We start from the raw sequence: 56073 nt of genomic DNA, 5'->3' as shown, positions 1-56073 counted from the left end.
TTATTGTTTTCTGCATGACCTGCCTCCTTGATTTTGGCTCTGAGTTGATTGTTTATGCTCTCAACTTAACCCACGTTTGCAAGGTAGGCAGGTCTGTTTTGTTTATGTGGCAACCATCATATCTAAAAAATTCCGAGCTGCAATCAGAAGCCATCAACCATCCTGGTCAACTGAAAGTTATTGGAAAAAGCGGTCTTCAGTACGGTTACATAGTTGTATTGAGCCCTGGAAAGGCTGGTTATTGCGTCAAGCAGATCAGATTCGCGCTGCAAGCCTTCGTCGTATTTCAACTGAGTAATTCGAAGGTTTTCCTCGGCCTGCTCAATGGAACGATTGGCTACATTGACATTTTCCAGACTCACTTGGAAGTCGATAAAGAGGTTATCAAGATCTGTGGTGAAGTTGTCTTTTAACTCCTCCAACTCATACCTCGTGGCCCGCGCCGACAGCTTGGCCTTGGTAACGCTTGCCTGGGTCGCATATCCTCGGAACAGATTCATGGACAGTACCAGCTGTGCCCGCAGTTCGTCATCATCGTAACTACCGTTACCACTGACATAATCGTCATCATAAAGCGTGTAGCTTCCGACCAGATCCAGTTTGGGGTAGTAGCCGCTCTTTTCACTTTTGGCCTGGGTCTCACTTACGCCGATTAAAGTTTCAAGGGCCTTGATCTCACTTCGTGTTTCCAGCATGCTCACTGTGTAGGCATCTTTATCCATCAGGGTCGGCAGTTCTTCAAATTCAGAAAAATTAAGATCGGACAATTCAATCCTGCTGCCAACCTGTCTTGATAAGACGTTAACACTTTTCTTCAGCCCGGCATCTGCACCCTTTAAAGTAATATCAGCGTTATCGTAATCCACCCGAAATTTAAGGAGTTCATTTTTACCAATCAACCCGACCTGGAACCTGCTCTCACCATCACGGTACACCCGCCCCAGCGTCTCAAAGGCTGACTGAGCCACCTTTTTATTGGCAAGTCGTTCATAGACTGCAAGGTAGGCGAGCGCTACACTGAGTTGCAGATCCTGCTGAATCCCTTCAAGACTGTACGCCTCAACTGCTCTCAGCATTTCCGCGGATTCAATATTATATTTATCACGAAAACCGGCAAAGATATTGTAGCTGACACTTCCATAAACGATCGAGTTCTGCTCGTTTTCATAGGTACCATCCTCATTGAGGGTATTGACAGTATAGGCGATGTCAACCGATGGCAGGTATGGGGCTTTGGCCAGAGTGATATCTTCTTCACTTTTGGCAAGGCGGGTAACATACTGCTCAACGACCTGCCTGTTACCAAGGGCCATCTTCTGCATTTCGGCAAGATCAATAGCCTCAGCGGTCGAGCAACAGAATAACAAGAGGACAAAAGTATTAATGAGCTTCATTTATTCGACTCCTTTCAAATCGGATGACAAAGGCAAGTAACGCCGGGATGACAAACAGAGTAAACATTGTAGAAACAGTAAGGCCTCCAAGAAGAATACTCCCCAGCCCACGATACAATTCACTACCAGAACCTGTGGCAATGACAAGCGGACTCATGGCAAGAACACTGGTTGTCGCGCTCATAAAGATTGGCCTGATCCTGGTTTTTACAGCGTCAGAGATGGCATCCAACCCCTGGAGCCCGTTATAACGAACATTATTGAGCGATTGGTGGACAATAAGAATTGCATTGTTCACCACCGTCCCGATCAAGATGATGAATCCCAACATGGCAAGAACATCAAACCCCTGTCTGGTGATAAAAGTATTAACCGCCAGCAGCCCGACAAAACCACCGGCCGCAGCGAGGGGTACAGTAAAAAGAATAATAAGCGGATAGAGAAAATTTTCAAAAAGAGCCGACAGGAGAAGATAGGTTATCAGCAGGGCCAGCAAGAGATTCCACTGTAACGCCTTGCCGGTTTCTACAAGTTTATCCGCATTTCCACCAATGGAGATGTTTACTCCACCCAGTTTACCCTCTGCAGTCAATGGACCAACCAGATCATTTTCAATTAATTCGATGGCACTCTGCAATGGAAGCGTTTCAGGCGGAGTGACCTGGAGAGTAATGGTTCTTTTACGCTCAAGATGGTTAATCTGAGGCATACTCTGACTGTACTGCAGATCAGCCACATCACCTACTTTAATCAGATCTCCGAAGTTATTCACAATGGTTGCCTGTAAAATACTCTCGGGACTGGTGAATTCAGTGTCGCTGCCTTTTACAACCAGGTCAATTTTTTTCACCCCGGCTGGACTGAAATCATCTATGCGCCTGCCGTCCATGAGCACATCGACATAGACCCCCAGATCCTGTTCAGTCAGCCCATTGGCTGCCAGTTTCTGCTTATTTGGTATAACAAGAATTTCTGGGTAACTTGTCTCAAGAGAGGGAATGGGACGAATCTGTGCCCCCTGAATCTTTTGACCGATCCCACCATACAGTGTCATTGCTGCAGCAGCTATGGTATCAATATCTTCTCCGGAGATATTCACCTCGACAGTTCTCCCCTCACCTAAACCCTGCTCAAAAATCCCCGCCTGGATACTCACGCCAAAAATTCCCGGGATGGAGTTCATGATCCTTGAAAAAAGAGGGATCAACTCACTTGCCCTTGTCTCATGGGTGGAAATTGCTCCAAAAAGGGTAAACCGATCCGCACCAACAAAAAACATCTGTTTGAGCTGAGGGAAGCCATCTTTGTTGTCTTCCTTAAAGTAGGGAGCAGACGCCTGGTATATCCCCTCACCTATCTCTTTAAACTTATCAACAGAATAGCCGGGAGGCGGAATAAGTATATTTAAAATAAGATTTCTGTTTCCCTGGGGCAGATATTCTGCAGGCGGCTTGAGAGTATAAATAGCCATTACAGATAAACTGGTAAACAGGACTACCGTGAGGAGTCGTGTGAACACATTTTTCAGGCAAAAATTGGAAACAGCCATGATAAATCTGACCATAATCGGGCCAATATAACTTTTCTGCAGGGTATTCTGGGCTTTGAGCTTCGAATTTCTATACAACAGGTTGATAAGTGTCGGAATGACTGAAATCGACACAAGAAGACTGATTACTATAGAAAAGGTGATCGCAATGGCGATGTCACGAAAAAGCTGCCCGGCCTCCTCCTGCATAAAAATAACGGGAAGAAAAACAGCGACCGTCGTCGCGGTAGATGCGAAAACCGCCCCCCACACCTCTTTGGCACCGATATACGCAGCCTCATAGGCGGTCTTACCAAGCTGTCGATGTCTATCAATATTTTCAAGAACGACAATGGAGTTATCAACCAGCATTCCCACCGCAAAAGATATACCTGCAAGGCTGACGACGTTGAGGTTCCGCCCCGACAGCCAGAGAAAAATAAAGGTCCCGATAACGGAGATCGGAATGGCAACGGCTGTTGCCAGGGTTGTTCTGATGCTTCGTAAAAACGTCAACAGCACGGCAACGGCCAGTAAGGCTCCCACCAGTACATTTTGTTTCACCAGGTCAAGAGAGGTGTTAATGTAACTCCGCTGGTCATAGACAAGCTCTATGTTGAGGCCATGCTCTCCCATAATCCCGTCATTTAAACGTTTTACTTCGGCCTCTACCCTGTCGCTCATCTCCAGAACGTTAGCCCCTGTCTCTTTCCTGAGACCAACCACCAGAATCTGCTGGCCATTATGCAAGACTGCTGCCGACTCTTTCTGATAGCCCTTAGCAACAGTTGCCACGTCACGGAGATAAACCCTTTTCAGGCCATCATCATAGATAACGACATCCAGAGCATCCTCAGCATTTTGAAACTGACCGATGGTCCGTATGCGATAATTTTTCCGACCAATCCCAAGAACACCCGCAGAGGTGGTGGTATTGGCCTGAACCACGACTCCCGATAATTGATTAATGCTGATTTTATTCTGGGCCATCTTCTCCATATCTAAGGTGATATGCAGTTCATCTTCGGTTCCACCAAAGATAAACATAGAGCCGACGCCTTTTATCCTCTCAAAATTCTGGCGAATATTATCCTCAAAAAAGGTCATAAAGTGGGTGATATCCTCTTTATTGTCTTCCTTGGGCTTTACCACCATCCAGACGACAGGCGAGCTATTTGCCCCCGCCGCCTCGATCACAGGTTTATCAGCATTATCAGGGTAATTAGAGACCTCATTGAGCTTATTGGACACCCGCAACAGGGCGTCAGACACATCAGTTTCAAGGGCGAACGAAAGCGTCACCTCGCCAAAACTGTTATAGCTGGAGCTCTCCATTTTTGTGAGTCCCTGCAAGCCTTTAAGAGCCTCCTCCTGCTTTTCTACAATCTCTTTTTCTATCTCAAAGGGGGTTGCACCGCCCCAGGTTGTCTGGACTGTGATTTCCGGCGTTTCGACATCTGGGGTCAACTGTATCGGCAATTGATTCAGACCGATGAGCCCAAAAGTAACCAGCAGGATGACCGCAACCGCCACCGATACCGGTTTCTCAAGTGAATACTTTACAATATCCATCACTTTCCTCCCACGACCATCACCGGCTGGTCAGGTCGCAAACGCTCATTACCTTCAATAACAAGAGGAAAACCAGGAGCTATATACGGGGTATCCGTTGCAACCATCTGCCCCATATAAGAAACAATATTTATCGGCATGATGGCTGCTTTGTCATCCTTTACCGTGTAGACAAAGTCCTTGCCCTGGAACTTAATCACAGCCGCACGACTCAGTACACTCAACTCTTTTTTCTCACTGCCTGGAACGAGAACATTGGCAGACATGTTCTGGGCAACAAAATCCATTGAAGGAACTTTGATTTTAAGAAAGATGTTTTTAGTTTTGATATCTGCAACCGGATCAATACCGAGCACTTCACCTTCAATCTCTTTGTCAAAGGCATTTAAGATAACGGGAACCTTTTCTCCAATTTCCACAAAACGGAGTAAATTTTCAGCAATGGGGGCACGAACAAACAGATCGTCCGACGAACCAAGGCTCACCAGGACTTTGCCCTGCTGCACCCAGGCTCCGGAGTCAACACCTTTAGTGAGAACCACTCCACCAAAAGGAGCACGGATAAATGAACGTTTCTGCTGCAGAAGCAATTTAGCAAGGCTATCCTCAACGGCACGTTTTTCCATCTGTGCGTCCTGATAGGAAAAATACGCATCATCAAAATCCTTTTCGCTCACCCCCTCACTGTTAAAGAGTCTTTCAAGCCGCTTATAATTTTTCTCCTGATTCTCAATGCGCAATTCTGTCTGGGCAATACGGGTTCTGGACAAGGCGATTTCCTTTTCCAGTATTTCCGTATTGAGCCGGACAAGCAGGTCGCCAGTTTTGACATGATCCCCCTGGCTAACTTTAATTTCCTCAACAAGTCCAACAACCTCCGTCGAGATATCACTGACTCTCTCATAATAGAGAACCCCTGTGACCGACTGGGTTGTAGCCACTTCTTTTTTCACAACCTCCCCAAGGACGACCTTGGCTGGTGGAGGCCCGGCGGCGTAAGCTGCAGAAGACAACAGAAAAATACTGATCATCACGATTTTTTTAAGCATCTCTTCCCTCACCCTTTATCTACGGATACATTTTCAACTCTATCTTTAATCAGGTGCAATACTTCTATGGTCTGTTCATATTTTCCAGGATCGATATCCTGTAAAATTGCTGCACGCATTTCATCGAACCCATCCCGGACCTTTTCACGAATCCGAAGCCCTTCCGGTGTCAGAAACACAAGACTTGCCCTTCTGTCCCCAGGGTTCTTTCTCCTCTCCACATAGTTTTTATTCTCCAGCCGATCAAGAAGCCGGGTTATATTCGCAGCACTTTTTCCCGTCACCAGGCAAAGCGAACGTTGGGTCTGCCCATGCTCGACAGCCATCGTTTTCAAGATTTTCAGCTGCTCGAGGGTAAGATCATATTTTTTCAACCACTGGTCGGCAAAGCTGCGCATCACCTGCGCTGTCATACTGATCAACTGTAACAACGAGTCATCTTTACAATCGTTTTTCATTCATTGCCCCATTAATATTTAACAAGGCAACAAATTACGCCACCCAGAAATTCCTGTCAAGAATCATCTTAAAATGGAGCAAAACTGGCAAAGACAGAATACATGAAAAAGAGCAGAGAGCTCACCTTTCAACAACAATAGGAAAACACTTCCATAAAATATCCAGGAGAGGGGCACCCTGGAGTAGACAGGTACAACAAAACGCACTACTATAAATCGCTAGATTCTCGACCACACGATGATGAGTTTTATCTGCAACAACTAACGCTCAGGAGGAGTCATGCTTCGATTTACTCGTTTTACTTTTCTTCTGTACACTTTTTTATTACCCGTTTTTTTTCTCAGTGGATGCGGCTACAACTCTCTTCAGGTAAAGGAAGAAAGTGTTTACAAGGCCTGGGCCGATGTCGAAGCGACCCTCCAGCGGAGAGGAGACCTGATCCCAAACCTCGTTGAAACGGTAAAAGGCTACGCCAAACACGAAGCTGAGACACTTGAAGCCGTTATAAACGCCAGGTCCAAAGCCTCCTCTGTTCAGCTCTCACCCGAAGATTTAAGCAACCCGGACGCCATGAGTCAGTTTCAAGCTGCCCAGGGAGGCCTATCGTCGGCCCTTGGCAGACTCATGGTCATCGTGGAAAGATATCCTGACCTCAAGGCCAACCAGAATTTTCTTGACCTGCAGACTCAACTCGAAGGCACAGAAAACAGAATTAATGTGGCCAGACAACGTTACAATGAGACCGTTGAAATGTTTAACGCATCGATCCGTAAATTTCCGGAAAGCCTTACCAATTCTCTCATTCTTCATTTAGACAGAAAAGAATACTACAAGGCTGACGAGGCCGCCAAAGAGGTACCCAAGGTTAAGTTTTAAACAGGTATAACAACCATGCTGAAAAAGATCTTCATCCTTTCTGTCATACAGGTTCTGCTCCTGCTTTTTATATCACAGTATTGCCTGGGCCTTGAAGTACCTGTTCTCGGAAAAAGGGTTAACGATTATGCGAATATGCTCAGCAGCTCCACAAAAGAGCACCTGGAAAATATCCTCACAACACTTGAGACGGAAGAATCCACCCAGTTGGCAGTATTGACTATCACATCCCTTGAAGGAGAAAGCCTTGAAGGTTTTTCCCTTCGGGTGGTGGAGGCCTGGCAACTCGGCCGGGACAAACTCGACAATGGAGCCCTTCTGCTTATTGCTAAAAATGACAGAAAAATACGTATAGAAGTAGGCTACGGACTGGAGGGTGTACTCACAGATCTCACGGCAGGCCGAATTATTCGTAACGTCATCACCCCCAGATTTAAAAATGGAGATTTCAATCAGGGCGTCATTGATGGCGTTTCTGCAATGATCGCTGCGGTACGTGGTGAATACAAAGGACAAGGCACCCAGCAGCAGAGTAGAGGCAACCAGGATGAGATTACAGGCTACCTGATCTTTATTCTCTTTTTCCTCTTCAATATTGGCAAGATTTTTGGTCGCAACAAAATCATAGGTGCCACAGCAGGGTCGGTCGCCCTTCCTGTTTTAACAAGTTTATTTGCCGGTTTTAGCTGGCCGCTTTTCCTCGCCCTTATTCCGGCTGGTTTCATCGCAGGCTACCTCGCCAGCATGCTCCTTGGCAGGACAGGTTCCCGCCCCACAAGAAGGATCAGCAGATCGAGCAAAAGCAGAAACTCCGACATTTTTCGTGGAGGCTTTGGCGGGGGCAGTTTTGGTGGAGGAGGAGGCTTTAGCGGGGGTGGCGGTGGTTTTGGCGGCGGTGGTTCGTCAGGAGGATGGTGATATGAAAAGCCTTGCGGAGTTATTCCTCACAAAGGAAGAGCAGGATAAAATCACGCTTGCCGTGCAGGCAGCTGAAAAAAGAACCACGGGAGAAATTGTTCCCATGGTCGTTACAAAAAGTGATGAGTACCCACTAGCGGCTTTAGTGTGTAGTGCATCTTTGTCCATCCCTTCAAGCCTGTTACTGTCCGTCATTATCGGGCAACGAATCTGGATTGGGCCAGAGAACATGTGGCTGTTTCTTGCCTTGTTTTCCCTTACTTTTCTTCCCCTTTATTTTTGGGTGCACCGCACAGACCGGTTGAAATATTATTTCCTCAATCAGGGCCATGTGGAAACCCAGGTCAGTAAATCGGCCCTCGCAGCCTTTTACAGTCAGGGGCTCTATAAAACAGCAGCGGACAACGGTATCCTCCTCTACATATCGGTACTGGAAAAAAAGGTCTGGATACTTGCCGATTCCGGGATCAACAGCAGGATCAGTCAGACAATCTGGGACAAGGTCGTCGATCAGCTCACTTATGGCATCAAACAAAAAAATCAATGTCAAGCTATCTGCTCTGCTATACAGAGCATCGGTGAAATCTTACAGGAACATTTCCCATATGAAAAAGGCGATAAGGACGAGCTGCATAATCTCATTATCGAATAAAATCTAAAAAGGCCACTACGAAACGTAATGGCCTTAAACCTTCATTTAAAGGATGAGAAAACTACCAAAAAACCTACTCCCTCTTTTCTCCCTCAAGAATATCCCGGCTCCATGAGATAGCAGCCATAGTCTGGGGAAAGCCGATGGTTGAAATCAACAGCAACAGAGTGTGGTAAATCTCCTCCTGTGAGGCTCCGGCTTTTTGCGCCCTTCTCGTGTGAGAGTGAACCGAACCTTCAGATTTGGAGGCAGCCGCCGCCGCCAGTTGGATGAGATGACTGGTTTTTTCATCGAGAGGGCCACTTTCTCTTACAGTGGTTCCCAGCTTTTCAAGGGCACTAAAGACTTCCGGATACCGCGTCGAAATATCCTGATAGGTACTACTTTTGATATTATCTTTCGCCATGTCAGTTCCTGTTATTTGTATTTACTCCAATCCCGGCAGTAACATTCTTCTTGAATGCCGGGCGCTTTTTAGCTTTGTTCTCACCCATCATATCGCTTAATACGATAAGGCGATTGTAAAGATTTTCACTGGACGTTCCAGAAAAACAGGTAAAAACGCATTTTGTCCCTGCAGATGGACTCTTTTCATCTATAAAGGTTCATCCCGCCGACCCACCTTGCTGCGGTACAGCGACCATCTCCCAGACAAGGGCCAGGCGAACGTCAAAGATATCCGAGCGCCTTGGCTTTATGGCAAAGGTTTCGATTTCGTAATTATCTCTTTCAAAATCATCTCCAAGCTCCATTATCTGTTCTTCGATCTCGGCTGCCAGCTCCTCAAGCTCCTCCTGTACCTCAAACACCTCCTGTTCTGCCCGTTTAACATCACTTTTTTCCTTGCTCACCCGACCAACGTTACGAATGCCAGTGGCAGCCTTGCTGATATTTGTGGCAGACAATGCCTTGCGGCCAAAAAAGGCACCCACTATTGCAGCACCAAAGGAGATGAGGGTATCCGTTGTCTTGGACTGGACATCCTGCTGTTCTTTTTCGACCTTGGCCATGGCCCGGTCCAGCTTTTGCTCCAGCCTCTCCTGCTTAACGCGATATTTTGCCTGAAGTTTTTCTACAGCCTCCTCTTTTTTCTCCCGCAGCAGGTCTCCCAGCACAACAGAAAAGTCCCCTTGTGACTGGCCAGGCAGTGATTCCAGATTCAACGACGCCACGCGGAACAGTTCGAGTTTTTTATTTTGATAGAGATAGTCGGCAAAAGACTCCGACAGCTCTGAGAGATCTTTCATGTCCGCAAAGCCATCCGGTAGCGGATAGAAAAGACTATCTGCTGGAGGAGTGGTTAAACAGTCATCGAGGAAATATTCTGCATCAGGACCATTTTCCCAATCCAGCAAAGGAAAAGAGTCATCAAGGAGAAAATGCTGATTGATTTTTATCACTTCATCAATGTTTCTCTTGGCGTTATAAAAGCGTACCGAAGCCTGAACTGCAAGTTTAGGTTCAAAACATGGTCTGTCACTGAGGATAGTGTGCAAGTAATAGCGTTGCTCGATACCCTTGGCGATTACCGGAGCCATCCCCGGACCAACTTCAGGTCCAAATGCAGAGGAGACACCAACCTCAGGGAGACCTCCGTCATCTACCCGCTGACTTTTCATGGGAGCCATCAACTTTTTGATATCATTTGAAGAGATAGGTCCTTTGAGATAGGACATCGCCCAGCGGGTTTCAAAGAGAACTGGTTCGTCAAGATGGACAGAATTAAGGAGAAACTGCCTGCCTTTCATGTCGGAAAGCAGACGACGGACCTTGCTCATATCAAGTCTGCCATCGCTTGCCCCTACAATCCCCTCAACCACCTTCTCCTGGTCCTGCCTGGTCTGCAGTCGACCAACAAACCAGGTACCTATATTTGAAAGCCCCTTATAGTCCAGATCCACAGGATTCTGGGTGGAGAGAACCACCCCGATACCAAAAGCTCTCGCCTGCTTGAGCAGCAGCATCATCGGTTTTTTGGATGGAGGGTTCGCCGTCGGAGGAAAATAACCAAAGATCTCGTCCATATAGAGAAGCGCCTTAAGCGATGAAGAGCCCTGCTGCCTGCGCATCCAGCCAATAAACTGGTTGAGGAGCATGGTCACAAAAAACATCCTTTCTGTATCGCTGAGGTGGGCGATTGAAAAAATCGCCGTTCGGGGCAAACCGTTATCTCCGTAGAGTATCCTTTGAATATCAAGCGGTTCGCCTTCTGTCCATGCACTGAACGTAGGGCTCGCAAGAATATTATTGAGCGTCATCGCCAGAGACATTCGCTCACTCTGGGGGTAAAAGGTATCTAAAGAGAAAACTCCCACCTTGGAGAAGGGCGGATTAACAATCTGACCAATGACTGACTCCATGGAGAGATCTTCTCCCCTCCGCCAGAAATGCAGAAGAAGAGAACTGAGCAGGATATGTTCTTTGCTCTGCAGAGGGTCCCCTGAGATATTAACCAGCGCAAGCAGACTGGTGGTGGTGGCGTTAACGAGGCTATTTAAGGTGTCTGTGTCGCGTAATACGCTCTCATCGGGTGCTGAAAAACCACTAAGCACAGAAACCGGCACCCCGGCACTGCTACCCGGGGTGTAGATGGTCATAGTTGTTTTTGAACGTAGGCTTTTAACCCGTTCCGCTCCCTGCCCCCAGGAAGCGAGACCCTCTTTCCAGGTTGTCGCGGTAGCGGCTGCAAACTCTTCAACAGACATTTCTTTTCGCGCAGCCTCTGCAGGATCAACCCATGGTTGATAATCTTCCGGTCTTCCTTCAGGAAAGGTCAACAGCAGGTTTCCCATGTCTCCTTTAGGATCGATCACAATCGAGGGCACATTGTCCATGATCGCCTCTTCGATGAGCCCAATCCCCAGCCCGGTCTTACCACTGCCCGTCATACCTATGATGACGCCATGGGTAGTCAGATTTTTGTTTTTATAGAGAAAGGGTACATCAGAAGCGACCCCGCTTTCAAAATCAAGCTCCCTGCCAAGATACAAGAGTCCTAACTTCTCATATGGGTATTGTTTATTCATGGGTTGCGTTCTCCTTTAAACAATTGTATTTGCGCTACAACAAATCATTTTACTCAGTACTGTTAACACGAATCGTTAATAATTCAACAATTTGTCACTGTTATTTACTCTTCGTTTACATTGTCTCACCGGTTTGAATGGTTATTTATTTTCAGGGAAATTATAGTCGATTCAATGTTTACATTTGCCGGTAAAAATGGTTCAGTTTACAGTAATTATTAATATCGTTTCATGGTGTCATAAGAGGTCTGCACCATTCCAGTAAAGGTGCAGAGCAGTTCAACTGCCTGGCATTGCCGCCTCCCTGACAGCATGTAAGCAAAATAAATCCACAGAGGTTTTCCCGTATCATGAAAACATTTCACATAAAAAAAGGTCTCGACATTCCAATATCAGGGGCTCCGTCCGGACCAATCCGAGAAGGGAACAAAGTCGGTCAAGTGGCCCTGGTAGCTGACGACTACATCGGTATGAAACCGACGATGCTGGTCAAAGAAGGTGACAGAGTCGCCCTCGGCCAGCCAGTGTTTACCGATAAGAAAAACGAGGGTATTATTTTTACCTCCCCGGGTTGCGGTATTGTCTCCTCCATAAATAGAGGCGCAAAACGAAAATTTGAATCCATCATTATCCGCCTCGACGGTGATGAGACTGTTACCTTTTGTGATCCGGAAAAAGGCTTTGAATCATACACACAGGAGGAGATCAGGGAGATCCTCATCAAATCCGGCCTGTGGACAACCATCAGGACCAGGCCTTACGGCAAAAATCCTGGTATCACCTCAAGTCCCTCCTCGCTTTTCATCACCGCATCGGACAGTTCCCCCCTTGCCGCCGACCCACAGGTTATTATAGGCGACGCACCCGAGAGCTACCAGCTTGGACTGAGAGTACTGCGAAAATTCTTGCTCTGCCCTATCCATTATTGCACAGGGGCGACAAAGCTTCTGGACTGTGAGCAAATCGACGGCATCGACTACTATTCTTTTCAAGGCCCTCATCCATCCGGACTACCTTCCACTCACATACACTTTATCGATCCGGTCAGTGAAAATAAAACAGTCTGGCATATAGGCTATCAGGATGTCATCGGCATCGGTCATCTTTTTGCAAGCGGCCAGCTTCTCGCAGAAAAAATCGTGGCACTCTGTGGAACAGGTACTCTCAATCCGGGGCTGGTACGAACCAGAATAGGGGCGAATCTTCACGAACTCTGCAGAAGAGAATTATCCCTGGAAGATCTGAGAATTATTTCAGGGTCGGTGCTCAGCGGTCGGGAATGTCACGAAAACATTGGTTTTATCGGCAGGTTTCACGATCAGGTCTCTGTCATTTTAGATTCATCGGGTCGATCGATCTTTAACTGGCTCCTGCCCGGTCTGAAAAGATTTTCAACCCGGCCTGTGTTCGCCTCGGCCTATGTCAAGGACCTCAAACTGCCAATGAACACCGCTTTATGGGGTGGAAAGAGAGCCATTTATCCACTTGGCACCTACGACGAAGTTATGCCGCTGGATATCATCGCAACCTCTCTGCTGAAGTCTATTTCCAAGGGAGATACAGAAAAATCCATAGCCCTCGGATGCCTTGAACTCATCGAGGACGATCTTGGACTCTGCGGTTTTGTCTGTCCCGGTAAAAACGAATTTGGCCCGGTTCTGCGCGACGTGCTGACTGCAATCGAGCTGGGTGGCTAATCTCTGTCAAACGACAATTTCTTTATAAGGTAATAGTTTACTTATGAAATTTTTAAGCAAATTCATGGAAAACCTGGGGGTGCATTTTGAAAAAGGCGGCCCTCTGGAACGCTGGTACCCTCTGTATGAGGCGTTTGATTCCTTTCTTTTTGGTTCAAACCAGACCACAAAAATAGCGCCCCATGTCCGTGATTCCATCGACCTGAAACGAATTATGACTACGGTACTGATCGCGCTTTTACCCTGCACGCTCATGGCCATGTGGAACACCGGCTATCAGGCAAACCTGGCCCTTGAGGCCGCAGGGATGTCGTCTTTTGAGGGATGGCGAGGTGCAATTATGGCAACTATCGGCTGTAATTCGGCAAGTCTTACCTCAAACTTTGTCCACGGCTCTCTCTATTTTTTACCCATTTATATTGTAACTATGATTGTGGGCTCGATCTGGGAAGGGCTGTTTAATATCATTCGCGGCCATGAATTTTCTGAAGCCTTTCTGGTCACCGGCCTGTTATTCTCTCTGACATTGCCACCTTCAATTCCGTTATGGCAGGTTGCCGCTGGTGTCAGTTTTGGACTGGTCTTTGCAAAAGAAGTTTTTGGCGGGGTTGGTCGCAATTTCATGAATCCAGCTCTGGTTTCACGGGCCTTTATCTACTTTGCCTACCCAGCGCAGATCACAGGAGATACCGTCTGGACTGCAGTGGATGGTGTGTCAAGTGCCACACCCCTCGGTCAGGCCGCCGCCGCTCAAGTAGGCCAGGTAATGACCAGCATGGACGTCACCTGGATGCAGTCTTTTCTTGGTACTATTCCTGGTTCCATGGGTGAGACCTCTACCCTCGCCTGCCTTTTTGGAGCCTTCGTTTTACTGATCACCCGTATCGCTCCATGGCGGGTGATGGCTTCGACCCTCATTGGCGGCCTGCTTGCTTCCAGTTATTTCTACTTTCAACAGAGCGCCACCAATCCACTCTGGGCGATCCCACCCCACTGGCACCTGGTTATGGGTGGCTTTGCATTTGGTCTGGTATTTATGGCTACAGACCCTGTATCCGCTGCTCATACGCATACCGGGCAGTGGCTATATGGGCTGCTGATAGGGAGTATCGCTATAATGATCCGGGTTGCCAACCCCGCTTACCCTGAAGGAATCATGCTCGCGATTCTTCTTGGAAACGTCTTTGCACCACTTTTTGACTATTTTGTAATCCGAGCTAACATCAAGAGAAGGATGGTACGACATGGCTGATGAACACCCTCTCAAACCATTTTATTCCGTTCTGGTTCTGGCCTTTGTCTGCTCAGCCCTGGTGGCTGGCGCAGCCGTTGGACTGCGCCCCATGCAGGAAGCCAACCGGATCACTGACCAGAAAAAGCATATCCTCTACGCGGCAGGCCTCTACGACAGCACAAAAAGCATCGAGGAGATGTTTAGCCCAATAGAGACAAAGGTTGTGGAACTGGCCACAGGAAAATTCATTTCCAAAGATGTCATTGACCCGGCAACATTCAAACAAGCCAAGGCTGCAATGACAGAAAAATATGGCCAAAGCCTTGCAACGAATGAAGATATTGCCAAGATAAGACGTCTTGAAAAATACTCAGTTGTCTACCTGGTTGTCAAAGACGGGACGACCGAGCAGATCATCCTGCCGGTGCGGGGTAAAGGACTCTGGTCGACCATGTATGCTTATGTCGCCCTTGATGCTGACATGACCTCCATCCGGGGTGTCTCTTTCTACGAACACGGTGAAACCCCTGGCCTTGGTGGAGAGATTGAAAACAAGACCTGGCAGGAGGGCTGGGAGAACAAACTCATCTACTCAGGCGATGGCGAGGTTGCTCTCGGTTTTGCCAAGGGTAAATCCTCAAAAACCGGCGAAGCCGCCAGGTATGAAATTGATGGTCTTTCAGGCGCGACACTCACCACAAAAGGGGTCGATAGTCTTATGGAATTCTGGTTTGGAGACCACGGCTTTAAACCTTTTATCACCAACATGAAGAAGGAACACTCCAATGGCTGAAAGTAATAAGGAGCTCCTCTCCCGCTCCATTTTTAAACGTAACCCCATAGCCCTGCTGGTTCTTGGCATCTGTTCCGCCCTTGCGGTAACCGGCCAGATGACCACAGCATTTGTCATGTCGATCTGCGTCACTCTGGTTGTTGCTTTTTCAAGCATGACCATCAGTATTGTACGCTTTCAGATCCCAAGCAGTGTGAGGATAGGATTGCAGATCACTGTTATTGCGACCCTTGTTATTTTAGTGGATCAGGCGCTCAAGGCATTCTACTTTGACCTCTCCAAGCAGCTCTCTATCTATGTTGGTTTAATCATTACCAACTGCATAGTGATGGGTCGGGCCGAGGGTTTTGCAATGTCAAACCCTCCCATTCCAAGCTTTATTGACGGCCTCGGTAATGGCCTTGGCTATGGCTTTATCCTTATGTCTGTCGCCTTTGTACGTGAGCTCTTAGGTTCAGGATCTCTTTTTGGTTACGAAATTCTGCAACTGACAACCAACGGCGGCTGGTACATACGAAACGGTCTTCTGGTGTTGCCTGCAAGTGCTTTTTTCCTTATCGCGCTTCTCATCTGGCTACTTCGTAGCATTGATCCCGAACAACAGGAGAGTGAATAATGGCACATTATTTAGATATTATTATTCGTTCTATTTTCCTGGAAAACCTGCCTCTGAGCTTTTTTCTTGGGATGTGCACCTTTCTCGCCATTTCAAAGCAGGTGAAAACCGCCATGGGCCTTGGAGTGGCTGTTCTTGTTATCCAGGTTATCACGGTCCCAATAAACAACCTCATTCTCAACTATCTGCTCAAACCGGGCGCGCTTACCTGGGCCGGACACCCAGAACTCGACCTGAGTTTTCTGGGTCTTCTTACCTATATTGCAATCATAGCTGCGGTGGTGCAGATTCTTGAAATGGTGCTCGACCGATTTATTCCAACACTCTACAATACCCTTGGAATATTCCTGCCACTCCTCACTGTAAACTGTGCCATCTTTGGCGGTACACTTTTCATGGTGGAACGGGATTACACCTTTCCCGAATCCATTGCCTACGGCTTTGGCTCCGGAGCCGGTTTCTTCCTGGCGGTGGTGTGTCTGGGTGGTATCAGGGAGCGTCTTGAATATGCCGATCCACCTGCGGGCCTAAGGGGCCTAGGTCTTACCTTTATCTCTGCAGGTCTCATGGCAATTGCCTTTATGGGTCTTGCCGGTATGGAAATGTAAACCGGTTTTACCGGTGTAAAAGAGAACACGAGGAAATCAGGCAATGATGGAAATATATTTTGGAGTGGGCTGTTTTTTAGCAATTCAGTTCATCCTGGTCACTTTTATCGTAGTTGCTAAAAAGACCCTGCTCCCCAGCGGCCAAGTCCAGATAGATATTAATGGAGAGAAAAAGTTTGAGGCCAATCCCGGCGGGAAACTCCTCACTACCCTGGCTGAGCAGGGTGTTATTCTCTCCTCGGCCTGTGGAGGTGGTGGAAGCTGCGGACAATGCAAGTGTATTATAACCGAAGGTGGAGGTTCTATTCTCCCCACGGAAAAAGGCAAGATCAATAACCGGGAAGCCAAACAGGGCATGCGTCTTTCCTGCCAGGTCGCCGTGAAGCGGGATATGAAGATCAAGGTGCCACCCGATATGCTGGATGCCAAAAAATGGCAATGCAAGGTTGTTTCCAACAACAACGTTGCAACCTTTATCAAAGAACTGGTCATTGGCCTGCCAGAAGGGGAGCAGGTGGATTTCAAGGCTGGCGGCTATATCCAGATTGAGGTACCCCCCCACACAATCAACTACGAGAATTTTGATATTGATGAGCGTTTTCTGGCCGACTGGACCAAATTCAAGATGTTCCAGTATAAATCTCACGTCTACACGCCTGTAACAAGAGCCTACTCAATGGCCAACTACCCCGGGGAAAAAGGAATCATCAAACTCAATGTGAGGATCGCCAGTCCACCTCCCGGCCAGCAGGCAATTCCCCCGGGTCAGGTTTCCTCGTATATCTTTAATCTTCAGCCGGGTGATGATGTTACCATCGCGGGTCCTTTCGGTGAGTTCTTCATGGACGACAGCGACTCGGAAGTCCTTTTAGTAGGGGGCGGTGCTGGTATGGCGCCTCTTCGCAGCCACATCTTTGATCTGTTTAAGGGCAAGCATACCAAGCGTAAGGTCTCCTTCTGGTATGGTGGAAGAAGCATGAAGGAATGTTTTTATCTGGATGAGTTTGAAGAAATCGAAAAAAATAATGATAATTTCTCATTCCACCTTGCTCTCTCTGATCCTCAGCCCGAGGATAACTGGACCGGACACACCGGTTTTATCCATCTCGTGCTCCTCGAAGAGTACCTCAAGGATCATCCGGCTCCGGAAGATATCAACTACTATCTCTGCGGTCCTCCCATGATGAATCAGGCTGTATTTGAAATGCTGGACAATCTTGGTGTTGAAAGTGACAATATACACTACGATGATTTTGGCGGCTAAGTACAATGATGATTAGGGTGTCAATATGCTAACATTTATTCTCTCACTGCTGCTTACCTTTACCCTTATTCTTGGTACTGCTTTACTAATCAGCTATTGCAAAAGGAGACAGGCCAGGACCAATCACGGACTCACCGGCATGTGTCACAAATCCGGAGGAGCCATGGGAAGTTGTTGCAGCGCTAAGCTGTTTGAAGGAAAAGGGGCCGGCTGCTCTTTTAAATCCAGCAAATAAGAGACGTTCACAATTACCAAAATAAAGATATAGAAAAGGGGCTGCAACCATAGGATTGCAGCCCCTTGACTTATCCGCCAATCCGCCAGTTATTCTTTTTCGTACTCAGGGTAGTCGGTATACCCTTCAGGTCCGGGTGTATACCAGAGACTCATGTCATCATAGGGATTGAGCGGCCAGTCATTTTTTAGACGGTCAACGAGATCTGGATTGCTTATAAAAGGGCGACCCATTGCTACAATATCGGCAGTTCCGGCACTCAGCCTCTTTTCCGCATCTGCTTTTGTGTAACCGCAGTTACCAATAATCACACCACGGTAGTGTTCTCTGAATTCCGCAAGTGTCATAGGCTCTCCCTGTTCATGAAAACCAAAAGCAAGGCCGTCCATAATATGAACGTAGCCCAGATCTAGAGTATCGAGTTGTTTGATAACATGCAGATAGGTCTCCCGGAAATCGCTGCTCCCCATATCATTAAAAACCCCATTTGGGGAAAGTCGTACTCCCACTCTTTTAGAGGGCCATACCTCCATTACTGCGGCAAGGACTTCCCCAAGCAACCGATACTTATTTTGAATGCTCCCACCATATTGGTCAGTGCGCTGGTTGGTTTTAGAATCAAGAAACTGATTCAGCAGGTAGCCGTTGGCGCTGTGCACCTCAATACCTGAAAAGCCGGCATCTTTTGCATTTTGTGCAGCAACTCGGTAATCATTTATAAGAGATGAGATTTCAGCGGTTTCCAGTGCCCTTGGAACCTCATATTCTTTTGTACCTTTTGGAGTATGAATCTTATCTCCATTAAGCTTGACGGCAGAGGCAGAAACCGGCAATTTGCCACCATGAAAATCACTGTGCGATGCCCTGCCACAGTGCCACATCTGCAGGAAAATCGGAGTTCCTTTCTTCTGTAGTGGCCCTGTGACCTTCTTCCAGCCCTCAACCATTTTCTCTGTATATATTCCAGGAGATCCAATCCAGCCTATCCCCTGCTCGGAAACCACTGTCGCTTCGGTAATAAGAAGTCCCGCCGAAGATCGCTGCAGGTAATACTCAGCCATCATATCATTTGGGATCCTGCCCTCTCCTGCCCGCCCTCTGGTAAGCGGAGCAAGTGCAATCCTGTTTTTTATTTTCAGATCACCAATTAGCAATTCGTCAAAAAGTGTCGTCATTATCTTCATCCTCTATTTTATAATTACGCCCCCATCGGGGCTTGCAAAAATTATAAGAAAGGTTTTCGAAAAGTCCTGCCACTTGAGCGATAAATTTATTTCCTGATATTTCACACCGTAAGACTTTTTTCTCTCCATTATGCCCGTCACCAAGCAACCGATCTCCTTAAAAGTGAGCTAAAAACAAATTTATACGTATTTAATTGACATTATCACAAAGTTAATGTTTAGTTTTTTACGTATTCACAAATGAACTAGATAAAAAGGGCAACATGGAAATTGATGACACAAATATTGAGATTCTTCGCCATTTAAAAGACGGAAGAAAATCTTTTAAGCTGATAGCCGAATCACTCTCTGTGACCGAAAATACAGTCAGAAGCCGGGTCAACAAACTACTGGATGAAGGAATCCTTAATTTCTCAGGAAATGTTGATGTAGACGCCCTGCCCGGACACAGCCTTCTGTACCTTGGCATTAAGCTCAAATCCATGGATTTGAAAAACAAAGCATCCCAGTTCAGTGGGCTGAGGGGGGTGGTATCGGCTGCAATTGTCACAGGCAGATACGACATCATCCTGCAGGTACTGCTGGGCAGCGATTATAACCTGCTGGAATTTGTAACAGAGCAGGTTGCAAAGATTGAAGATGTTCAGACTGTAGAAAGTTTTATCGTATACAAAGGATATAACCTAAAGGTTCCGTACCTTCTTTAGGCAAGTCGGGTTTACATGTTCACAAGCAATTCTGACTTTCAGGATCAACAGCGAACAAAAAAACCATTTCACCCACATCAAAGGAGATCGTAATGATTGTTGGAATTTTAAAAGAAATAAAAGTACTCGAGAAAAGAGTCTGTATGGTACCTACCGGCGTTGCAACCATGATTGCAAACGGTCACAAGGTAATCGTTGAAAAAGATGCGGGTGCAGGTGCAGGTTATCCCGATGCTGACTACGTTGCAGCAGGTGCATCTATTGCTGCCACTCCAGCAGAGGTATATGCTGCCTGTGACATGGTTATGCACGTTAAAGAGCCACAGCCTTCTGAGTACGGTATGATTCGTGAAGGACAAATAGTGTTCACCTATCTGCACCTCGCAGCCGACCTTCCACAGACTGAAGCTCTCATCAAAGCAAAATCCATCAATATCGCCTATGAAACCATCGAAAAAGAAGATGGCTCCCTGCCACTTCTCATACCTATGAGTGAAGTAGCGGGTCGTATGGCCGCACAGGAAGGCGCAAAATACCTGGAAATGCCACAGGGCGGTATGGGCATTCTGCTTGGTGGTGTTAAAGGTGTTGCTCCTGCAACTGTCGTTGTTATCGGTGGTGGTGTTGTTGGTATTAATGCTGCAAAAATGGCAGCTGGCCTTGGCGCTCAGGTTTACATTCTTGATACAAACCTCGAAAGACTCGCATACCTAGACGACGTTATGCCAGCAAATGTATTCCCTATAATGTCAAACCCTGCAATCTTAAGACAATATGTCACCAAGGCTGATCTCGTTATCGGTGCTGTACTTATCCCTGGTACTAAAGCTCCTAAGCTGATCACCAAAGATATGCTCAAAGACATGAAAGATGGCTCCGTGATCGTTGACGTTGCCATTGATCAAGGCGGATGTATCGAAACCTCCAAAGCAACCACCCACGCTGAGCCAACCTATATCATTGATGGTGTTGTTCACTATTGCGTTGCCAACATGCCTGGTGCCGTTGCAAAAACATCTACACTGGCACTCACCAACGCAACCCTTCCATATGCTGTAGCAATTGCCAATAAAGGCTGGAAAAAGGCTGCTATCGAAAATCTTGAGATCGCACGCGGACTCAACGTTGTTGAAGGGAAGGTTACCTACAAAGGTGTTGCAGACGCTTTCGGTCTCGACTACACCCCAGCAGCTGAGGTGCTGAAGTAATTCTTAATTCCCACCTGCAGTAACAACAAAGGCCGACTCTTAGGTAAGAGTCGGCCTTTGTTGTCTTAGCCTCTCTGTATCAGGCACACAAGGCCAAGACACAGTAACCGAGTGGGGCAGTTTATTTGCCCAGCAGCAGATACGCCTTGATAAACGGATCAAGGTTGCCATCCAGCACAGCATCAACGTTGCCCGTTTCGTAGTCTGATCGATGATCTTTGATCATACGATAGGGCTGCAGTACATACGACCTGATCTGACTTCCCCAGGAAATACCTTTTTTATCTCCGGACAGACCTTCCTGACGCTCTGCATTCTTCTGCTTTTCCAGCTCATACAGCTGCGCCGCCAGCATTTTCATGGCGGTGTCTTTATTCCTGTGCTGGGAACGCTCGTTCTGGCACTGAACCACAACCCCGGTGGGCAGGTGAGTAATCCGGATGGCAGAATCGGTCTTATTGACATGCTGACCGCCTGAACCACTTGCGCGGTAGGTATCAATACGAAGGTCCTTGTCATCTATTTCAACGTTGATAGAATCATCAAGCTCCGGCATAACCATCACAGAGGCAAAAGAGGTGTGTCTGCGACCACTTGCATCAAATGGTGATATTCTAACTAATCGATGAATACCAAGTTCCGAACGTAAATAGCCGTATGCATAACGTCCGGTAAACATGATAGTAACACTTTTCACCCCGGCCTCGTCGCCTGCCAGATAGTCGAGAATTGAGGTTTTAAACCCTCTGGTCTCAGCCCAGCGAAGATACATCCGCATGAGAATACCGACCCAGTCCTGAGCCTCTGTCCCGCCTGCTCCGGCATGAATTGCCACCATTGCATTTGAGAAATCATGTTCTCCATTGAACATACACTCAAGCTCGGCCTGGGCTAAATGCCCATCAAAAGTCACCAGCTTTTCAGCAATCTCATTTTCCAGTTCAGGGTCCTTTTCCTCCACAACCATTTCAAGAAAAAGTTCAGTGTCCTCCAGCTCTTTCCACTGAGAATCCCAGCTATCTACGACTTCCTGCATCTGACCAAGTTCTTTTTGAACAACCTGGGCGGTATCTGTATCGTTCCAGAAGCCAGGAGCCAGGGTTTGCCGCTCCAATTCTTCCAGACGCTCTCTTTTCCTGGCTAAGTCAAAGATGCTCCTTCAGGGTAAGTAAACGAACTTTTAACTCCCCAATTTTTTGTTTGGATACCGCAGCACCTGTTTCAATGGCCATAATATACTCCCTTACACATTCATTTGTTCTTCGACTTAACCCAGTAATCCGGCCTGTTGTCTATTCTGCAACAGGCATGAAAGTCAAAATTAATTATAGATACATCTCAGTCAAGATCCGAATTTTTCATCACTCTGCCTGAAAGTAACAGCCCCAAACCCACAAAAGCCAGGCAAGCAAAAGGAAAATAGTGCCCGTAACGGACCCATACCGTTTTTTCATTATAGAGGGCCACAGTTGCCTTATCAGCCCAGGGCACGAAAATCTCAGACGCTTTGTCTATCTCTCCCAAAGGAGTGATAAAAGCGGAAATTCCCGTATTGGCCGAACGAACAATACTGCGTCTCGTCTCCACAGCTCGAAAAACGGTCATCGCAAGACTCTGAACGGGGGCACTCGACTTACCATACCAGGCGTCATTCGTCAAATTAACCAGAATATTTGCACCGGCTTCCACCCACCTGCGGCTGAGACCCGGAAAAACGGATTCGAAACAGATCAGTATTCCCGCCCGGGCCTTGTCAAATGCCACCGGTTTTTCAATTTCACCGGGAGTAAAATCACCCACCGCCTCAACAAGAGGGGCAAGAAAAGGCAGTAACTTTTTAAAGGGGACGTACTCTCCAAACGGCACCAGATGTGTTTTGTAATACTTGCCCTGAATCTGTCCCTCAGTGCCAAGCAACACGGCACTGTTAAAAAATTTTATTTTCTTTGCCTTACGATCGATAATTTCATACCAGGGAGCTCCGGTCAGAACCATCGTCTGGAATTGGTGTGTGAAATCAAACAAAGGCCCCATCAGCTCGCTTGAGGGCGGATAAAAGGGCAGCGCTGTCTCCGGCCAGATGATACAATCGGGAGAATTGCCTTCAAACAGTGTTTTTGACAGGTTTGTATAGGTCAGAACGGTTTTTTCCTGCAACTCCGCAGACCATTTCTGGTCCTGCCTGATATTTCCCTGCACCACACCAACACTCACTTTCTGTACTGTGTTTTGACGAAGAAGTTCTTCGAGCTGCGCTGAGCGTTTTCCCGAATACAAGGCAACAGCTACAAGAAAAACCAGACCAGGAAGCAGCAACACGCTCCGCTGCAAGGTCAACCTGCGCTCCAGAAGAAAGAATAACAGGGTATTTACAAAGACAATCAGAAAACTCACGGCATGATGACCGCCGAGATCGGCGATCTGAATGAGAACAGGCACCTCGAACAGACTGTAGCCAATATCCATCCAGGGAAAACCCGTGAGAAAGGCTCCACGCAACCAGTCAATACCGACCCAAAGAGAAGGCAGCAGCCACAAGGAAAGAAATGAAGGCAGAGCCGTTAAGAAGATTCGCGCTAACACTGCAAAAACAATGAGATAAAAACTCATGTAGAGGGCTAGCAACACCAATCCCTGGAGAGAAATAAACCAGCCAAGACCGCCATATTTACCAAGGACGATCACCACCCAGTAGAGCAGTGTAAGATAATGCCCCATTCCACAGACAAGTCCTGCTAAAACAGTCGATCTCAACGAGTTTTCATGCAGAAGAAAGAAAAAAGGAATGAGGGCAACAAATACAAGAGGCCACAGCCCAACACCACCGGGAAAACAAACCCATAAAAGGAGGCCCGTCAGAGCCGCCAGGTAAAAATTTTTACTGAGAAAAAAGGCCACTAATTATACACCCTCCGGAAGGCGGGTGACACGAATCTTCTTGATCTTTCTTGTACTGGCACTGATGACCTCAAACTGTAAACCTGCAGCCTCGACCCGATCACCGGTCAGGGCAAGGCGGCCAAGGATATGAATCACAAGGCCGCCAACTGATTCAAACGGCCCGTCAGGCATTTCTTTATGAAAATAATCCTCTATTTTTTCAATTTCAGCCCAACCGTGGACCTCGACAGTACCTTCATCAATAATATCGAGGGTATGCTCCTCTTCATCATCGTCATATTCGTCATCGATCTCACCCACGATTTCTTCTAATATATCTTCAAGGGTAATGAGGCCGCGCATCGTTCCGAACTCATCGGTGACCATGGCCATGTGCACTTTACGCTTTTGAAATTCACGCAGGAGATCGACGATGAGTTTATGTTCTCCAATAAAATAAACCGGCCGCAGATAGTCGGAAAGATCATCCGGCTGCGGATTTGGTCTGGCACATAGCCGCAGGAGATCTTTGGCGTGAATCACACCAATGACCTGATCGGGATTTTCTTTATAGATCGGAATCCGGGTAAAACCGGATTCAATAACGATTTTGATGAGCTCTGACATGGGGGAAGCGATATCAAAGGATACCACTTCAGCTGCTGGAGTCATGATCTCAGAGGCGTCCGTTTCTCTGAATTCGAGAATCGAATTGATCATCCTCTCCTCAAGAGGGGAAATTAACCCGTGCTCCTCGCCTTCCTCAAGCAGTTCCTGTATCTCAAGGTCTAGATCTTCCTTGGTTCCCGGTTTGCGAAAATCAATCAATGATAAGAGTTTATTAAAAAAGCCCTTATCCTGATCAGCGTCCTCTCCTTCAGATGTATGTTCTTTGTCCATTGAAAACCAGTACTGCAGCTATTCCGATTGGGGGTAAATTACAAGAAAGATGTGCAGGCCACACAGCAAGGAGTGCCTCTTCTCTCTATGACATTTTTTGGTTAATAAATTCCTTTTGAGAACAGGTCGAACTCAAATTCAGGGGATCGTAACCTTTTTTACTACCTCGCAAACTGAATTCTTGTTTTTTAAAAAAAAGTAAACAATCTGTCTTAAGATACTTGTCCCGGCTTCCTTCCCATGTACCGGAATGAATTCTCTCAAAGGTTTAACGAATATCAGGACTACTATTAACATGAGATACAAAAAAATCAAACATAACAGAACAAATCTTTCGATTTGAAAACGGTTTTTAAAAAGATCAACGGTGTCAAGAAGAAAAAGCATGCCTGACAAATCCGGACCTGGTTCAATGCAAAACCGCGCACCTCAGCACATTTTTTCTTTTCTAATTGACATCACGTGACTATAGTAGCGTCGATTTTAGAAGAAGAGGTGCACTGTATGTATGTTGTGTATCTACAAGAAAGTGACGAAACGCTATCCACTTCATTTTCATTTTGACGAACGAGGAACAGTTTGGAAGGTAAGGTTCTTATAGCCAACAGAGGCGAAATTGCCATTCGGATCATGAAAGCCTGCAAGGATCTTGATCTCGATTATATAGTTGTATACACCGATGCGGACAAGGATTCAGAACATGTTCGCTCTAATATCACCAGTGGTCCTGATCAGAACGCCTGGAGAATCACCAGTTATACCGAGCCAAATGATCTTTTTGCCGTTGCAGATCATACGGGTTGTACCGCCATTCATCCCGGTTACGGTTTTTTCTCAGAAGACTATCGTTTTGCCAGAAGAGCCACAGTCAGAGACCGTTCTCTCATTTTTATCGGTCCGAACTGGGAAGTTATCCGGGATCTTGGGGACAAGATCAACACAAAACGGGTTGCCAATCAACTCGGCATCCCAACTATACCTGGAACGGACGCCCCCATTTACAATGAGATGGAGGCGGAAGAAATCGCTGCACAGCTACTGCAGACCCAGATAGAGGACGGCATCCAAAACCCCTCAATCCTTATCAAGGCCGCAGCTGGTGGTGGCGGTATGGGGATAGAAGAGGTTACAGAGATAGAACAGTTCAGAAGGATATACCGACAACTCCAGAGTTACGCCAAAAGACAGTTTGGCGATGGTGGTGTTCTCATTGAGCAATGCCTTACGGATTACAACCACCTGGAAGTCCAGCTGCTCTGCTCCACCCACGGAGAAAGATTACATTTCAGCTCGAGAAACTGCACCATCCAGTCAACAGGGCGACAAAAACGGGTCGAAGCAGCACCCGGATTTCACAAGTCCTGCTTTGACTACGACTTTGATGAGAAAAAAGTGCTCGACCAGATCGTTCAATATTCTCTCAAACTTGCCAACCATGTAAAATATGACAATGTTGGAACATGGGAATGGATTGTCAGCCGATCAGGCCAACCCTACCTGCTGGAGGTGAACACCCGAATTCAGGTTGAAAATGATATTTCAGCGCGTATCAGTTACATCGACGGCAAGCAACCGAACCTTATCCGCGAGCAGATTCGCTTGGCCCTTGGGGAAAAAATCGGCTACAAGCAGAAACAGGTAAAATTCCAGGGTGCAGCCATAGAACTTCGCATCGTCGCCGAAGACACACGACGAGGTTTTGCACCATGGATTGGAACCATCCAGGAATTCACCTTTCCTGATCATGAATGGTCGACGGTATACACCCACGTTCCGACCGACAGGCCATATCCAATCCCCAGTGATTTTGATCCCAACCTCGCCCTTGCGCTGGTTTGGGGTGAATCAATGGATGATGCAAAGCAAAAGGCGATTCAGTTTATTGATGAAACCGTTATTCGTGGAGAAGATTCAAGTGGGCAGGCGATTATCACTAATCTTGAATATTTAAAAAATAACCTGGGCCGTCTCCTCGCATTCTAGGTCCGGACTACTATAGCTTTATAATGAAAGAACTATTCAAACAGCTGCTGAAAATTGAAGAGCGGATTAACTATCTGCTCCAGATTAAAGATTTTTCCAACTGGGGAAACCTTGACGGTTTCAAGATCACCTGCGAAAATCTCAAACAAAACATCTACGAACAGTCAAAAGAAAAGCTGGCTGGCGAGCTGAGAAAGCTTGATGAATCAATCAGTTTTCTCGAAGAGCGGGCTGAAGAACATCTCACTCCGATGGAAAGGGTGCGCATCGTTAGAAGTATCCAGCGTTTCAGCCTCAAAGACATCCTTGAAAATGTCTACGAGGATTACACTGAGCTCGGTGGTCAGGAGGACGCAAACGTTGATCCGGCCATGATCTGCGCCAAAGCAACCATCACCAGACGGATAAAAAACAAACCCATTACTGCCTCTGTCATGGTTATCGGTCAGGAGACGGGTCATGGGGAAGAGTTTCGTAACGGTGGTTCCTGTAAACCCCAGGGAAACGAGAAAGCCCTTCGCTATATGAAAGTCGCAGAAACGGAAGGGATCCCGATCCACTTTTATATTTTTACCCCAGGATCATATCCCGTCGAGGAAGGGTCCGGTGCCGCGCAGCAGATTGCCCGTAATATATATGCAATGACCAAGCTACGTGTTCCAATGATCTCTATGATTTCAGAGGGTGGTTCCGGTGGAGCCGAGGCTATTGGTCTTACCGACTACCGAATCATGGCATCCCACGGTTATTATTCGGTTATCTCCCCTGAAGGTGCAGCGGCCATCGAGGGTAAAATCCGTGAAGGAGCCAAGGTCCCCAAGGAACTCATCGAAGTCTGCGCCGACCGTTTGAAACTCACGGCTAAAGATAATCTTGAACGTAAGACCATTGACAGGATTATATACGAGCCTCCTCTTGGTGCGCGGCGAGATGATTTTGCCTTTTTTGCAAAAATTCGTGCAGAAATGCTGAGAGCCACTGACAAGGTGGTTCTCTCAACCAAAAGTTTCAGCGCTCTTCGTACCTACGAAATCAGACGCAAGAAGCACAAGCCTGCAAACGAAGAAGAACTTCAGCTCGAGTTGCCATGGGATTTGAATAAGGAAGAGATAAAACGACTGCTTTCCCTCCGTTCAAAGAAATATCATGCCATGGGAAAAAATGGTTTTTCCGGGCAGGCCGAGCAGGAAGAGGGTGTATACAATCTGGCCAAGGTTAAAACGGAAAAGGTCTACTACACACTCCGCTATGACGTGATGAAAAACCATAAACGTCAGGTCAGAAAGGTGATGAGTGATGTGAGCGGAGAAGGTTCGGTTATGCTTCGAAGAATCACCGAACCAATCAACGCTCTTATGGACATGTGGGGAAAAAAGAAAAAAGAAAAACCCCAGCGCCTCATTGCTTATACCGCGACGAACGGAAACTCTGAAACACCTGCCCAGCGCGTTGATCCACTTGAATTAACCGATACCTACACCAGCCCTCTGGCAAACTCCGATAAAACCGTAAGCTGCCCCAACGCCGAAAAACGGGGCTGTAAAGATCTCTGGATACCAGACCTTTACGGTGAGTTTGCAGGCGTCTGCGAAACCTGTGGCCACCACTTCCCATTGGAGCACCAGTGGTATCTGGAAAACGTTTTTGACTCAGGTTCCATCAGACATTTTAACACCGATATTACCTCTGGAAACCCTCTGAATTACACAGGGTTTACAGAACGACTGCGAAGTGCCCAGATCAAGACAGGGAATCGTTCGGGGAACATGACCTTTCATGCCAAAATTAATGGCATCCAGATCATCGTTTCCATGCTCTATTCTGATTTCCGTAACGGCACCGTCGGGTCTGCAGAGGGGGAGAAATTTGCCCAGGCCTGCGCCCTGGCAAAACGAAAGAAACGACCTTTTCTCGCTTACATACACACAACGGGAGGAATCAGGATCCAGGAAGGGACCCTCGGGGTGACCCAAATGCCAAAATGCACCATGGCGGTGAGAGAATACATAGACAGTGGCGGCTTATACCTCGTTGTCTATGACAATAATTCCTACGCAGGGCCCGTTGCATCTTTTCTTGGCTGTTCCCCATATCAGTTTGCAATCCGTTCAAGCCGGGTCGGCTTTGCAGGACCACGAGTCATACGGGAAACAACCGGTGATGATATTCCACCCGATTATCATTCGGCTCGCAATGCCCTCAAACGGGGACATATCCAAGGCATCTGGGATCGTCGTGACTTTCGGCGTAACCTGCATAAAGCACTGCAGACCATGGGAAGTCCAAGTCTGTACTACCGTCAGTAACCCTGTCGATACAACAATGGCCCCGATTGTCATACAATCGGGGCCATTGCTTTTTCTGCTCTTATTACCCGCAGTACTCAACATGCAGTCTTCATACAGACCTGAAACTCTTTGCTGTAACCAGTTCGGCGATATAATTTTCCAGCTCACCTGAAAGACCAACAAAGGCCATCCCCACTCTATGATGTGTAGGCAGTTTTACACTGTTTTTAGCGATTGCTTTCGAGACTATGGTCTCTTTTCCCAGGTGAAAGCCAACCTTGCCGGTCTCTCCAACCTGCAGGCCTTTTTCAAGCAGAACCGCAAATCCTTTCTGGCTGATATCCACCAGACGCCCACTCATTTCTGCAGTGGCCGTTATCATTTTAACAGGTGTATATTCAACATCGAAGAGATTGCGTAAATCCTTTTGTGCCAGTCGTTTGCTGTTTCGATTTCCAAGAGATGTCTCTGGTTTATACTCCCAATCAACTTCCAGATCCGGAATAGAAGGAATTTTGTCCCATTTCGAAGCCATCGTACCCTCCACTGCAGACATTTAATTCAATATTATCTGACGAAACCATCCGCCAAATACTTCCCAGGTAACAATGAAATAAATAATTGCATAAGCCTTACTATAAGAATACTTATGGAAGAGAGAAATACAAATTTATCTTGGCCTTTACCTTCTGCACAAGATCCATTTGCAGAATTTTTTTATGTATCCTATAAGTTTCACACGGTATTTTTAGCTCCAGCCAAAACTGTTCTCTTTCTTCTTACGATCACATTTTTTTCACTAAAGAGACTCGTCCAATAGCTAATTGTTCATATTTATGGACAATTTCCCAAGCTCACGATATGATGTGACAGATAAAAAATACACTCTCTATCAGCAAGGGCACCAATGCAAACCATATCAAAAGAAGATATCTGGCTACTATTTGACAGCACAGTAAAGTTGCCGTCGCCTCCAGCTATTGCCGTTCATATTCTGAGCACTGTACAGAAAGAGGATTTCTCCCTTGAAGATCTGGAGAAAATCATCTCAACTGATCCCGCACTCACCAGTAAAATGCTTCGTCTTGCCAATTCGAGTTTCTACGGTCTGCCCACCAAAGTAAGTAATATCAACCGGGCTCTGGCAGTACTCGGCACCAATGTCATCAAGAACATAGCTCTTTCTTTCGTTATCGCGGCTGACCTCAGAAACGAGGAGAAATCTTTTTTTGACTTCGATTATTTCTGGAGACGCTCTGTTACAACAGCCGTTGCTGCAGACCTGGTATTTGAAGCAATAGGCGAAAAGGACGAAGATATCTTTGTCACTGCGCTTCTTCAGGATATTGGAATCCTTGTTATGTTTCTCTGTCAGGGAGAGAACTACGTCAAAATTCTTAAACGAACTGGAGCAGACAGAACAGTCCGGCTGATTGAAGCAGAAAGACAGGATTATCAATTTGACCACCAGCACTTTAGCGCTTTACTCCTTGAAGACTGGGGAATCCCGAAATCAATCACCGAACCGATGCGCTTTCACCATGAGCCCAGCCTGGCTCCGCCTGAAGTCGCAAAAAAAGCAGCTATTCTTGATGTCGCAAACCTGCTTTCGGTTATCTATAGTGATAAAAAAACTGCACAGAATGTGAGGGAGCTGCAGGATAAACTCGAGGGTTTCTTTTCACTGGATTCTGAGAGTACCCGTGTTCTCCTCGACAAGGTCGCTACCCAAAGTATCGAGATTTTAAAAATTTTTGAGATTGATCCGGGTGATATCAAGCCGTATTCCCAGATGCTTCAGGAAGCAAACGACGAGCTTGGCAAACTCAACCTCACCTATGAACAGCTCATCCTTGAATTAAAAGAGAGCAAGGAAAAGGCCGAGTCTTTTGCAAATGATCTCCGTTTAGCAAACGACAAGCTGGAAAAACTTGCCTTTAGAGACGGGCTGACAAATCTTTACAACCACAGATACTTTCAGGAAATACTGGCAAAAGAGGTCAGTAGGGTCCACCGCTACGGTCGCCCTTTAGCTCTCCTTCTCTTTGATATCGACCACTTCAAAAAAGTCAATGATAACTATGGACACCCCGCCGGAGATCAGGTTCTGGTCACTATGTCCGAGGCTATCACCAAAGCGGTTCGCCCGAGCGATATCGTTGCCAGATATGGGGGGGAGGAATTTGCCGTCATTTTACCGGAAACTAATTTTTCAGGTATGAAGGTTTTTGCCGAAAGACTGCGACGCTGTGTCGCCGCAATTACCACAAATATTGATGGAGAGGAGATAAAAATAACCATCAGCTGCGGTGCCTCACACCTCACACCCGACAGCACTGTGCATCACCCCAGCATGCTCATTAACACCGCAGATCGTGCGCTTTATTTATCAAAGAAAAATGGCCGCAATATGGTCACCGTTCTTGCTTTGAATGAAGAAATATCATCTTGATCAACAATGGCTTGCCTGCAGAAGTTTTTTAAATCACATGCTATTTATACTATAACAGGGCTCTTCAATGATTTTTCTGCAACAGATTGGGACCTCCCTACTCTCTTTTCTGGTAAGTGTTGTCATTTCAGTAGGCGGTGCTTTTGCCGCTGACTCTCTTTCATGGCAACAAATTGAGGCCCAGGCCCACGGAAAAACCGTCGACTGGTACATGTGGGGCGGCTCTCCCGCGGTCAATACCTACGTTAACGAATATCTGAGAACAGAACTCCGAGAGCGCTACGGCATAATTCTGCGCCAGGTACCGGTACAAGATATTGCTGAAGTTGTAAGTAAGCTGGCCGTTGAAAAACAGGCAGCAAAAGTAGAAGGCGGCAGTGTTGATCTGATGTGGATTAACGGTGAAAATTTCCGAACATGCAAAAAACTTGATCTGCTGTCTGGTCCTTTGACCAACATTCTTCCCAACAGCAGAAATCTTGACAGCGATAGCCTTGCTCTCTTAAGCGACTTTGGGACTCCCGTTGAGAACATGGAAGTACCCTGGGGAAATTCACAACTGGTAATGATATACGATTCCGCCAGAACCCCTGCGCCGCCGCGGACAATTTCAAGCCTTCTTACCTGGATACAAAACAACCCAGGCCGTTTTACCTACCCGGCACCTCCCGACTTTACCGGCTCTGCTTTTGTACGCCAGATATTCTACCATGAAGCTGGCTCTGTAAAGCAATGGCAAGGTAACTACTCCAAAGAGGACTTAAAAAATGCTGCAGACAAGACCTTTGCCACTCTTGTCAGGCTGAAAGAGGCCCTGTGGCGGGAAGGAAGAACCTACCCCGAGTCACCTGTACGAATGGATACCCTTTTTGCCGATAAACAAGTTGATTTTTCATTTTCGTACCAGCAGGGCTCAGCATCCCAAAACATTGACGATGGTATTTTTCAACCCACGGTACGAACCTATGTTTTCGAAGAGGGAACCGTCAGTAACACCCATTACGTCGCAATTCCCTTTAATGCAAAAGACAAATATGCAGCAATGGTGGTTGCCAATTTTCTTCTCTCTTTTGAGGCCCAGCTGGAAAAAGCCAAAAAAGATGTCTGGGGAGATTTTCCGGTAATCAGCCTTGTAAAGGCTGATCCCGCCTGGAAAAACCAATTTTCAAGTCTTCCAAAAGGACCGGCAACGCTGAGCGACGAGGAGCTGCAAGCCCACCAGCTCCCCGAACCACCAGCCGAGGTACTCATCTATCTTGAGAAAGGCTGGCAAAAACAAGTCCTCAAGAACAGATAATGTTCACTGCACCGGCTTCCCGACCTCCTGTTTCGCCAAAGGAAACAACCCTACCCCAAAAGAGTATTATTCTACTTCTGACCCCTGCTCTTTTGGTGGTCGTAACACTCTTTGGGGGTGGTCTGGTCATTGGATTTTTCCAGGCTCTCGGTTATCAACCCGGCATAGAAGAACAATCCTTAAGTCTGCAACATTTTATCACAACGCTGACGGATCCCGATTTTACCACGAGCCTTGGACTTACGTTGTACATAGCTCTTACATCCACCCTAATATCAGCCATTGCAAGTATACTGCTGGCTGTGGCCATCAACCACTGGGCCGCAAACAACAAGATCATCCATTTTATCCTGCAGATCCCGCTGGCCGCCCCGCATCTGGTGATTGGAATCTCCATGATTTTACTCATTGCGCCAAGCGGTTTCATAGCCAGATTGTGCTCCTTTCTTTTTGCGGTGGATGTGCAAAACACCTTCCCTATCCTTGTAAACGACAAGTGGTCGGTCGGTATCCTTCTGGTGTACATCTGGAAAGAAATCCCCTTTATCACCTTTATGCTTCTTACAGTTTTAAAAAATATGGGAAATGAGCTGCTTGAGGCGGGTGCAAGCCTTGGGGCGACAAAGCTTCAAAGATTCTTCTCTATTACTTTTCCTATTATCCGTTTGAGTCTTGGAGCGTCCTGCTGTATTGTTTTTGCATTCACCTTCGGGGCCTTCGAAATCCCCTATCTGCTCGGTCAGACCTACCCACAAACCCTCCCTGTCTGGGCTTATATGAATTTTAGCGACATTGACCTTAAAGCAAGACCTGAAGGGGTCGCTCTGGGGATAATCATTGCTGTTATTGTTATTTCTACCGTTCTTCTCTCGGAATACCTCACCAGAACACCGAACCGAAACAGATGAAAAAGACGAACAGCGCCCAGTACACTATATTCGTTCTTGTTCTGTTTACGATCATCGTACCATTTATCCCGCTGATTCTCTGGTCCCTGAGTGAACAGTGGTTTTACCCTGCAGCTCTCCCCCAGAAGTTTGGGCTAAGGGCCTGGAATTATATATTTTCAACCGCTGGTGAGCAGATAATACGTGGCCTCGTGGCCAGCTTTTCGGTGGCTCTGACGACAAGTATTCTCTCACTTTTCATCGGATACCCTGCAGGAAGAGCACTTGGACTGTACAACTTTAAAGGAAAAAAATTCATTGCCCTCCTGCTTTTATTGCCCATTGTCGTGCCTCCTCTTTCCACATCCATGGGGCTTCATCTCTGGTTCCTGCATCTCAACCTTACTGAGCACTTTCTAGGGGTTGTACTTGTCCACCTCACCTTCTGCCTGCCGTATTCCATCTATGTGATCAGCGGTGTGTTTTCAGATTTCAATCCCGACTTCGAGGCACAAGCACGCTCCCTTGGCGCAACTTCCTGGCAGGTTTTCGTCCGGGTAACACTTCCCATGACCCTGCCTGGGGTTACCGTAGCAGCTCTATTTGCCTTCCTCCTCTCATGGTCTCAGTATCTCTCGACCCTTATCATCGGAGGAGGAAAAATTCTAACCCTTCCCATTCTCCTCTTTTCTCTTATGGATGGTGGTGACCGCCCTGTTGCTTCTGCTATCAGCCTGATCTTTATTTGCCCTGTCTTCGTTGTCCTTGCGGCAAGCGCACAGAGTTTAGGGCGCCAGGGATTGAGGGGGATACGCTGATGGGCAGGTTACAGCTCAACAATCTTTCTGTCGGCTACGGGAGTAAGGCGATCATGACTGCCCTGGACCTTCAGGTAAACGATGGTGAACTCCTGTGCCTGCTTGGCCCCAGTGGTGCCGGAAAGACAACGTTACTCAAGACCATAGGTGGTCTCATCCCACCCCTGCAGGGAAGTATTGTCCTCGATGATATGGACGTCACTAGAATGAAGGCGGATAAAAGGGATGTGGTACTACTTTTTCAAAAGCCCCTCCTTTTCCCGTTTCAAAATGTTCTGGAAAACATTGGTTTTGGCCTGCGCATGCAGAAAATAGACTCAAAAGCCATAGCTGAAAAATGCCATAAAGTGATGGAGCTGACCGAACTGACACCACTGGCCAATAAAAGGGTCGACGAACTTTCCGGTGGTCAGCAGCAGCGGGTCGCACTTGCGCGGGCTCTCGTGCTTGAACCTTCGATATTGCTCCTTGATGAGCCTCTCAGTAGTCTCGACCCCGACCTCCGACAGAAAATGCAGCATCTGATTCGTCGCCTTCAACGGCAAACAGCAACGACAATGCTCTTTGTCACTCACGATCAGAGTGAAGCTTTCTCTATGAGTGACCGTATTGCCTTACTGATACATGGCAAGATTCGCCAGTTAGATCGCCCTGAAAAACTGTTTCGCTCACCAGCAAACCCAGATCTGGCCATATTTCTCGGCAACCCCAATATCATAACTGGATGTATCCAGGATAAAATCCTCACAAGCCAGAACCTGTCAATTGCAGTCAACCACCCCAACGCTGCAGAAATAACTGCAACCATACGTCCTGAAGACATTGTTCTTTCTGATATTGAAATAGCAGATGGAATTCCCGGAACGGTCTCAGCAAAACAGTTTGAAGGGACCCTGACAAGATTCACCGTAGACCTGGGCCAAACCTCGCTTACAGCCCTTTGCTTTTCTGACAGCTTTAGTCTTGGGCAGAAAATATGGCTGCAATTTCCTGTGGAAAAATTTCATTTCTTTACAACTGACGATCAGCCCCCGCTCCCAAATGGACAGTAATCAGCCTCACACCTCAACTTTTGCCAAACCCCAATCGATTTGCGCTCACTAAAAAACACGAGACACTTTCTTTGCCTTGCACCCGGCCAGCTGCCGGCGGTCTGTAAAATTGTAATCATCTGATTGTGTTACCCTTTGTTTTATCTCTTTATGACAGCAATAAAAAATGGTAGTCTTTCTCTCTTATCAGATCCACTGCAGAGCACTCGCTCCCACGGGTTGAGTCCTTCATCAACTCTGCAGCCGTTTCAATAGGCGTTTCATTTGATCTGGGTTTTGAGACTGTAAAACCCGAATATTTACCCTGTATCTCTGCCGCTATGTGACCACATCGTGGTTTTCAGGGTGCAAATCATTGGACCAACAACAGCAATCACCATGACGACAAAAGCATACGACTTCATCATAATAGGCACGGGACCTGCTGGACTTGCAGCAGCCATGACTGCCACAAAGTCTGAGAAAAAAGTCCTTGTCCTTGAAAAAGAAGGTTCCCTTGGCGGCGTCTGTGTGAATACGGGAACTTTTCCGAGTAAAACCTTAAGAGAAGCGGTGCTGCACCTTACAGGTCATCTTAAACGTAAGGTCTTTGAACAGGACTATTGTTCCACAAAAGATGCCGAAATCTCCATGGAGCGTCTCAAGCAACGCCTCCATAACGTACGGCAACAGGAACATGCAATAATCAGTGCCCAGCTTGAACGAAACGGTATTGAGATCATTCGTGGTAATGGTTGTTTTCTTGACTCCCACATGCTCCAGGTCACCCAGATCGAAGGCAGCCAGCAGATCCAGGTTACTGGCGATAAAATAATTATTGCAACAGGCTCCCAGCCACGCAATCCCGTCGATGTTCCCTTTGACCATGAGGTTATCGTCGACTCCACCTCAATTTTAAACATCAAAAAAATTCCTCAATCCCTTATCATCATGGGAGGCGGGGTTATTGGCTCAGAATATGCCACGATCTTTGCTGCCCTTGGAGTAAAAGTCATACTTTTTGATCGGGGGGAGCGTTTATTAAAATTCCTCGATCATGAAATCAGCGAAGAACTGCAGAAAAACTTTCCGAAAGGTAACGTCGAATACATAAACAGTTGCGGGGATTTTAAGATTGAAAAAACCGGTGACAGTGCCAGGGTTACCCTCGCCAATGGCGCAACCTACACTGCCGATTGTCTCTTTTTTGCCCTTGGACGTGAAGCCAATACCGGAAGTTTACACATTGAAAAGGCAGGGATCAAACTCAACGCCTACCACTACATTGAAACCAACGATCTCTACCAATCATCAACCCCGCATATTTACGCAGTGGGAGATGTCATCGGCTGGCCCAGCCTTGCAGCAACATCTATAGTCCAGGGTCGTCTTGCAGCACTCAATGCCCTGAAACTTCGGGTTGAATCCTTTCCCCGTATTTTTCCCATCGGTATCTACACCATTCCGGAGATCTCCTACGTCGGGCTCACAGAAGAAGAAGCCCGGGACCTGGATTATAAATTTGTCGTCGGAAAATGTATGTACCACGAACTGCCAAGGGGACAGATTTCGGGCGAACATGAAGGCATGCTGAAAATGATTGTCCACAAAGACACCCGGGAAATCCTGGGCGTGCATATTTTGGGTGGAGGAGCCACCGAGATCATTCACATCGCCCAAATGGCACTTTTGTATAACGCTAAAATTGATATTTTTATCGAGAATATCTTTAACTATCCCACCTATAGCGAAGCCTTGAAGATTGCCGCGCATTCTGCGTCCAATCAGATATAGCACAAAGAAAAACAGGCATAACACAATTATGAATTTAATCAGGTCCCACCTTGCCTGTATCCTTATTGTTTTCATCTGGTCTGGCTGGATTACCATCTCCAGATACGGCGTACACTCGAGTCTCCAGCCCGCAGACATCACGCTTTTACGCTACAGCACCGCGTTGATATGCGTGTCTCCACTCATCCTCCGTCACCGCTGGTCGAAGTTCTCCCTTCACCAGTATCTGCTGGTCGGCCTTGGCATCGGGTTTCCATATACCATGGCAAGTTTCTACGGGCTCTGGCATCTGAAGGCGGCCCATGCTGGTGTCCTGGTCAACGGCATGCTCCCGGTCTTTGGTGCAATCGCTGCCTGGTTTGTACTTTCCCAAAAAGTTTCAAAAATACGTTATCTCGCCATTGGCATTATCTTTTTAGCAAACCTGATCATGGCAGGTGGTGACACCTTTTCCCTCGGCCACATTAGCGGCATTATTCTCCTGCTGTCGGCGGCTGTCTTTTACACCATTCATATGGTCTGTCTCAAGCTCTGGCACTTTGAATGGAAAGACGTACTGGTCACAGTACCCGTGGTCAACGTGGTAATCTTCCTGCCGCTCTGGTTTTTCTTTCCGTCCAACCTCTTTGAGGCAAGTTCCGTGGATATTTTCAGCCAATCTTTTTACCAGGGGATCATCGTTAATATTCTGGCACTCATGTCTGCCACCTACGCAATCAAACATCTGGGTACAATCACCGTCTCTATCTACATGTCCGTCGTCCCTGTCACAACGGCCTTACTTGCAAGGGTGTTACTGGGTGAAGTGCTGAACACCTTCGAGCTTGCAGGAATTATTGCCTGTTCCATAGGCCTTTTCATCTACGGACAAAGCCAAATTATTGAAGCGAGACATCGTTCACTGCGGTAATAAGCTCGAATGCCGAAGACTAACTTTACAAATACGGCTTTCATACACATGATAAGATGGTTTGTAACAACACAATGTACTGGAGTTTATCCAACATCAAATAAACGATAGGGCTCTGAGCACACAGGAAGATCTGTTCTCTCCCATCACAGATAACGAGGAGTCGGTAACCATGTCGAGTAGTTTTGGTAGTCTGTTTCGAGTCACAACCTTTGGAGAATCCCACTGCAAGGCGGTCGGAGTCATTGTGGATGGCTGCCCTCCGGGCCTTTCTCTTACTGAAGAAGATATCCAGCCGCAGTTAACAAGAAGGCGGCCAGGCCAGAGTGCTCTGTCAACCGACAGGCAGGAGGCCGATCAGGTGGTCATCCTTTCCGGTACTGAAAACGGTAAAACCCTCGGTACTCCAATCGGCCTGCAGGTCGCCAACAAGGACCAGCGCCCCAAAGACTATGGCAATATGCGCGATATTCCGCGTCCCTCCCATGCCGACTATACCTATCAGATGAAATATGGTACACGGGCATCCTCGGGCGGTGGCAGGTCCAGTGCCCGTGAGACCATCGGTACTGTGGCATCAGGAGCCATCGCGGCTAAGGTTCTAAAAGAAAAATACGGCGTTGAAATCGTTGGCTGGGTCAGCAGCGTGGGCGACATTGACGCTCAGGGAATTGATGGATCTACCCTGACAAGAGATATCGTTGACCAGAATATTATCCGCTGTCCCGATCATGAGGCTGCGGCCAAAATGGAAAAACTCGTCGCAGAACTCAAAGAAGCTGGAGATTCTGTCGGTGGGGTTGTCTCCTGTGTTATCCGCAATGTTCCCATCGGCCTTGGAGAACCCACCTTTGAAAAACTCGAAGCTAAACTTGCCCAGGCAATGCTCGCAATCCCTGCAACCAAGGCCTTTGAAATAGGGTCCGGTTTTGCAGGAACGAGACAGCGAGGCTCCCAGCATAACGATCCCTTCACCGTCAAAGAGGGCAAAATCGGCACTCTGACAAACAACTCCGGTGGAATTCAGGGAGGGATCTCAAACGGTGAAAATATCACCCTGCGCATAGGCTTCAAGCCTCCGGCCACCATATCGCTCCCCCAAAAAACTGTTGATTTTAAAGGAGAAAGTGCAATACTAGAGGCGAAGGGACGCCATGATCCATGTGTTGTTCCAAGAGCAATTCCCATTGTGGAAGGTATGGCGGCCCTGGTCATTCTTGACATGGCGTTTCGCCAGGAAGCCCGCAAGGCATTGCAATATTAACGCCGGCTAACCGCCAGTAAGCCAATGACTGTTCTCCCCTCGCACAGCTGAGGGGAGTCTTTTCAATGTCTCTCCGCCCCTGTCACTTAACCGATACCCATAGCTACCTACCTTGAGATAGATTGGCCCCTGTCAAAAAATAAAAATCTGCAGGGTACGAAACATTTATGCCGATCCGTGCATTAATTCCCTTCTTGTCAAGTAAATTAAAATTACTAATTTACATTTTCCTTGAATATCGCAGCCCAAAACGCTATTTTAGGTGGCTTGGCGTGCCAATTGCGTCTTTAACTGCTTTCAACTCAAACATCAGGCTGCGCTGTTGCAACATAAGGGTTTACCGAGCAGTTTTTTGAAGATAATTATTTTCCCCGACGGACCCACGATATGACTCCGAAACGGCCCACTCTCAGTTGGTACCTCGATCGATTTTCGCCACCAGAAGGACTTCTTTTACTTATTTTAAGCGTCATAGTCGGGGCAACAACCGGGGCTGCCTCGGTATTTTTTGTAAAACTTATTTTTGCAATCCAGGATGTTGCCTACGGTAACTTTTCTGAATGGGTCCCATTTCTCGGCAAATGGGTCTACGTCGTTGCGCCCGTAATCGGCGGCCTGCTCGTAGGGCCATTGATCCTCATGGCCCAGGAGGCCAAAGGCCACGGTGTACCTGAAGTTATGCAGGCCCTCATCCTTCGGGGAGGGCGTATAAGGGCGAGGGTTGCCGCAGCCAAGATCATGGCCTCGGCACTCTGCATTGGTACCGGTGGTTCTGCAGGCCGGGAGGGCCCGATCATCCAGGTGGGAGCCGCTCTTGGCTCCTCTCTTGGACAGGTGTTACGGCTTTCCGATGAACGGATCAGAAATCTGGTCGCCTGCGGCGCCGCAGCGGGAATTGCAGCAACCTTTAACGCCCCAATTGCCGGTGTCGCCTTTGCCATAGAGGTGTTGATGTGCGGTCTGCAGATGCGGGCCTTTGGAAACGTGGTGATTGCCGCCGTTTCCGCCTCAGTCGTCAGCCGCTCTATTATCGGCGACAAATTTGCCTTCCAGGTACCCACCTACAGCCTCAACAGTCCTTATGAGATTATTCTCTACCTGATTCTCGGTCTGACCGCAGCTATAGTTGGAATTATGTTCATGAGGATGCTGAATTTCTCGGAAGACCTCTTTGATAACTGGAAGTTTCCGCAAATCTTCAAACCTGCAGTCGGTGGCCTTTTGCTTGGGATTCTCGGACTGGCATATATGAACCTGCCGAACCTCAGTTTCCCGGTAGGATCAGCAGCCCATGGGACGGGCCTCGACACTCCGATTCCCCACATGTATGGTTCCGGTTTCCCGTTTATAGAAGCTGCAATCCAGGGCAATGCATCACTATGGATTCTTGTAATACTGATTTTTCTCAAACCCATAGCAACATCCATGACCCTTGGTTCAGGCAATTCCGGAGGTGTCTTTGCCCCATCTCTTTTCACCGGAGCGATGCTCGGGGGCGCCATGGGCCATCTTTTCAGCTACTGGTTTCCCGCCATAAATGGCAATACCGGAGCCTTTGCCCTCGTTGGTATGGCTGCACTTTTTTCTGCAACCGCACGTGCACCGCTTACCGCCATGCTCATCGTTTTTGAGATGAGCAATGATTACTTCATGATTTTACCCCTCATGGTCGCCGGAGTCACCGCAAGCTATTTCTCTCAATGGCTGCATCCGGAATCCATCTATACCATGAAACTTGCTAAACGCGGCGTCCGTTTTTCAGAAGGACGTGACATGGATATTATGCAGGGTGTCAAGGTCAGTGAGGTGATGAAAAATAAACCTGTCACGATCCATAAAGACAGCTCATTTTCTGAACTTATGGCCCTTTTTCAGGAAAATAATCTTCTTGGCTTTCCTGTTCTTGGAGACAACAACAAGCTCTGGGGCATCGTCACTCTCCAGGACGTGCACCGTGTCCAGTCAGAAGAAAATTTCAGTTCCAAAGGACTTACCGTTGCTGATCTCTGCGTTGAGGATCCGATCACCGTCTTCCCCGATGAACCTATCTGGCTTGCAATTCAAAAGATGTCGCCACGGGATCTCGCCCGTCTTCCTGTAGTATCAAGGGACGGCACCAAGACCCTCTGCGGTCTGATCAGCAGAAGCGATATCCTGAGGGCTTACGACGTTGGAATTGTGCGGAAACAGCGGGGACAGATCGTCGAACACCAGGTGGAACTCCGCCAGGCAAAAGAAAACGGTTATGTGGAGTTTGTCCTAAAAAATGAAGACACCTGCAATGAGGCCCTGGTCAAAGATCTGTCACTGCCGGACACCATCAATATGGTTTCCATCCGGCGCGGCGGCCAGATGATAATCCCACGAGGATCAACCACCCTGAAAACCGGTGATGTCATTACCGTATACGGTAGACTCAAAGATATCGAGGGCATAAAAGACATGTTGAACACCTGTCGTATATAATGCAGGGTCGACGTGCACGTTTAAAGGCTACCTTGAAAATACGAAAATGTATTCAATTTCAAGTTGTTTGAGGGATTTTACCACAGGCATACAATTGATATCGGAGTACATGCTGACCTCCGAGGATACTATTCTGAACACACCGATGAAGTTGGGCAGCTTGGCAATTTTCAAGGTGACCTCAAGACAATAACTGCCCGCTGACATTCATTCCATAGCCTCAACATCACCGGTGAACACGCCAATGCTCATTCGAACCTATTTTTCCCTAGTACTCACCATGCTGCTCTGGGGAGGTACGTTTATCGCCGGCAGAGTTCTCGCCGGCCATGTTACCCCTGTTGATTCTGCATTTATCCGGTTTTTTATCGCCTCTGCCGCACTCATACCCGTTGTGATTCTGACAGAGAAAAAACTCTCCATCCCTCCGCTGAAATGCTGGCTGCCCCTGCTGTTATTAGGGTTGACCGGAATTTTTGCCTACAATGTCTGTTTTTTCTTTGGACTGCAACATATAACCGCCGGCCGTGCAGCTCTCATCATCGCCTCAACTCCGCTTGCAATTACGATTTTTGCAGCAGTTTTTTTGAAAGAACGACTGACTTCCTATAAAATGGCCGGTGTGTTTCTCTGTCTGAGCGGGGCGATCCTGGTCATTAGCAACGGACACCCGCAACGACTCCTCACCGGCGGTTTCGGCCCTGGCGAAAAGGCCCTTCTCGGCTGCGTTGCCAGCTGGACGACCTACTCACTTGTCGGGCGTCAGGTGCTCAAAACCATGAGTCCCCTTACCTCGGTATGCTATTCTTCCATTATCGGCACAATACTCCTTGCAATTCCTGCAGTGCAACAGGGCCATATTTTCGATATTGTGGATATTTCCAGGACAAGCTGGCTCAGTCTGGCTTTTCTCGGGATAGGTGGCACAGCCCTGGGCTTTTCTTTGTATTACAGGGCTATTCAAAAGATCGGCGCCGCAAGGACAGGTATCTTCATCAACCTCGTCCCGGTATTCTCGGTGCTGCTCTCCTGGCTAATTCTCGGCGAAGCAATAAAACCGATTGTCATTGCAGGTGGGCTGCTCATCCTCACGGGAGTTTCACTGACAAATTTCAAAGCGAAAAAACTGAGAGCGTAAGAATAAGTAAAACTATCCACCTGTACTGAAGGGAAAAACACTGGGCTTTTTATAAAAACCGGGACGAGGGGTACCCTGAATCATACCAGCAAGACCGGGACTATAGCAGTGCCGCCCAACTTACTCCAGCTTCAATTACTCTCCTGAGACTACTCCCCGCCATGACATGACTTACTGCTCTTTCTGAGCAGAGACATCCACCATTACCGACAACACATGAAGCCCTCCTCCCATCACAACTCCCTTGACAGGTGAGACATCTCCGTAATCACGTCCCCAGGCAACCGTAATGTAGGTTTCGTTGGCTATCAGGTTATTTGTCGGGTCCAGATCCACCCAGCCAAAGTCGGGAATATAAACAGAAATCCAGGCATGGGAAGCATCCGAGCCAACCAGTTTTGGTTTTCCCGGTGGAGGAAAGGTCTCAAGATAGCCGCTGACATAGCGTGCCGCCAGCCCAAGCGATCTCAGACAACTGATGGCCACCAGGGCAAAATCCTGACAAACACCTTTGCGGTTGCTTAAAACCTGCTTGACTGTCGTCTCAACATTGCTGGCCAACTTGTCATAGGCAAACTCTCTGAATATTCGTTGGACCAGATCCGCTGCTCCGACGAGCACAGGGGTGTCGGAAGAAAATGAAGGCCGCACATAATTTACAAAATCAGAATCATAGGACACCAGAGGGCTTGAGAAAACAAACTGCTGCGCATCCAGGTCTAGAGGTCCCGCCGGTGAGATCAGTCTCTGTACCACCTTCTCCCATGGCATTGTGTTACAAGGAGCTGGAACAACAGGTTTTGAGGTTTTCACCAGACTTGTCACAGAAATAGCAAGTGCATCGTGAGGATGCTGTACCATAAACACATGGGCAGTATTACCGAAATAGTCTGTCCGGCTATGGAGATACTGCGGTTGAGGGTCTATGATCAACCTGCTTTCAATGACTTCCTGAGAGGGCGTGTTTCGAGGGAATAAAAACAGTTCATTCTGTGAAAGAGAGGCAGGTAAAGAGTACTTATAGCCCGTATTGTGTGTGACACGGTAAATCATAAGGAGGGCGAAGTGTTTATCATGGCATAGTGTGGAGTAGAAGGCACCCTCGTCAAATAGTGGGCACTGACCTGCTGTGCAAACTCTTTAAGACGTGCCTCTGTAAGGGTGAGAAATTCCACCAGAGATGTGATTTCTGAAATATCCTCTCCACAATGAATGGTCGACAAATCAAGGAGCCGTAACTCGGTTTGCATTTCCAGAGCGATGCGCTCTTCTCTGCTTGCAAAACGTCGTTCTTCCTGATGGGGAAGATGTTCGACATGACCGGCAAGTTGATTGAATTGAAAAACAAGGGACTTCGGATTGCCTTCATCGGCAAGAAGAAGATCCAGAACAGGTGCCAGTTGATAGGCCGAGCGGTATCTTGCTCTATAGGTCATAAGGCTGTCTGAAACCTCCAGCAGGGCTTGAAGGGTATTGTGAGAGTCATTACAAGCAAGGGGAAGACCTATACGGATAAGCACCGTCTGATTAAGGGCCCGCTCAATTCTCCTTCCCATATCAAGAAAACTCCAGCCGATGCCACGGGTCATACTCTCCATTGCAAGTCCACTGAAAGCACTGAGGGTGAACAAGGTCTGATCGAGCATTTCCAGAGGTTCAAGAGGCGTATTCTCCCTGAAATTTTCCATCCGGTTAATTACATGGATAGAATCCAGAGAAAGACGATCCCGCACGTTATGGGCTGTTTGCTGAACTCGATTTAAAATAGAGAAGATACTCTCCGCCCGGTCTCTACGATACAGGGCATTCTTGAGATGCTGCAACACTTCCAGAGAAAAAGCCTCTGCACCGTCGGCGGATTTTGGAATAATATTTTTACTCTGAAGAATGTTGAGCAAAAATTGAAGGTCAGATACTTCTTCAGGGCTCGCTTCACCGGATAAACGTTTAAAAACCGCACGCAGCAGTCGTATCAGCCCTTCCGCCCTTTCCAGATACCTGCCAAGCCAAAGCAGATTGTCTGCCACCCGGTTGGGTAAATCGCCGCTCCGTTTGAAGGTAGGAATAGCGGTAAGGCCGGACATCATGCTAAACATTTCCACCGGCTCATCTGAAAGCACCCAGATATCCTTACTCTTTTGCCTTTCCGGATTATCTTCGAGGAGGGCTGCCGTATTTTCGGCCGCTATTGCGAGCCCGCCGGGCATAACCGAAAAACCTTGTTCGGTGGCACAGGCAAAAACCCGCAAAATGGTATTGCTCGCTGACACGCCCTTACCATTCCAGGAGGGTGTCACTCCCGGTGCCACGGGGGAAGATGCCAGATACTGTGCAGGTGAAGCCTTGATAGCTGCATACAGATCGACCGACGGATCAATCTGTGCTTCACCGGTCATCGCCAAAGAGATCCGCAGTTGATTGAGATTCGCAAGAATATAATGAAGCCCTTCAGCCTGTCCCCCCCACCAGGTCGGATGATTTCCCAGAAGTAGCTCTGTCCCTAGGAGTTCTCTGCAAAGTGCAGGTAGAAAATTCTGCAATGCAGCAGTTTCAATAAAACCACTGCCAATGGGATTGACAATATCAACATTTTGCTCCCGACAGGCCTGAATAAGGCCCGCCACCCCAAGCGATGTTGCTCTGCGCAGGGCAAAAGGGTCGCTGTCATGATCACCAACCTGCCGAAAAATAGCCTCAACGGGTTCCAGGCCGGCCAGTTTTTTTAAGAAAACTTTACCGTTACGAACTGTAAGATCCTGACCTTCCACAAGCGGATAGCCGAGGTAACGGGAAAGCAGTGCATGTTCAAAGTAGATTGGATTGTCCGGGCCGGGAGTAAAAAAGACAATACCGGGGTTGTCTTTTCTCAGCGATGAGCGTTGAATAAGAGATCGGTGAAAAAGCTGAAAAAATGGAGCGAGACGGCGGATCTGGGTCTTATGATAGAGGCTAGAGTAGAGGCGGGACATGACAATTCTGTTCTCCAGAGCATAACCTAGCCCTGCAGGGTTGGCTCCATGGTCCCGAAGTACCTTGAACTGCCCGTCTGCACTGCGATATATATCGACGGCATAAAAGGTAAGAAAACGATTTCCCGGTGGCGATATCCCGTGACAACCGTGGAGGAAGTTGGGATTGGCGAAAATCAGCCGGGAGTCAATTTTACCGTTTTTTAAAAGGGTTTGAGGGCCATAGGTATCTGCAAGAATTCTCTCCATCAGGCAGGCTCGCTGGATGACCGCTACCTCGATTCCATCCCACTCTTTGGAAGAAATAGGGAAAGGAATCATATCTAGAGCCCAGGAGGTCTTCTGTTCTGTCAGATCACCAAAGGGATTTATCGTGGCGCCATCTTCATGGCGCATCCGGCTTGCCCGCTCATAGTCGAGCACCAGAGTAGCGGCCCCCCGCTGGCCCAGATTTTCCAGCAGGCTCTGCCATTGAAATCTCGGAACACCCGGACTTGCAAAAGCTTCGCAATATGCACCTTGAGGACAAGCGATGGAATCGAAAATCGTAGGGGTCTTTTCCAAAGAGGGAATGGCACTACTCAGGACATTGTCAGTCATACAGTGTGTATCGATCAGAATTCAGAATCAGCGAGGACGTCATTATCCCCGCTGATAGCTTCATACTCACTTCAAGTTCGCAAATCAAGTGTATATGGAAAATACCTGTTCATTTCGGCTGCAGGTATGAAAGGACTCTCATCCGGAGTATGTCCTCCAGGAATAAATCTTGAATTACGGCGCCCCTCAGCCTCATAAGAATTCACAGGGAAGATCTCGTAGCTCCGACCACCGGGGTGTCCAACATAGTAGGCACACCCTCCAACCGCCCTCTTCGACCAGGTGTCAAAAAGGTCAAAGAACAGAGGTGCATGTATGCCAATGGTCGGATGCAGACAGGAAGGCGGCTGCCATGCACGGTAACGCACCCCTGCGACAAAGACCCCTTCTTCCAGGGTTGGTTTTAACGGAACGCGCCGACCATTACAGACAACAATATAACGTTCCCCAGTCATCCCAGAGACTTTTACCTGCAACCGTTCAACGGAAGAATCAACGTAGCGGGCAGTTCCACCACCTCCGGGCTCCTCGCCTAAAACATGCCATGGCTCAAGGGCCTGGCGCAATTCGATCTCCATTCCCTGAAACTGCACTTTTCCGTAAATTGGAAAACGAAACTCGAAATGCGGATGGAAAAAATCCATTGTAAATGCATAGCCTGCACGATTGAGGATTTTCAAGACATCGGCAAAATCATCTTTTACCAGCTGCGGAAGCATAAAGCGGTCATGCAGGCTGCTGCCCCAGCGCACCAACTCCTGGCGGTAGGGGGTTTTCCAGAACCAGCTTACAAAGGTGCGTAACAGCAACTGCTGGGCAAGACTCATACGCGCATGGGGTGGCATCTCAAAAGCCCGAAATTCGAGCAGGCCGAGACGGCCACTGGAGCTGTCGGGTGAATACAGCTTATCTATACAAAATTCCGCCCTATGGGTATTTCCCGAGACATCGACAAGCAGGTGACGATACAACCTGTCCACAAGCCACGGAGGACAAGGGTTGTTTCCACTGGTCTGACGATCCTGCTCTGCAAAGGCAATCTCCAGCTCGTAGAGGCTGTCATGCCGTGCTTCATCAATCCGTGGCTGTTGACTTGTCGGCCCCATAAAGAGACCGGAAAACAAAAACGACAGGGAGGGATGATTGTTCCAGAAGGTGATAAAACTGCGCAGCAGGTCAGGGCGGCGCAAAAACGGACTATCCGCAGGGGTCGCTCCACCAATAACGATATGGTTCCCGCCACCCGTACCGGTGTGACGCCCATCAATCATAAATTTTTCTGTACCTAGCCGTGTTTCCCGGGCAAGGTCATACAGGGTGGTTGTGCAATCCACCATCTCCCTCCAACTGTGCATTGGCTGGATATTAACTTCAATCACTCCAGGATCAGGGGTCACCTTAAGGCTCTCCAGGCGGTGGTCAGAAGGCGGAGAATACCCTTCTATCACAACAGGAAAGCCGGTTTTTTCCGCAGTCAGTTCAATGCAGTGAACCAATTCCAGATACCCTTCCAGACTCGTAATTGGTGGCATGAACACATACAACCGTCCCTCACGAGGCTGCACACACAGTGCCGTTCGCACCAGCCAGGCAGCGGATTTCCCCATAACCGGTTGCGGATCCTCCAGTGGACCGGGCTGCGGTTGTGAGCGCTCCTCTTTTTTAGATGGTGCTGCATCTTTTTTAGAATGGAGACTCTGCTTATCGTGAAGATCGGGCAAGTCTTTTCTTTCGACCATCGGATCTAAGGGATCACTCGATGGCAGGTCCTCAGGGGCTACCCATGGCAGAGAATCCAGCGGAAGGCGAAGCCCTGCCGGAGAATCACCCGGCAAAAGATACATATGCTCACTTCTAAATTTCCACGGTCCACTTTTCCACGAGCCATACTGCAGAGGCAGTACATAACCAACCACAGCCCCGAGACCACGCCGAAAGGCCCGAATCATACGCTGTCTTTCTTCAGGGTCATCAAGCATTGGATCTGTTGGACTTATATTGACGGGCAGACTCTGTTCCTTGAGCAGATTGTGAAGAATATCCTCATAGCTTTCAATGACATATTCTTTACTCACCCCGAGAACATCAGTCAGGGTCTTGATAAAGGTTTCCGCCTCACTGATGCCAAAACCATAATCTTTTGAAACATCGGCCATCAATTTGTCATTGTGCCAGACAGCTTGCCCGTCTTTACGCCAATAGCAGCCAAGAGCCCATCTGGGGAGCGACTCACCGGGGTACCATTTTCCCTGACCATAGTGGAGAAAGCCACCGGGGCCCCATTGTTTCCAAATTTTCCGCAGGAGCTGTTCTGAGAGAATCAGTTTTTCTTCCCCGAGCGCCTCGGTGTTCCACTGCGCCCCCTCCATATCGTCAATGGAGACAAAGGTCGGCTCTCCACCCATGCTGAGGCGCACATCACCCTGGACCAATTCTTCATCAACCTGGTCGCCAAGAGCGACAATGTCCTCCCAGACAGGTTCAGGATATGGCCGGGTTGAGCGTGGAGCTTCAAGTATTCGTTTGACCGACATAACATGGCCGAACTCAACCTCACACGCATCAAGTGCTCCGGTTATGGGCGCGGCACTTTGCGGTTCGGGTGAACAGGCAAGTGGGATATGCCCTTCTCCTGCAAAAAGCCCGGAGGTCGGATCCATTCCGATCCACCCCGCACCGGGAACATAGACCTCTGTCCAGGCATGGAGGTCCGTGAAATCTTCTTCCGCACCGGATGGACCGTCGAGGGATTTAACATCCTGCTTCAGCTGCACCAGGTAGCCTGATACAAATCGGGCTGCGAGCCCAAAAGACCTCAAAATATTAACAAGCAGCCAGGCAGAATCTCTACAGGAGCCACTTCTGAAGGTAAGTGTCTGATCACAGGTCTGCACATTGGGTTCCAGCCGGATAAGATAACTGATATCCCTGCTGAGCTTCATATTCAGCTCGACCAGAAAATCAATGGTGCGCCTCGGGGTCACATCGACTTCCTTAACATAGTCTGTAAAACGCTTGCCAAGTCTTCGTTTGATCAGATAGGGCCGAAGCTCGTGGCGCAATTTACTTTCATAGGTAAAAGGGTACTCCTCGGCATCCGGCTCCAGGAAATAATCAAAAGGATTGATGATAATCATGTCGGCGACAAGATCGATCTCAACGCTGAACTCTTTGGTTTTTTCGGGAAACACAAGCCTGCCGAGATAGTTACTAAAGGGGTCCTGCTGCCAGTTGATAAAATGGTCAGGGGGAGTCACCCGCATCGAATAGCTCAAAATAGGTGTCCGGCAATGGGGTGCGGGTCTTAGCCGGACAATATGAGGTCCAAGATTTATTAATCGGTCGTAATTATAGAAGGTCTTATGGTGCAGTGCTATATGTATTCCCACGGGCAAGTCCTTTACACAAAAGTCTATAAACAGACAGGCTGTTTACTGCTGGCATAGCTTCTGTTGTTCGTTGTGGCTGAACCCACCTGGTCCAGCCAAGCTAATGAGTGCGTAAATGCAGTGATGTCGGGTGCCTGAAAACTCCCGCCCTGCATCAATTCCGCCCATATCTGTTATTGTTCACTTTTTACCGTATCCGTCAAGGGGCGAATATTAAAAAACGTGGTGCCAATATCTCCCCCTAAGAGGTTGAGCTTTGTCTGCAGACTGTCGAGAAACTCATGGAGACCAGAATCAATAACTTCATGTATATCGGTATACTCAAGATCTGCCATGAGACGACCGAGTCTTTTTTCTGCAGGACTTGTCGACGCCCCAATGGGGGAGCCGGTTATCCGGTGCAGACAGACCTGCGCCTTGGAGAGACAATGATAGATAGAGCGTGGAAATAATCTATTAAAAATCAGAAAATTTGCAACATTCTGAGGTGTGATACGGTGGAACTCCTTTCTGTACATTTCAAAAGCACTGGCTGACCTGAGCACTGATATCCATTGGATATTATCAATTGGGGCATTGACCAGACTGGCTTCGGGCAGGAGCATAAAATATTTAACATCAAGGATTCGTGATGTCTTGTCCGCGCGTTCAACCATCATACCTATGCGAGCAAAATTCCATGCCTCTCCATGGCTCATGGTCGAGTCCAGTAAACCTGTCAGGAGATGACTGCGCATCTTCACAATTTTAAAGAAGCGATTTGGATCATGAATAGCCATTTTAATTGCGTCTTCTTTAATCAGCTCCAGATAAAAATTATTCAGATGCTCCCACATTTCTGAAGAGATGATCTCTCTGATCGAACGCGCATTCTCTCTCGCTGCAGAAACACAGCTTAAAATAGAGTTGGGATAGGTCCTGTCAAAGGTGAGAAACCAGATAACCTCCTCCTGGGTGTAGTTCTGTTCGGTTTTTTCATAAATTTCCTGGTCTCCTGTGGTCATAATCAGTGGAGACCACTGTTCTTTTTCGTCCGCAGGCATGTCGAGGAGCAGGTTAAGGTTCACATCAATGAACCTGGCTACATTTTCTGCACGTTCGATATACCGACACATCCAATAGATTGAATTCGCAACACGACTCAGCATTTCAGTTCTCCTCCTTCTCACCAGGTGCCAAAACCCAGGTATCCTTACTTCCACCCCCCTGCGACGAGTTAACGACCAAAGATCCTTTTTTCAGGGCAACCCGCGTCAGTCCACCCGGCTGCACATAAATATCTTCGCCAAATATTATGTAGGGTCTCAGATCAACGTGACGGCCTTCAAGGCGGTCTCCAATGATGGTGGGAACCCGGGAGAGTGAAATAGTCGGCTGGGCAATGTAGTTGCGCGGCTCAGCCAAAATCAATTTGGCAAATGTCTGTTGTTCTTTTTTTGTAGAGTGGGGGCCAATCAGCATTCCATAACCACCCGACTCATTTGCAGCTTTTACAACCAGTTCAGAAAGATGATCCAGCACGTAATCCCGGTCAGCTTTTTCCTGACAGATATAGGTGGGAACATTGGGTAGAATTGGCTCTTCCCCGGTATAATATTTTATTATTTTTGGCACATAGGCATAAACCGCTTTATCATCGGCAATCCCGGTTCCCGGTGCATTGGCCATGGCAATTTTCCCGTCCCGATAAACATCAATCAGTCCTTTTACACCAAGAAGAGAATCAGGACGAAAGACGGAGGGATCGATAAAATCATCATCGATCCGCCTGTAAAGGACATCAACACGCTTGAGTCCCTTGGTGGTCAGCATATGCACATAGCCATCAGAGACGACGAGGTCTCGCCCTTCTACCAGCTCCACTCCCATCTGCTGGGATAAAAACGAATGCTCGAAATAGGCACTGTTGTAAATACCGGGGGTCAGCACACCAATGGTCGGAGAATCCACCCCATCCGGGGCCAGATACTCCAGCATATCGAGTAACTTGCCTGGGTATTCATCGACTGCACGGACCTTCGATTTCTCAAAAACATAGGGGAATGTCCGTTTGAGCACCTGCCGATTCTCAAGTACATAGGAGACACCTGAGGGACAGCGTAAATTATCTTCAAGTACATAAAAACACCCATCAGCCCCGCGAATAAGATCGGTACCCGTGACGTGACACCAGATTTTTTTGGGCGGGGTAAATCCTACACACTCTTTTCTGTAGGTTTTACTGCTGAGAATGAGGTCCTTGGGCACCACCTTATCTTTTAGAATCTTTTGGTCGTTATAGATGTCTTGCAGGAATTCATTGAGGGCAAAGATGCGTTGTTTAAGGCCGGCTTCTATTGGCTGCCAGTCGTCATCGGAAATAATTCGGGGAATGAGATCAAACGGAAAAATCTTTTCTGTACCCTGATCCTGTCCGTATACATTAAAAGTGATTCCCATCTTTAATAACAGGGCCTCTGCCTCCTTCTGACGCCTATCAAGGTCACCATCAGGCAGAGATTCTATTTTATCAACAAGCAACTCTACTCCCGGACGTGGCTTGCCATTTTCATCGACGAGTTCGTCATAAAATCCTTCTGGGTCATACGTTGTAAATGTTTCCATCTGGCCTCACTTTTTTCGGAAATAATTATTTTTGCTGCAAACCTGCAGTGCCATGTTCCTCTGTTCTACAGGCTTGTTCACTACAGCTCTTTAATTCTCCTCAATTATGCCTCAATCATTGACACAAAAAGGTTTCATGTTTGCATCAACACACTCAACTGACACTCGGTTAACCGTTGGATAAACGGCTGGACCATATTGGTTATAGACAGCAACATCAGCGGCATCCCGTCCATAGCCAAGCACAACATACCCTCCTCTTAACACTGCCTGTGTTGGATCAAAGGTAAACCAGCGCCCTGCTACATAGGCCTCAAACCATGCGTGCAAATCCATGGGATGCAGCTTATGCAAATAGCCCACAACCAGCCGGGCGGGGATAGTCAAACTGCGACAAAGTGCTATTCCAAGGTGGGCAAGATCTCGACACACTCCCCACTGCCTCACATTGACTTCGCGTGCGGAAACTAAAGTATCGCCCTCACCCTGTTGATAGCGAATATTGTTTCTTACCCAGGCTTCTATGGCTGCCACCTGGTCAAATCCCCAGAACGCCCCCGCTGTTATCTCTGTTGCCATTTGACTGAAATGTTCTGACTCACAATATCTGCTGGGAAGCAGATAACAGAGAACAGAATCGGGGAGATTTTGTATCTCAACAAATTGGCCCCGTGGCTCTCTGTCAATAGTATCGGGCACGGTCACTCTGGCCCTGGTGGAGATTGAAAAGTCACCCTTGGGGGCTACAAGCCTCTGACAAAGATTTCCAAAATTATCGGTAAATTCAGATAATTGAAGGACATCCGAAAGCGAATAATCTTCACTGGAAACCCATTGTTGAGCACCGCTGCGAGGCCTCAACATAAAAACAAAAGGTGTCGATCCAGGGAGTTCAAACTTTAGCTCACAATTCGTTTGTAATTGCATAAGTCAACACTTCGTAAATGAACCGTCAGTCAGGGCGCGTCTACCGAAGCACCGAACCACGGAAACCAGAGTAATTTTTAGAGCGAAATATGTGCCAATTTGCAAAAAAATAGAATTCAACTGCACAGTTATAAAACAACCGGTTATTCTTCTTGGAGAGGCGAACTTTTCGCTGAAAAGTAATTGTTACGACATAATCCACCATTGACTTTTCAACTCACCAGTTTCGTCACTTTAACACATTAATGTAATTTTTCTAAGAACTATTCTTACGGAATTGAATATCCAACCGTCTGTAATCCCCTACAGTACTAGCATAGCGAAATCCACATCCAGTTATCTCTTTGTACTTTGGCCAAATAAGAGTGCTCCTTGTGGTGAACACATTTTTGCCACCACACATTCGAAAATTGAGCCTCAGTGACAAGTTTTCAATAATCTGTTGAAAAATGAACAGATTGCCTGGCAAGCCGACAGGGCACAGCGCTGTGTATTGAATAAAACGGCTCGAACATCAACGGGAAAAAACGCCAGACTGCGTCACTCAAGTTGACGGCGGGCAATTTCCTCTACGTCTGTAGCCGGAACGGATATTCCTGATTTTTTTAGCCTCGCTCAAGTAGGCTTCTGCTTCCCGCTGGTTCTTCATATTCTTTGGCCGCACAATAATTTGCCCAATAAACACCCGTACTTTTTCTGGTATTGCCTGTCTGTTTCTGTCAGTACCTCAAGCCATTGGCCCGCCAGACAAGGAAACCAGGCCCAGGAAAAGCGCTACAGCCACATCTACTTCCCACAACTACCTATAGTGGTGTGTTATTTTCTTAGCCACCTGTACCTTGTTTTTACGCTGATTTCAGGATTTTACTTTTTTGTAACAATGAAAAGGTGATACACTTATCAGTAATCATACCCAAACTCTACATCCGGTGACTGCCAATGCCAGCAGCCATTATCATGTGCCAGGTGGAGTTTATTTCACACATCCTTTAATATGAGCATTTGCTGATCAGGTCAATCTCAGCCAAAGAGGTCTAGATACCATGCAGATATTACTACTCGAAGACTCCCCTGCCGTACAACTCCTTACCAAAAAACGCCTCGAAAAAGAGGGCTACAAGGTAGATGCCGTGGACAATGGCCAACAGGGTTTTCAGCTCGCCACCAGTAAAAGTTATGATGTAATTGTCAGCGACATCGAGATGCCCCACTGGGATGGATTTAAGTTTATTGAGGCCATGCAGGTTGTCTGCCCCCATCTTCCTATTATCATTGTCTCTTCTTCCGAAAAAGATCCGGCGGTTGTAGAGCGCCTCAGTAAAAAACACAACGTGCTGGCCGTGCTGGCTAAACCCTTGGACTTCAACACTCTCTTCACGCTCCTTGGAAAAGTACAACGGCAGAAGTATCAGGGGATAAGCAAGAAAGCGAGAATTGTCTGTACCATCGGCCCTGCCTGTGACAACGTGGACACAATAGGCAAAATGATCGTCGCAGGAATGGATGTTGCGCGGCTCAACTTCTCCCACGGCAGTCACAGTCAACATGGCGAAACCCTTTCTGCCATCCGCCTTGCCGAAAAATCCTGGAATCGGCCCATAGCAGTTCTTCAGGATCTCTGTGGCCCTAAAATCCGCACCGGTGAAATGGAAGGCGGACAGATTACGCTGACTGCGGGTAAGAAAATATCCATCCAAAAAACTCAGGTCCTGGGTACTTCTGCCCGCATCTCCACCATAACCCCCGAAATAATTGATGACCTTGAGGTGGGAGAGCCGATCCTCCTCGATGACGGCCTGCTCGAACTGAAGGTTATCGAGACAGGAGACGCTGAGGTGATCTGCGAGATCATGGTTGGAGGTGTCCTCAAGTCGTCAAAAGGAATGAACCTGCCGGGCACCTTACTCTCTCTCCCCAGCGTTACCGAAAAGGATTGGCTTGACCTCGACTGGGGTCTTGAACATTCCGTCGATTATGTGGCCCTTTCCTTTGTCCGCACTGCAGAAGAAATCAGGAGCATAAAAGAGTTTATCAGGAAGTCGGGTAAAAGGGATATCCGGGTGATCGCCAAAATCGAAAAACCGGAAGCGGTCAACAATATCCGGGAGATTATCGAGGTTTCTGATGGGATCATGATTGCCCGGGGCGATATGGGGGTGGAGCTTCCTGCCCCCAGGGTTCCAAGAATCCAGCAGGAGATCATCCGCCTCTGCTGGCAGATGAACACACCTGTCATCACGGCAACCCAGATGCTCGACTCGATGACCACCAACTCAAGGCCGAGCCGTGCCGAGGTAACAGACGTAAGCACCGCCATAGGCGAGGGTACCGATGCAGTCATGCTTTCCCAGGAAACCGCAACAGGCGTTGATCCTGTCAATGTTGTCCGAACCATGGCGGCCATCATCTCGGAAGAAGAACATTATGCCAAAATGGACCCGGAGCAACTCGAATCC

General features: G+C 47.7%; 42 protein-coding genes (1 of these 42 cut by a window edge). 25 read left to right on the top strand and 17 right to left on the bottom strand.

Translation table 11 applies throughout. The annotated features are described in order from the left end of the window. Window positions 1-143: 143 nt before the first annotated feature. Genes FCL48_RS13400 through FCL48_RS13385 form a run of 4 tightly spaced genes read right to left on the bottom strand, consistent with a single transcriptional unit; the run spans window position 144 to window position 6001 of the window. Entirely contained in the window at window positions 144-1394 is a 1251-nt protein-coding gene (locus FCL48_RS13400; protein ID WP_136872793.1) for a TolC family protein, read from the bottom strand. Beyond that, complete coding sequence (locus FCL48_RS13395; protein WP_136872792.1) at window positions 1381-4494, bottom strand: efflux RND transporter permease subunit; 3114 nt, start codon at window positions 4492-4494, stop codon at window positions 1381-1383. The genes FCL48_RS13400 and FCL48_RS13395 overlap by 14 nt, the downstream gene beginning before the upstream one ends. After that, window positions 4494-5543: an efflux RND transporter periplasmic adaptor subunit gene (locus tag FCL48_RS13390; protein ID WP_136872791.1), complete on the bottom strand. Its 1050-nt coding sequence runs from the start codon at window positions 5541-5543 to the stop codon at window positions 4494-4496. Before FCL48_RS13390 ends, FCL48_RS13395 begins: the two co-directional genes overlap by 1 nt. 8 nt (window positions 5544-5551) lie before the next feature. Then, a complete protein-coding gene (locus tag FCL48_RS13385) occupies window positions 5552-6001 on the bottom strand; it encodes a MarR family winged helix-turn-helix transcriptional regulator (RefSeq protein WP_136872790.1) in 450 nt (149 codons plus the stop codon). Window positions 6002-6281: 280 nt separating this feature from the next. On the opposite strand from FCL48_RS13385, the gene FCL48_RS13380 reads away from it, so the two are divergent. The 3 genes from FCL48_RS13380 to FCL48_RS13370 are packed head-to-tail and all read left to right on the top strand — an operon-like array spanning window position 6282 to window position 8448. After that, complete coding sequence (locus tag FCL48_RS13380) at window positions 6282-6878, top strand: LemA family protein (protein ID WP_136872789.1); 597 nt, start codon at window positions 6282-6284, stop codon at window positions 6876-6878. Between the two features lie 15 nt (window positions 6879-6893). Then, window positions 6894-7796 carry a YgcG family protein gene (locus FCL48_RS13375; protein WP_136872788.1) on the top strand — a complete coding sequence of 301 codons (903 nt, stop codon included), beginning with the start codon at window positions 6894-6896 and terminating at the stop codon, window positions 7794-7796. After that, a complete protein-coding gene (locus tag FCL48_RS13370; protein WP_240744843.1) occupies window positions 7729-8448 on the top strand; it encodes a TPM domain-containing protein in 720 nt (239 codons plus the stop codon). Before FCL48_RS13375 ends, FCL48_RS13370 begins: the two co-directional genes overlap by 68 nt. 73 nt (window positions 8449-8521) lie before the next feature. Here FCL48_RS13370 and FCL48_RS13365 read toward each other — a convergent pair whose 3' ends face one another. Then, window positions 8522-8854, bottom strand: coding sequence for a carboxymuconolactone decarboxylase family protein (locus FCL48_RS13365; RefSeq protein WP_136872786.1), 333 nt, complete (start codon window positions 8852-8854; stop codon window positions 8522-8524). Window positions 8855-9053: 199 nt separating this feature from the next. Next, the gene (locus tag FCL48_RS13360) at window positions 9054-11474 is read right to left on the bottom strand and encodes an ATP-binding protein (protein ID WP_136872785.1); all 2421 of its coding nucleotides are present in this window, start codon (window positions 11472-11474) and stop codon (window positions 9054-9056) included. A 350-nt stretch (window positions 11475-11824) separates the two neighbouring features. Here FCL48_RS13360 and FCL48_RS13355 point away from each other — a divergent pair, with 350 nt between their 5' ends. From FCL48_RS13355 to FCL48_RS13325, 7 genes are read left to right on the top strand one after another with little or no spacing between them, the layout of a single operon-like run. Further along, window positions 11825-13171: a Na(+)-translocating NADH-quinone reductase subunit A gene (locus tag FCL48_RS13355; RefSeq protein WP_136872784.1), complete on the top strand. Its 1347-nt coding sequence runs from the start codon at window positions 11825-11827 to the stop codon at window positions 13169-13171. A gap of 43 nt (window positions 13172-13214) precedes the next feature. Continuing rightward, a complete protein-coding gene (locus FCL48_RS13350) occupies window positions 13215-14423 on the top strand; it encodes an NADH:ubiquinone reductase (Na(+)-transporting) subunit B (protein WP_136872783.1) in 1209 nt (402 codons plus the stop codon). Then, window positions 14416-15198, top strand: coding sequence for a Na(+)-translocating NADH-quinone reductase subunit C (locus FCL48_RS13345; RefSeq protein ID WP_136872782.1), 783 nt, complete (start codon window positions 14416-14418; stop codon window positions 15196-15198). Before FCL48_RS13350 ends, FCL48_RS13345 begins: the two co-directional genes overlap by 8 nt. Continuing rightward, window positions 15191-15814 carry an NADH:ubiquinone reductase (Na(+)-transporting) subunit D gene (locus FCL48_RS13340; protein WP_136872781.1) on the top strand — a complete coding sequence of 208 codons (624 nt, stop codon included), beginning with the start codon at window positions 15191-15193 and terminating at the stop codon, window positions 15812-15814. The genes FCL48_RS13345 and FCL48_RS13340 overlap by 8 nt, the downstream gene beginning before the upstream one ends. After that, the gene (nqrE, locus tag FCL48_RS13335; protein WP_136872780.1) at window positions 15814-16422 is read left to right on the top strand and encodes an NADH:ubiquinone reductase (Na(+)-transporting) subunit E; all 609 of its coding nucleotides are present in this window, start codon (window positions 15814-15816) and stop codon (window positions 16420-16422) included. The genes FCL48_RS13340 and nqrE overlap by 1 nt, the downstream gene beginning before the upstream one ends. A 43-nt stretch (window positions 16423-16465) precedes the next feature. Then, a complete protein-coding gene (gene nqrF, locus FCL48_RS13330; RefSeq protein ID WP_136872779.1) occupies window positions 16466-17686 on the top strand; it encodes an NADH:ubiquinone reductase (Na(+)-transporting) subunit F in 1221 nt (406 codons plus the stop codon). A gap of 25 nt (window positions 17687-17711) precedes the next feature. Further along, the gene (locus FCL48_RS13325) at window positions 17712-17921 is read left to right on the top strand and encodes a hypothetical protein (protein ID WP_136872778.1); all 210 of its coding nucleotides are present in this window, start codon (window positions 17712-17714) and stop codon (window positions 17919-17921) included. A gap of 89 nt (window positions 17922-18010) precedes the next feature. Here FCL48_RS13325 and FCL48_RS13320 read toward each other — a convergent pair whose 3' ends face one another. Beyond that, a complete protein-coding gene (locus FCL48_RS13320; RefSeq protein WP_136872777.1) occupies window positions 18011-19096 on the bottom strand; it encodes an alkene reductase in 1086 nt (361 codons plus the stop codon). A 272-nt stretch (window positions 19097-19368) separates the two neighbouring features. Between FCL48_RS13320 and FCL48_RS13315 the strand changes: the two genes are divergently transcribed. Next, the gene (locus tag FCL48_RS13315) at window positions 19369-19812 is read left to right on the top strand and encodes an Lrp/AsnC family transcriptional regulator (protein WP_136872776.1); all 444 of its coding nucleotides are present in this window, start codon (window positions 19369-19371) and stop codon (window positions 19810-19812) included. Between the two features lie 92 nt (window positions 19813-19904). Further along, the gene (gene ald, locus FCL48_RS13310; protein ID WP_136872775.1) at window positions 19905-21020 is read left to right on the top strand and encodes an alanine dehydrogenase; all 1116 of its coding nucleotides are present in this window, start codon (window positions 19905-19907) and stop codon (window positions 21018-21020) included. A gap of 121 nt (window positions 21021-21141) precedes the next feature. Here ald and prfB read toward each other — a convergent pair. The 3 genes from prfB to FCL48_RS13295 form a co-directional block, all read right to left on the bottom strand. Continuing rightward, window positions 21142-22252 (bottom strand): peptide chain release factor 2 gene (gene prfB / locus FCL48_RS13305; protein ID WP_205747712.1). Its coding sequence is split into 2 segments (ribosomal slippage): window positions 21142-22180 and window positions 22179-22252, totalling 1113 coding nucleotides; the frame shifts between segments, so codons are not numbered across the junction. 106 nt (window positions 22253-22358) lie between these two features. Beyond that, the gene (gene lnt, locus FCL48_RS13300) at window positions 22359-23918 is read right to left on the bottom strand and encodes an apolipoprotein N-acyltransferase (protein WP_136872773.1); all 1560 of its coding nucleotides are present in this window, start codon (window positions 23916-23918) and stop codon (window positions 22359-22361) included. A gap of 3 nt (window positions 23919-23921) precedes the next feature. Continuing rightward, window positions 23922-24800 carry a hemolysin family protein gene (locus FCL48_RS13295; protein WP_136872772.1) on the bottom strand — a complete coding sequence of 293 codons (879 nt, stop codon included), beginning with the start codon at window positions 24798-24800 and terminating at the stop codon, window positions 23922-23924. Window positions 24801-25379: 579 nt separating this feature from the next. Between FCL48_RS13295 and FCL48_RS13290 the strand changes: the two genes are divergently transcribed. Together FCL48_RS13290 and FCL48_RS13285 are read left to right on the top strand one after the other, a co-directional pair. Then, on the top strand, window positions 25380-26783 hold the full coding sequence (locus FCL48_RS13290) for a biotin carboxylase N-terminal domain-containing protein (protein WP_136872771.1): 1404 nt from the start codon (window positions 25380-25382) through the stop codon (window positions 26781-26783). Between the two features lie 23 nt (window positions 26784-26806). After that, window positions 26807-29089 (top strand): carboxyl transferase domain-containing protein, encoded by a 2283-nt coding sequence (locus FCL48_RS13285; protein WP_136872770.1) that lies wholly within the window; start codon window positions 26807-26809, stop codon window positions 29087-29089. Between the two features lie 91 nt (window positions 29090-29180). Here the strand turns inward: FCL48_RS13285 and FCL48_RS13280 are convergent, their stop codons facing one another. Further along, complete coding sequence (locus FCL48_RS13280) at window positions 29181-29606, bottom strand: PilZ domain-containing protein (RefSeq protein WP_169309212.1); 426 nt, start codon at window positions 29604-29606, stop codon at window positions 29181-29183. 372 nt (window positions 29607-29978) lie between these two features. On the opposite strand from FCL48_RS13280, the gene FCL48_RS13275 reads away from it, so the two are divergent. The 10 genes from FCL48_RS13275 to FCL48_RS13230 all read left to right on the top strand — a co-directional run bounded on the left by FCL48_RS13275 (window position 29979) and on the right by FCL48_RS13230 (window position 43128). Then, window positions 29979-31523: a GGDEF domain-containing protein gene (locus FCL48_RS13275; protein WP_136872768.1), complete on the top strand. Its 1545-nt coding sequence runs from the start codon at window positions 29979-29981 to the stop codon at window positions 31521-31523. Window positions 31524-31590: 67 nt separating this feature from the next. Next, entirely contained in the window at window positions 31591-32820 is a 1230-nt protein-coding gene (locus FCL48_RS13270; RefSeq protein WP_136872767.1) for an ABC transporter substrate-binding protein, read from the top strand. After that, window positions 32820-33728, top strand: a complete 909-nt coding sequence (locus FCL48_RS13265; protein WP_136872766.1) for an ABC transporter permease — start codon at window positions 32820-32822, stop codon at window positions 33726-33728. Before FCL48_RS13270 ends, FCL48_RS13265 begins: the two co-directional genes overlap by 1 nt. After that, window positions 33725-34525: an ABC transporter permease gene (locus FCL48_RS13260; RefSeq protein ID WP_136872765.1), complete on the top strand. Its 801-nt coding sequence runs from the start codon at window positions 33725-33727 to the stop codon at window positions 34523-34525. Before FCL48_RS13265 ends, FCL48_RS13260 begins: the two co-directional genes overlap by 4 nt. After that, on the top strand, window positions 34525-35577 hold the full coding sequence (locus FCL48_RS13255) for an ABC transporter ATP-binding protein (protein WP_136872764.1): 1053 nt from the start codon (window positions 34525-34527) through the stop codon (window positions 35575-35577). Before FCL48_RS13260 ends, FCL48_RS13255 begins: the two co-directional genes overlap by 1 nt. Before the next feature lie 378 nt (window positions 35578-35955). Then, the gene (sthA, locus tag FCL48_RS13250; protein ID WP_136872763.1) at window positions 35956-37350 is read left to right on the top strand and encodes a Si-specific NAD(P)(+) transhydrogenase; all 1395 of its coding nucleotides are present in this window, start codon (window positions 35956-35958) and stop codon (window positions 37348-37350) included. Window positions 37351-37378: 28 nt separating this feature from the next. Beyond that, window positions 37379-38260 (top strand): DMT family transporter, encoded by an 882-nt coding sequence (locus tag FCL48_RS13245; protein WP_136872762.1) that lies wholly within the window; start codon window positions 37379-37381, stop codon window positions 38258-38260. 172 nt (window positions 38261-38432) lie between these two features. After that, entirely contained in the window at window positions 38433-39524 is a 1092-nt protein-coding gene (aroC, locus tag FCL48_RS13240) for a chorismate synthase (protein WP_136872761.1), read from the top strand. Window positions 39525-39911: 387 nt separating this feature from the next. Further along, window positions 39912-41990, top strand: a complete 2079-nt coding sequence (locus FCL48_RS13235; protein ID WP_136872760.1) for a chloride channel protein — start codon at window positions 39912-39914, stop codon at window positions 41988-41990. 244 nt (window positions 41991-42234) lie between these two features. After that, window positions 42235-43128, top strand: coding sequence for a DMT family transporter (locus FCL48_RS13230; RefSeq protein ID WP_136872759.1), 894 nt, complete (start codon window positions 42235-42237; stop codon window positions 43126-43128). A gap of 171 nt (window positions 43129-43299) precedes the next feature. Here the strand turns inward: FCL48_RS13230 and FCL48_RS13225 are convergent, their stop codons facing one another. The 6 genes from FCL48_RS13225 to FCL48_RS13200 all read right to left on the bottom strand — a co-directional run bounded on the left by FCL48_RS13225 (window position 43300) and on the right by FCL48_RS13200 (window position 53617). Continuing rightward, window positions 43300-44181 (bottom strand): transglutaminase family protein, encoded by an 882-nt coding sequence (locus FCL48_RS13225; RefSeq protein ID WP_136872758.1) that lies wholly within the window; start codon window positions 44179-44181, stop codon window positions 43300-43302. Further along, complete coding sequence (locus FCL48_RS13220; RefSeq protein ID WP_136872757.1) at window positions 44178-46697, bottom strand: circularly permuted type 2 ATP-grasp protein; 2520 nt, start codon at window positions 46695-46697, stop codon at window positions 44178-44180. The genes FCL48_RS13225 and FCL48_RS13220 overlap by 4 nt, the downstream gene beginning before the upstream one ends. 71 nt (window positions 46698-46768) lie before the next feature. Next, window positions 46769-50086 carry a DUF2126 domain-containing protein gene (locus FCL48_RS13215; RefSeq protein ID WP_136872756.1) on the bottom strand — a complete coding sequence of 1106 codons (3318 nt, stop codon included), beginning with the start codon at window positions 50084-50086 and terminating at the stop codon, window positions 46769-46771. 173 nt (window positions 50087-50259) lie between these two features. Next, entirely contained in the window at window positions 50260-51234 is a 975-nt protein-coding gene (locus FCL48_RS13210; RefSeq protein ID WP_136872755.1) for an alpha-E domain-containing protein, read from the bottom strand. Between the two features lies 1 nt (window position 51235). Then, complete coding sequence (locus FCL48_RS13205) at window positions 51236-52690, bottom strand: circularly permuted type 2 ATP-grasp protein (protein ID WP_136872754.1); 1455 nt, start codon at window positions 52688-52690, stop codon at window positions 51236-51238. 111 nt (window positions 52691-52801) lie between these two features. Next, window positions 52802-53617 carry a transglutaminase family protein gene (locus tag FCL48_RS13200; RefSeq protein WP_136872753.1) on the bottom strand — a complete coding sequence of 272 codons (816 nt, stop codon included), beginning with the start codon at window positions 53615-53617 and terminating at the stop codon, window positions 52802-52804. Between the two features lie 1043 nt (window positions 53618-54660). Here FCL48_RS13200 and pyk point away from each other — a divergent pair. Further along, window positions 54661-56073, top strand: the 5' portion of a protein-coding gene (gene pyk, locus FCL48_RS13195) for a pyruvate kinase (RefSeq protein ID WP_136872752.1). It continues 384 nt past the right edge of the window; only the first 1413 of its 1797 coding nucleotides appear in the window; the start codon lies at window positions 54661-54663; its stop codon lies off the right edge, out of view.

Source organism: Desulforhopalus sp. IMCC35007 (assembly GCF_005116575.1).
GTDB lineage: Bacteria > Desulfobacterota > Desulfobulbia > Desulfobulbales > Desulfocapsaceae > Desulforhopalus_A.
The sequence above is the reverse complement of the archived record's forward strand: the minus strand, read 5'-3'. Positions and strand labels throughout refer to the sequence as shown.

Excerpts from the sequence above, each read along its gene's own strand:
- FCL48_RS13285 (WP_136872770.1), top strand. The coding sequence starts at position 26,807 with ATGAAAGAACTATTCAAACAGCTGCTGAAAATTGAAGAGCGGATTAAC.
- FCL48_RS13320 (WP_136872777.1), bottom strand. The coding sequence starts at position 19,096 with ATGACGACACTTTTTGACGAATTGCTAATTGGTGATCTGAAAATAAAA.
- FCL48_RS13345 (WP_136872782.1), top strand. The coding sequence starts at position 14,416 with ATGGCTGATGAACACCCTCTCAAACCATTTTATTCCGTTCTGGTTCTG.
- FCL48_RS13210 (WP_136872755.1), bottom strand. The coding sequence starts at position 51,234 with ATGCTGAGTCGTGTTGCGAATTCAATCTATTGGATGTGTCGGTATATC.
- FCL48_RS13375 (WP_136872788.1), top strand. The coding sequence starts at position 6,894 with ATGCTGAAAAAGATCTTCATCCTTTCTGTCATACAGGTTCTGCTCCTG.
- nqrF (WP_136872779.1), top strand. The coding sequence starts at position 16,466 with ATGATGGAAATATATTTTGGAGTGGGCTGTTTTTTAGCAATTCAGTTC.
- FCL48_RS13200 (WP_136872753.1), bottom strand. The coding sequence starts at position 53,617 with ATGCAATTACAAACGAATTGTGAGCTAAAGTTTGAACTCCCTGGATCG.
- FCL48_RS13295 (WP_136872772.1), bottom strand. The coding sequence starts at position 24,800 with ATGGACAAAGAACATACATCTGAAGGAGAGGACGCTGATCAGGATAAG.
- FCL48_RS13260 (WP_136872765.1), top strand. The coding sequence starts at position 33,725 with ATGAAAAAGACGAACAGCGCCCAGTACACTATATTCGTTCTTGTTCTG.
- FCL48_RS13315 (WP_136872776.1), top strand. The coding sequence starts at position 19,369 with ATGGAAATTGATGACACAAATATTGAGATTCTTCGCCATTTAAAAGAC.
- FCL48_RS13340 (WP_136872781.1), top strand. The coding sequence starts at position 15,191 with ATGGCTGAAAGTAATAAGGAGCTCCTCTCCCGCTCCATTTTTAAACGT.
- FCL48_RS13225 (WP_136872758.1), bottom strand. The coding sequence starts at position 44,181 with ATGATTTACCGTGTCACACACAATACGGGCTATAAGTACTCTTTACCT.
- sthA (WP_136872763.1), top strand. The coding sequence starts at position 35,956 with ATGACGACAAAAGCATACGACTTCATCATAATAGGCACGGGACCTGCT.
- FCL48_RS13355 (WP_136872784.1), top strand. The coding sequence starts at position 11,825 with ATGAAAACATTTCACATAAAAAAAGGTCTCGACATTCCAATATCAGGG.
- FCL48_RS13400 (WP_136872793.1), bottom strand. The coding sequence starts at position 1,394 with ATGAAGCTCATTAATACTTTTGTCCTCTTGTTATTCTGTTGCTCGACC.
- ald (WP_136872775.1), top strand. The coding sequence starts at position 19,905 with ATGATTGTTGGAATTTTAAAAGAAATAAAAGTACTCGAGAAAAGAGTC.
- FCL48_RS13350 (WP_136872783.1), top strand. The coding sequence starts at position 13,215 with ATGAAATTTTTAAGCAAATTCATGGAAAACCTGGGGGTGCATTTTGAA.
- FCL48_RS13280 (WP_169309212.1), bottom strand. The coding sequence starts at position 29,606 with ATGGCTTCGAAATGGGACAAAATTCCTTCTATTCCGGATCTGGAAGTT.
- FCL48_RS13385 (WP_136872790.1), bottom strand. The coding sequence starts at position 6,001 with ATGAAAAACGATTGTAAAGATGACTCGTTGTTACAGTTGATCAGTATG.
- FCL48_RS13255 (WP_136872764.1), top strand. The coding sequence starts at position 34,525 with ATGGGCAGGTTACAGCTCAACAATCTTTCTGTCGGCTACGGGAGTAAG.
- FCL48_RS13270 (WP_136872767.1), top strand. The coding sequence starts at position 31,591 with ATGATTTTTCTGCAACAGATTGGGACCTCCCTACTCTCTTTTCTGGTA.
- FCL48_RS13275 (WP_136872768.1), top strand. The coding sequence starts at position 29,979 with ATGCAAACCATATCAAAAGAAGATATCTGGCTACTATTTGACAGCACA.
- FCL48_RS13235 (WP_136872760.1), top strand. The coding sequence starts at position 39,912 with ATGACTCCGAAACGGCCCACTCTCAGTTGGTACCTCGATCGATTTTCG.
- FCL48_RS13380 (WP_136872789.1), top strand. The coding sequence starts at position 6,282 with ATGCTTCGATTTACTCGTTTTACTTTTCTTCTGTACACTTTTTTATTA.
- FCL48_RS13265 (WP_136872766.1), top strand. The coding sequence starts at position 32,820 with ATGTTCACTGCACCGGCTTCCCGACCTCCTGTTTCGCCAAAGGAAACA.
- FCL48_RS13395 (WP_136872792.1), bottom strand. The coding sequence starts at position 4,494 with ATGGATATTGTAAAGTATTCACTTGAGAAACCGGTATCGGTGGCGGTT.
- FCL48_RS13390 (WP_136872791.1), bottom strand. The coding sequence starts at position 5,543 with ATGCTTAAAAAAATCGTGATGATCAGTATTTTTCTGTTGTCTTCTGCA.
- FCL48_RS13220 (WP_136872757.1), bottom strand. The coding sequence starts at position 46,697 with ATGACTGACAATGTCCTGAGTAGTGCCATTCCCTCTTTGGAAAAGACC.
- FCL48_RS13360 (WP_136872785.1), bottom strand. The coding sequence starts at position 11,474 with ATGAATAAACAATACCCATATGAGAAGTTAGGACTCTTGTATCTTGGC.
- FCL48_RS13325 (WP_136872778.1), top strand. The coding sequence starts at position 17,712 with ATGCTAACATTTATTCTCTCACTGCTGCTTACCTTTACCCTTATTCTT.
- FCL48_RS13230 (WP_136872759.1), top strand. The coding sequence starts at position 42,235 with ATGCTCATTCGAACCTATTTTTCCCTAGTACTCACCATGCTGCTCTGG.
- nqrE (WP_136872780.1), top strand. The coding sequence starts at position 15,814 with ATGGCACATTATTTAGATATTATTATTCGTTCTATTTTCCTGGAAAAC.
- FCL48_RS13365 (WP_136872786.1), bottom strand. The coding sequence starts at position 8,854 with ATGGCGAAAGATAATATCAAAAGTAGTACCTATCAGGATATTTCGACG.
- aroC (WP_136872761.1), top strand. The coding sequence starts at position 38,433 with ATGTCGAGTAGTTTTGGTAGTCTGTTTCGAGTCACAACCTTTGGAGAA.
- FCL48_RS13245 (WP_136872762.1), top strand. The coding sequence starts at position 37,379 with ATGAATTTAATCAGGTCCCACCTTGCCTGTATCCTTATTGTTTTCATC.
- FCL48_RS13205 (WP_136872754.1), bottom strand. The coding sequence starts at position 52,690 with ATGGAAACATTTACAACGTATGACCCAGAAGGATTTTATGACGAACTC.